The following is a 56344-nucleotide window of genomic DNA, read 5'->3' as shown; positions in this document are numbered from 1 at the left end:
CGCGATCACCTCGCAGCCGTGGGACGTCGCGCGCATCGCCGTGCCGCTGCTGGCCTACTTCGTGCTGATGTTCGCCCTCTCGTGGGTGCTCGGGTCCGGTCTGGGGCTCGGGTACGCCCGCACCGCGACGTTGGCGTTCACCGCCGCCGGCAACAACTTCGAGCTCGCCATCGCGGTGGCGATCGGCACCTTCGGCGTCACCTCCGGCCAGGCGCTGGCGGGCGTGGTGGGGCCGCTCATCGAGGTGCCCGTGCTCGTCGCGCTCGTCCACGTCGCGCTGCGCCTGCGGGGGCGTGGCGGCGACGCCGCCGCCCCGGTCGGTCCCGCCGACCCCGCCACCCCTCGAGGAGCCTCTGCATGAGCACCGACCCTGTCGCCGCCGACCGCGTTCCCGTCGTCGTCTTCGCCTGCCGTGCCAACGGTGGTCGGTCGGTCGCGTCGCGGCTGCTGGCCGAGCACTACGCCGGCGGTCGGGTCGTCGCGCTGTCCGCCGGCACGACGCCCGGCGACCGCGTGCACCCCGAGGTCGCCCGCGTGCTCGAGGAGCTCGGCCTCGACACCTCGCGCGAGTCGCCGCGGCTGCTGACCGCCGAGATGATCGCCGCGAGCGACCTGGCCGTCACCCAGGGCTGTGGCGAGACGTGCCCCTACGTGCCCGGCGCGCGCTACCGCGACTGGCCCCTCGACGACCCGAAGGGCCAGGACGAGGCGACCGTGCGCCGCATCGTCGCCGACATCGACGCCCGCGTGCGCGACCTGCTGGTGGAGCTCGTGCCCGACCTCGAGCTGCCGCCCAGCCTGCTCGCCCGCGGCTGAGGTCATCCCGCCCGTCGGTTCCGGGCGGGGAGGGGCGCCGGGCTCGAGGTCGGGATCGGTGGACGCTCGATGCCGGCGGGGCGCACGTGGGTCGCGTCGACCCACCCCTGCACGACCCGGGGGGACCCGCCGTGGGCCTCGGCAGCCTGGTCGACGGCGATCACCCAGGCCTCCCAGCCGCCACGCTGGCCGAGCCGACGGCGCCACATCAGCAGGATCCCCGGCTTGGGGTGCACCCACTGCCCGGTGATGTCCACCCACACGTGCTGCACCCGTGCCGACCGGGCGGGCTCGCGCTGCGTGGACGGGACCTTCACGCCTCCGATTAGAACATGTGTTCGAACCGGACCGAAGGGGTGAACGCTTCCCATGGTCGGCATCTCGGGTGCTGCGCGGGGCGACGGGTACCGGTCCCGCATGGCACGCAACGAGCGACTGACCGACGCCACGCCCGCCCAGGTCTGGGACGTCCTCGCCGACGGCTGGCTCTACCCCTCGTGGGTCGTCGGCGCCACCCGGATGCGGGCGGTCGACGACACGTGGCCCGCCGCCGGCTCCCGCCTGCACCACTCCGTCGGCGTGTGGCCGCTCCTCCTCGACGACGCGACGGTCGTCGAGCGGTCAGAGCCGGCGCACCTGCTGCAGCTGAAGGCCCGCGGATGGCCGATGGGTGAGGCGCGGGTGGTGCTGACGCTGGAGCCCGAGGGGCAGGGGACCCGGCTCGTCATCGAGGAGGACGCGATCGCCGGGCCCGGACGGCTCGCCCCGCCGCCCGTGCGCGGCGTGAGCATCGCCTGGCGCAACGTCGAGACCCTGCGGCGGCTCGCGCTGCTGGCCGAGGGGCGTTCCTGACGGGGCCGTGGGCCGCCCCTCGCGTTGCGACGCTGAGCCGGGTGGGTCAGCGCCGCTGGTCGGGACCCTGATCAGGACGGAGGTCAGGGCGGAGGTCAGAGCGGGGGCCAGGGCCGGGGCGCTGCCCCGCCGGCGCCTGCATCACGACCTGCGCCGGCGGCTGCTTCGGCCACCCGGCCACGGCCGCCGCGACGGCGAACCCGGCACCGGCGACGAGGGCGGCACCGCCGTACACCGCGTTCGAGATCGCCGCCCCGGCCTCCTCGCGGCCGACGCACCGCTGGATCGTCGGGGTGTTCTGCGCGGGCACCGGCGTGGTGCAGGTGATGTCGGTGTCCGTGCCCTCCGCGGAGTAGCCCACCACGTTGGCGACGTGGAGGAACAGGAAGGCCGCGAACACGAGGAGGCAGGCGGCGCTGACCAGGCCGAGGAGGATCCGCATCGGGCCATGGTGCGTCACTGCGCAGCGCCCGGCCACGTCTCGCGGACGTCATGCGCACCGGCCGCCGGGGGCGCCGCGTCGCATGACGTCCCGGGGGTACGGCGGGGGATCGGCCCGGACCGGGCCGTCGCCTGGTCCCGGAACTGTGCGGCTGCCCCCGGAACTGTGCGGTTGGGGCCGGTTGGGGCGAGCCGGCGGCGTACCAACGTCACATTGCGGCGCCCCGGGCCCGGGCAGATCGCCGGACGTCATGCGCACCGGCCGCCGGGCGCGTCGCGTCGCATGACGTCCCGGGGGTGGGGGTACGGCGCGGGATCGGCCCGGGTCGGGCCGTCGCCTGGTCCCGGAACTGTGCGGCTGGGGCCGGTTGGGTCGAGCCGGCGGCGTACCAACGTCACATTGTGGCGCCCCGCCCCGGGCAGGCCGCCGGACGTCATGCGCACCGGCCGCCGGGGGCGCCGCACCGCATGACGTCCCGGGTGAGCGGCCGGCCCGGGTAACACCGAACTTACGCACCGAGGACCGCAACGTCTTCCGCCCGTGACCAGTCGGAAACATCCGGGCCGTGGACTTCTTCCATGAGGTTCACCGCCCACGACGCGCACCGGCACATCGGTCGGCTGCCGGCGCACCCCTTCTACGGCGGACCGCCGATCCAGCCCGACGTGACCGCCCGCGCGAGCGTCGCGGAGCTCGTGGCCGACCTCGACGCGGAGGGCACGGAGCGGGCGCTGGTGCTGCCGAACTACGGCGTGCCGGACCCCGACGTCTCGTTCCGCCTCAACCACCTGGCGCTCGACGCGGCGCACGCCGACGACCGGATCCGGTGCGGCCTGTGGGTCTCGCCCAAGGCCTCCGACGCCGAGCGCAACACCGCCGCGCTCGCCCTCGCCGCGGAGGACGGCGTCGCCGCCCTCAAGACGAGCTTCCTGCTGGGCGGCGCGGTCGACGACCCCGACTGCCGGGTCGAGCTCGACCGGATCTTCACGACGGCCGCGGAGCTGGACCTCGTCGTCCACGTGCACACCTCGCCCGGCGCCGCCTCCGACGTGGACCGCATCGGCGAGCTGGTCGAGCGCCACGGCGACGCCACCAAGATCCACCTCGTCCACCTGGGCGGCGGCATGAGCGGGCACATGAAGCTCATCGGCGGCCGCTTCTTCGACTGGATCGAGGCGGGCAAGCAGGTCTACACCGACACCTCCTGGGCCATCGGGTTCGCCCCCGTGTGGCTCTGCCAGGAGATCCAGCGGCGCGGCACCGGTGCCGACCGCGTCCTCTTCGCCACCGACACCCCCTGGGGCGACCACGCCGGCGAGCACGCCCGCCTGGCCGCCGCGACCGACGACCCCGAGCTCACCGCCGCGCTCTTCCGGGGCAACTTCGAGGCCCTCTACGGCTGAGACCGCACCACCCGCCGCACCCGACCCGCCGTACCCGCAGCAGGACCCACCCAAGGAGACCCGCATGCCCACGTTCGACGACGAGATCATGGCCAACATCGAGAAGTCGGTGGCCGAGATCCCGCACCCCTCGCAGCCGAAGGGCACCAACCTCTACGGCTCGACGAAGATCTTCCCGGACTACCAGGCGAGCGAGGGCCAGAGCTACCTCACGCTCGTGCACGGCATCCCCCACGAGAGCTCGGTCAGCTTCGTCGCCGTGCTCCAGGCGACCCGGGCGCTGCGCAAGGGCTTCGAGTCGGCGCTCTACTTCTACGGCCCCGGCGCCCTGGCCTGCGTCGACACCCGCGGCTTCCCGACGACGGGCGACGTGGCCTTCCCGGGCAACCAGAACATGAACGACTCGATCAAGACGTTCGTGAAGGAGGGCGGCACGGTCTTCTGCTGCCGCTTCGGGCTCGCGCTCCACGGCAGCCGCGAGGAGGACCTCATCGAGGGCGTCATCCCCGCGCACCCGCTCGACGTGCAGGACGCGGTCATCCACTACGCCAACAAGGGCGCCATCATCAACTCCGTCTACAACCTCTGAGGGCCGACCGATGACCGCACCGGCCCCCTCCACCCGGGTGGACGTCGCCATCCAGGGCATCCGTCTCCTCGACGCCCCCGTCGCGCGCCGCGCCGGCGCGGGACCCAGCGACGACGGTCACGTGCTGCTGGGCGGGGTCGGCGCGGCCATCCCCCTCAACCCCCGCAGCCCCTACACGGTCCGCGGCGGCAAGCTGCTCCTCGACGGGGCCGACACCGGCCTCGGGCTCGAGGCGATCCGTCGCCCGCGTTTCTACGACCGCACCACCGCCGACGGCGTGCCCTACGAGCAGATCGCCCGTCTCCACTCCTCGAACGTGCTGGCCACGACGGTGGTGCAGACCTGCGCCCGGTACGCCGAGGCCGAGCGCTGCCGCTTCTGCGCCATCGAGGAGTCGCTGCGGGCGGGCGCCACGGTGGCGGTGAAGACCCCGGCCCAGATCGCCGAGGTGGCCCTCGCCGCCCACGAGCTCGACGGGATCACCCAGGTGGTCATGACGACCGGCACCTCGACGGGCCGCGACCGCGGCGCGACCCACCTGGCCCGCTGCGTGCGTGCGGTCCGCGCCGTGCTGCCCGACCTGCCCATCCAGGTGCAGTGCGAGCCGCCGGGCGACCTCGCCACCATCACCGAGCTCAAGGAGGCGGGCGCCAGCTCGATCGGCATCCACGTCGAGTCGCTCGACGACGACGTGCGCCGCCGCTGGATGCCGGGCAAGGGCAGCGTGCCGATGGCCGAGTACCGCGCCGCCTGGGCCGAGGCCGTCCGCGTCTTCGGCTGGAACGAGGTCTCGACCTACGTGCTCGTCGGCCTCGGCGAGGACCCCGACGAGCTCGTCGCCGCGGCGGCCGACCTCATCGCCATGGGCGTCTACCCCTTCGTCGTGCCCTTCCGTCCCCTCGCGGGCACCCTCGCGACCGACGTCGACCACGTGCCGGCCCCCGACCCGCGGGTGGTCGCCGACGTGACCACCCGGGTCGCGGCGCTCCTGCGCACGGCCGGGATGGCCGGCGCCGACCAGTCGGCCGGCTGCGCGGCCTGCGGCGCCTGCTCGGCGCTCTCGTGCGAGGGGGCCTGAGGTGACGCTCGACCTGCACGTCCTCACCGGGGTACGGCGCGACGCCGCCCCCGCGCGCACCCCGGCCCCCGGCTGGTCGGTGGCCGAGGCCGCGTCGGGGGCGGAGCACGCGGCGTACCGGCGCCTGCGGCGCGACGTGTTCGTCGCCGAGCAGGGGCTCTTCGCCCACGACGACCTCGACGACCTCGACGACGACCCGCGCACCGTCGTGCTGCTCGCCCGGGCCTCCGACGGGACCGTGCTGGGCGGCGTGCGCCTCCACCCGGCGCCCGAGGCCGACGGCTCCGTCCGCGGCCGCGACATCGGTTGGTGGCGGGGGAGCCGGCTCGTCGTCGCGCCCGGCGCCCGCAGCGTCGGGCACCTCGGTCCCGCGCTCGTCCGGGCCGCCTGCGCCCGCGCCGAGGCCGAGGGTGCGCTGCGGTTCGACGCCGTCGTGCAGGCCGCGAACGAGCGGCTCTTCACGCGGCTCGGCTGGCGCACCCGGGCCTCGGTGACCGCGCACGGCACGCCGCACGTCGTCATGGACTGGCCGATCGACCGGGTGCAACGGCTCGCCGACGCCACGAAGGCGGCGCTCGGCCGGCTGCTGGACCCGCTGCGCGCGGGGGTGCCGGCGGGGTACGTCGGTGACGACGCCGCTCCGGTCCCGGGAGCCGACGGGCTCGTCGCCGCCTGCGACGCGATCCTCCCGTCGATGGTCGAGCGTGACCCCGAGTGGGCCGGCTGGTGCGCCGTGCTCGTCAACGTCAACGACCTCGCGGCGATGGGGGCGCACCCGGTGGGCCTCCTCGACGCGGTCGGGGCCCGCGACGCCTCCTTCGCGCGCCGGGTGCTCCGCGGACTCGGAGACGCCGCCGCCGCGTGGGGCGTGCCGGTGCTCGGCGGCCACACGCAGCTCGGCGTGCCCGCGGCGCTGTCGGTGACCGCGCTCGGCCGCACCGACGACGCCCTGCCGCGGCCCGTGCCCGGGGGCGGTGGCCGCGCCGGCGACGTCCTCCGGGTGACCGCCGACCTCGGTGGCGGCTGGCGGCCGGGCTACACCGGGCAGCAGTGGGACTCCACCTCCCACCGTCGGCCCGAGCAGCTGCGGGCGCAGGCCCGCGTCGTACCGGCCCTGGCGCCCACCGCCGCCAAGGACGTCTCGATGAGCGGCCTCGTCGGCACCACGGGGATGCTCGCCGAGGCGAGCGGCTGCCGCGCCGTGCTCGACGTCGCGGCGATCCCCACCCCCGCCGACGCGCGCGCCGGCGACTGGCTCACCTGCTTCCCGGGCTTCGCCGTCGTCACCGCCGAGCGACCCTCGGCCGCGGCGCACGCCCCCCACGCCGTGCTGCCCGACCACGTCGACACCGCCCGCTGCGGCGCGCTCACCCCGGGGACCGGGGTCGGGCTGCGCTGGCCGGACGGCGTCGTCACCGAAGCCGTCCGTCACACCGTCACAGGAATGGGACCCGCATGAGCACGCCCACCACCACCCCGTCGGCCGGCGCCGTCGCCGCCGTCTGCGCCGGGTTCGGCCGCGACGTCGAGGAGAACCTCGCCCAGGTCGCCGCGCACGTCGAGGCGGCCCGCGCCCAGGGCGTCCGCCTGCTCGCCCTGCCCGAGGCGTGCCTCGGCGGCTACCTCTCCGTCCTCGGTCGCGGCCGGGACGGCAGCGGCGACGAGCTGCCGGCCGACCTTCCGCCCGTCATGGACCTCGACGGTCCCGAGCTGCGCCGCGTCGCCGCGATCGCCCGCGAGATGACGCTCGTCGTCGGGCTGTGCGAGTCCGACGGCGCGGAGCGCTACAACACCGCCGCCATCGTCACCGGCGACGGCGTCGTCGGGGCGCACCGCAAGGTGCACCAGCCGCTGGGGGAGAGCCTCTTCTACGCCGCGGGCGACACGTACGCCGCGTTCGACACGCCGGCCGGACGCGTCGGCGCGCTCATCTGCTACGACAAGGCGTTCCCGGAGGCGGCCCGCGCCCTCGCGCTCGACGGGGCCGAGGTCATCACGTGCATCTCCGCCTGGCCCGCGTCCCGCACGTCCGGGGCCGCGGACATCGCCCAGGACCGCTGGACGACCCGGTTCAACCTGTTCGACGCCGCCCGGGCGCTCGAGAACCAGGTCGTGTGGGTGGCCTCCAACCAGCACGGCACCTTCGGGTCGCTGCGGTTCGTGGCCCACGCGAAGGTCGTGGGCCCGGGCGGCGACGTGCTCGCCAGCACGGGCACCGGGGCGGGCCTCGCCGTCGCCCACGTCGACGTGCCGGCCGCCCTCGAGACCGCGCGGCGGGCGATGTTCCACCTCGGCGACCGCCGTCCCGACACCTACCCGGCGACCCTCGCGCAGGGCGCCCCGACGCGGGAGCCCGTCCGTGCCTGAGGCGACCTTCACCGTGCGCTGGCCCGACGGTGCCGTGACCGACTGCTGGTCGCCGTCGCTCGTCGTCCACGACCACCTCGACGAGGGCGCCACCTATACCGTCGCGGAGTTCACGCGCCGCTCCGCCACGGCGCTGGCGGAGGGCAGCGAGCGGGTGCGGCAGAAGTTCGGCTTCGCGTGCACCGCCTCGGCCGCGTCGCTCGACCGCATCGAGCTCCGCGCCGCCACCCACGCGCCCGACGCCGAGGTCGAGGTGCTGCGCCTGTTCCCGCCCCTGCCTGCGTCCCTGTCCCAGGAGGCCCCCCGATGAGCACCGCACCCACCCTGCACCGCACCGCCGTCGTCGTGGTCGGCGGCGGCCAGGCCGGCCTGTCGACCAGCTGGTACCTCACCCGCGACGGCGTCGACCACGTCGTGCTCGAGGCCGGCACGGCCACCCACGAGTGGGCCGACACCCGCTGGGACGCCTTCACCCTCGTCACGCCCAACTGGCACTGCCGGCTGCCCGGCTGGTCCTACGACGGACCCGACCCGGACGGCTTCATGACCCGGGACGAGGTCGTCGCGTGGCTCGCGGGCTACCCGGCGAGCTTCGGCGCCCCGCTCCGCGAGCACACGCGGGTCACGGCGCTCACCGAGCGGGAGGGCGGCGGCTTCGTCGTCGACGCGGTCGGCCCCGGCGGGCCCGAGGTCTGGGAGGCCGACCAGGTGGTCGTCGCCACCGGCGGCTACCACGTGCCGATCGTGCCCGCCTGGGCGCCGGCGCTGTCGCCGTCCGTGACGCAGGTGCAGTCGGCCGACTACCGCACCCCCGACGCGCTCCCGGACGGCGAGGTGCTCGTCGTCGGCACCGGCCAGTCCGGCGCGCAGATCGCCGAGGACCTCCACCTCGCCGGACGCCGGGTCCACCTAGCCGTCGGCGACGCCCCGCGCGTGGCCCGCCGGCACCGCGGCCGCGACGTCATGACGTGGCTCGCCGAGATGGGGCTCTACGACACGTCGGTGGCGCAGTATCCCGGCGGCCTCGCCGCGCGCGAGAAGACCAACCACTACGTGACGGGCCGCGACGGCGGACGCGACATCGACCTGCGGGCGTTCGCGGCCGAGGGCATGCGGCTCTACGGGCTGCTCGACGGCCTCGAGGCGGGCAGCGGCACGACGCTGACCTTCCGGCCCACCCTGCGGGCCTCGCTCGACGCGGCGGACGACACCTACCGGTCCATCTGCCGCGACGTCGACCGCTGGATCGACGCGCGGAACGCCGAGGGCGCCGGGATCGACGCGGCGCCGGTCGCGCCGTACGAGCCCGTCTGGGAGCCCGACGCCGAGCCGGCCGCGCTGGACCTCGCGGAGGCGGGCGTCACGAGCGTGGTGTGGGCGATCGGCTACCGGCCCGACTACCGCTGGGTGCGCGTCGGCGTCTTCGACGGCACGGGGCGCCCGACCCACACGCGCGGGGTCACCGCGGTGCCGGGGCTCTACTTCCTCGGCCTGCCGTGGCTGCACACGTGGGGCTCGGGACGGTTCCTCGGCATCGCGGCCGACGCGGAGCACGTCGCCGGCTGCATCACCGGCCGACCGACCCGCACGACCCCGGCCGCGTCCGCGCTGGCCCGCGAGGTCTCGCCCGGGCCGTGGGGCCGAGCCGCGCAGGTCGAGCCCGCCGCGGCGGCCGCGCGCTAGGGTCACCGGCCGTGCCCGCCCTCCGCATCGCCGCCGTCGCCGCCCACTTCGGGCGGGACGTGCAGCGTGCCCTCGCGAAGGTCGAGGGCATCATCGGCGACGCCCGGGCGGCGGGCGCGGGCCTGCTCGTGCTGCCGGACGCGACGCTGGGCGGCTACCTCTCCGACCTCCGCCACCCCGACCCGGCCACGCTGCCGCCGGCGCTGGCCGAGGACTCGTGGGAGGTGCAGCGCATCGTCGCGCTGGCGCGGGAGATGGTGGTCTGCTTCGGGTACGCCGAGGAGGTCGTCGTCGACCGCCCCGGCGACCCCGCGGGGCCGGAGGTGCGGCTCTACAACACGGCACTGGCCGTGACGGGCGACGGCGTGCTCGGCCGGCACCGCAAGGTGCACCAGCCGGCGGGGGAGTCCCTCGTCTACGCCGCGGGCACGACCTTCGAGGCCTTCGACACCCCGGTCGGGCGGCTGGGGATGCTCATCGACTACGACAAGACGTTCCCCGAGGCCGCGCGCACGCTCGCCCTCGACGGGGCGCGGCTGCTCGCCTGCCTCTCGGCGTGGCCCGCGAGCGTCACCGACCGCGCCTCCCGCCTGCCCCAGGACCGGCAGTCCCGCCTCTTCGACCTGTACGACGCGGCCCGCGCCGCCGAGAACCAGGTCGTCTGGGCGTCGTCCAACCAGACCGGCGTGATGGGCGGGCTGCGGTTCCTCGGCCAGGCCAAGGTCGTCGGTCCCGGCGGCGACGTGCTGGCGCGCACCTCGTCCAAGGGCGGCCTCGCGCTGGCCGAGGTGGACGTCGACGTCGAGGTGGCCCGGGCCCGGCGGCTGCTCCACCACCTCGCCGAGCGGTCGCCCGCGGCGTACGGGAGCCTGGGCGGGTGAGGATCGCGCTCCTGACCTACTCGACGAAGCCGCGCGGCGGCGTCGTCCACACGCTCGCGCTCGCCGAGGCGCTCGTCGCGCTGGGGGCGGAGGTCGACGTCTGGACGCTCGGCCGTGGTGGCGACCGCTCCTTCTTCCGTCCGGTGGCGCCGGGCGTCGGGGTGCACGCCGTGCCCGTCGAGGCCCGGGACGACGAGAGTGTCGGCGAGCGCATCCTGCGGTCCATCGAGGTGCTGGGCGCCGCCCTCCGGGACTCCGGGGAGGAGTACGACGTCGTGCACGCCCAGGACTGCATCTCCGCCAACGCCGCGCTCGGCGCGGGGCTGCCGTGCCGGCGCACCGTGCACCACCTCGACACGTTCACGACTCCCGAGCTCGTCGCCTGCCACGACCGTGCGGTCGCGCTGCCGACCCACCTGCTCTGCGTGTCCGCGTCCGTCGCCGCCGAGGTCGCCGCGGGGTGGGGGCGGACGCCCGTGGTCGTGCCCAACGGGGTCGACGCGCACCGGTTCGCGGGCGGCGCCGGCGACGCGGTCGGCCGAGCGACGTGGGCCGCGCACCTGGGTCGCTACGTGCTGGCCCTCGGCGGGATCGAACCCCGGAAGGGCACGCTCGACCTGCTCGAGGCGTTCGCCGCGCTGCGGGCGTCGTCGCCCGATCACGCCGACCTCGAGCTGGTGGTCGGCGGGGGCGAGACGCTCTTCGACTACCGCGACTACCGGGCCGCGTTCGACGCCCGCGCCGCCGAGCTCGGCGTGGCGCCGGTCGTGCTCGGCCCGGTGCCCGACCCCGACCTGCCGTCCCTCGTCGCCGAGGCCGCGGTGCTCGGCTTCCCGTCCACGAAGGAGGGCTTCGGGCTCGCCGCGATGGAGGCGCTCGCCGCAGGCGTGCCGGTCGTGTGCCGCGACCTGCCGGTGCTGCGCGAGGTGTTCGGACCGGCGGTGCTGTTCGGCGCCTCGGTGCCGGAGCTCGTCGACGCGCTCGACCGGGCGCTGCGCGCGCCGGTGGACCCGGACGTCGGGCGGGCGCTCGCCGCGTCGTACACGTGGGAGAGCGCCGCGCGGCAGCACCTGGAGTGGTACGGCGCCTGATCCGGCCGGCGGACCTCCTCGGACCCGCCCTCAGCCGGGTCGTGGTGCCAGACCGGCGGAAACCGCAGGCCTCCCACCACGACCGGGGCCAGGGGCTGGCGGGCGTCCCGCGACTGCGCGTCACGCGCGAGGCGGCCTGAGGCGTCCGGGTCGGCCTCGGCGCGGCTCGGGGTGGCTCGGCCCGGTCCCCGGGGTCGCGAAGTGTGCGGCTGGGACAGGTCTGGCCGAGCTGGCGACGCACCAACGTCCCATTTCGGGGCCGGGCGGGGCTGGCCGCCCGCCCCACCCCGCGGACGTCATGCGGCGCGGTGCCCCCGGCCGGCGGTTCGCATGACGTCCGCGAGGGGCGAGCCAGCCCCCTTGCCCCCGAGGTTAACGAACGCTAACCTCCGTGGTTAGCAACCGCTAACCACCGCAGGAGGGCCCGCCGATGTTCGAGCTGTCACGGGAGCACGAGGAGTTCCGCCGCTCCGTGCGCGAGTTCGCGGAGGCGGAGATCGCCCCGCACGCTGCGCGCTGGGACCGCGAGCACCACTTCCCGACCGACGTCGTGCACAAGATGGGCGACCTGGGGCTGTTCGGGCTGACGGCGCCGGAGGAGTACGGCGGCGCCGGCCTCGAGGGCTCCGACGGCGGGTTCACGTCCCTGTGCCTCGCGATCGAGGAGCTCGGCCGCGTCGACCAGTCGATGGGCATCACGCTGCAGGCCGGGGTCGGCCTCGGCATCAACCCGGTCCTCACCTACGGCACCGACGCGCAGAAGGAGCAGTGGCTCCCCGACCTCGTCGCCGGTCGCACCCTCGCGGGCTTCGGCCTCACCGAGCCGGGCGCCGGCTCGGACGCGGGCGCGACCGCCACCAAGGCCCGCCTCGACGGCGACGAGTGGGTGATCGACGGCGCGAAGCAGTTCATCACCAACTCCGGCTCCGCCATCACGAGCCTCGTCAACATCACGGCCCGCACCGGAACGCGGGAGAACGGCAGGCCGGAGATCAGCACCCTCATGGTGCCGGCCGGCACGCCCGGCTTCACCGCGGAGAAGGCCTACGACAAGCTCGGCTGGCACGCGTCCGACACCCACCCGTTGAGCTTCGAGGACTGCCGCGTCCCGGCGGAGAACCTCCTCGGCGAGCGCGGGCGGGGCTACGCGCAGTTCCTCGCCACCCTCGACGACGGCCGCGTCGCCATCTCCGCGCTCAGCGTCGGCTGCATGCAGGCGTGCCTCGACCTGTGCGTCGCCTACGCCGGCGAGCGCCAGACCTTCGGCGGCCCGATCGGGCGCAAGCAGGGCGTCGCCTTCCAGATCGCCGACCTCGAGGTGATGCTCCAGGCGGGCCGGATGCTCACCTACCGGGCGGCGGCGATGAAGGACGCGGGCGCGCCGTACCAGCAGTTCAAGCACGCCGCCTCCATCGCGAAGCTGCAGACCACGGAGGCCGCGGTGACGGCGACGCGGATCGCGACGCAGGTGTTCGGCGGCTACGGGTTCATGGAGGAGTACCCGGTGGCGCGGTTCTACCGCGACGCCAAGGTGCTCGAGATCGGCGAGGGCACCTCCGAGGTGCAGCGCATGCTCATCGCCCGCGGCCTCGGTCTCCCGGTCGAGTGAGCGGGGACGACGAGATGGGCGACGAGACGAGCAGCACGAAGCGGATCACCCAGCGCGGCCTGTGGTTCGAGGAGTTCGAGGTCGGCACGACCTACGAGCACCGCCCCGGCCGCACGGTCACCGAGGCCGACAACGTCTTCTTCACGACGCTGACGATGAACACGCAGCCGCTCCACCTCGACGCGGCGGAGAGCGAGCAGACGGGCCCGTTCCACGAGCGGCTCGTGAACTCGATGTTCACCCTGTCCACGCTCGTCGGGCTCTCCGTGGCCCAGCTGACGCAGGGCACGATCGTCGCGAACCTCGGGTTCACCGAGATCGCCTTCCCGGCGCCGGTGCGGCACGGGGACACCATCTACGCCGAGACCCTCGTCGTCGACAAGCGGCTCTCCTCGAGCCGACCGGGGGAGGGCGTCGTGACGCTCGCCCACACCGCCCGCAACCAGCGCGGCGAGGTCGTCGCGACGGCGACCCGCAAGACCCTCGTGCGGGTCCAGCCGCAGGACCCGGCACAGCAGGACCCGGCATGAGCGCCTGGCTGCCCGGCCCCGGCTGGCTGTTCTGCCCGGCCGACCGGCCGGAGCGCTACGTCAAGGCCCTCGACCGCGCCGACGTCGTCATCCTCGACCTCGAGGACGCCGTCGCCCGGCCGGCCAAGGCCGCCGCCCGCGACGCCGTCCGCCGCCTCGCGGAGACCGGCGGCCTCGACCTCGAGCGCACCGTGGTGCGGGTCAACGCGGCCGACGACGCCGAGGAGCACGCCCACGACGTGGCGCTGCTCGCCGCGGCGGGCGTACGGCGCGTCATGCTCGCCAAGGCCGAGGAGCCCGCCGCGGTCGCCGCCCTGGCGGCCGGGGGTGCGCACGAGGTGCTGCCCCTGCTGGAGACCCCGCGCGGCATCGAGGACGCGGGGTCGATCGCCGCCACGGACGGCGTCGTCGCCGTCATGTGGGGCGCCGACGACCTCGTCGCCGCGATGGGCGGCACGGGCAGCCGGCGGGCCGACGGGAGCTACCGCGACGTGGCGCGCTACGCCCGCGAGCGCACGCTGATCGCCGCCAAGGCCCACGGCCGGCTCGCGCTCGACGCCGTGCACATGGACATCGCCGACACCGACGGCCTCACCGCCGCCGCCGAGGACGCCGCCGCCGTGGGCTTCGACGCCACCGTCGCGATCCACCCGAGCCAGGTGGCCGTCGTCCGCGCGGCCTACGCGCCGAGCCCGGAGCGGCTCGCGTGGGCGGAGGGGTTGCTCGCGGCGTACCCCGACGGCCTGTCCGGCGCCGGCGGCGTCGGCACCTACGAGGGCCGGATGGTCGACGGCCCGATCTTCGCCCAGGCGCGCACCGTGCTACGCCGGGCGGCAGCGACGAGCCAGCAGAAGGGTGGAGAAGCATGAGCCTCCGGAAGGTGACCGCGGACCTGCGGTCGCGGATGGCGGCCCTGACCGCCGGCCGGGCGGGCGGCGGCGAGGCCGCGCGCCGCAAGCACACCGACCGCGGGAAGCTGCTGGTGCGCGACCGCGTCGACCGGCTGCTCGACCCGGGCAGCCCGTTCCTCGAGCTGGCGCCGCTGGCCGCGACGGGCATGTACGGCGCGCCCGACGCCGCCCCGGACGCCCCGGACGCGGTGCCCTCGGCGGGCGTCGTCGCCGGCGTCGGACTCGTGCACGGCCGCCCCGTCATGGTCGTCGCCAACGACGCCACGGTGAAGGGCGGCACCTACTACCCGATGACGGTCAAGAAGCACCTCCGGGCGCAGGCCGTCGCCGCCGAGCACCACCTGCCGTGCATCTACCTCGTCGACTCGGGCGGCGCCTTCCTGCCGATGCAGGACGAGGTCTTCCCCGACCGCGAGCACTTCGGCCGGATCTTCTTCAACCAGGCGCAGCTCTCGTCGCGCGGCATCCCGCAGCTCGCCGCCGTCATGGGCTCCTGCACCGCCGGTGGCGCCTACGTGCCGGCGATGAGCGACGAGACCGTCATCGTCCGCGAGCAGGGCACGATCTTCCTCGGCGGCCCGCCGCTGGTGAAGGCCGCGACGGGGGAGGTCGTCACCGCCGAGGAGCTGGGCGGCGGCGACGTCCACGCCCGCACCTCCGGCGTGGTCGACCACCTCGCCGACGACGACGACCACGCGCTGGCCATCCTGCGCTCCATCGTCGCCACGCTGCCGGCACCGCCCGCGCTGCCCCCGGTGGCGGAGGAGCCCGAGCCCCCGGCGTACCCCCTCGACTCCATCTACGACGTCGTCCCCTCCGACACCCGGCAGCCCTACGACGTGCGCGAGGTCATCCGCCGCGTCGTGGACTCCTCGCGGTTCCACGAGTTCAAGCAGCTGTACGGCGAGACGCTCGTCTGCGGCTTCGCGCGGGTCGAGGGGCACGAGGTCGGGATCGTCGCCAACAACGGCATCCTCTTCAGCTCGTCCGCGCTCAAGGGCGCCCACTTCATCGAGCTCTGCAACTCGCGGAAGATCCCGCTGCTGTTCCTCCAGAACATCACCGGGTTCATGGTCGGGCGGGAGTACGAGAACGGCGGCATCGCCCGCGACGGCGCCAAGCTGGTGACCGCCGTGGCGAGCAGCGTCGTGCCGAAGCTGACCGTCGTCATCGGCGGCTCCCACGGCGCGGGCAACTACGGCATGTGCGGGAGGGCCTACGACCCGCGGTTCCTGTGGATGTGGCCCAACGCGCGCATCTCGGTCATGGGCGGCGAACAGGCGGCCAGCGTGCTCTCCACGGTGCGTCGCGACGGCATCGAGGCGCGGGGCGGCGCGTGGAGCGCCGAGGAGGAGGAGGCGTTCAAGGCGCCGATCCGGGAGCAGTACGAGTCGCAGGGCTCGGCCTACTACTCCACCGCGCGGCTCTGGGACGACGGCGTCATCGACCCCGCCGACACCCGCCGCGTCGTCGGCATGGCCCTCGCGCTCGCCGCGCAGGGTGCCGCCGTCGAACCGATCCCCCAGCCCTCCTACGGCGTCTTCAGAATGTGAGTGCCATGAACCTCACCTCAGTCCTCGTGGCCAACCGCGGCGAGATCGCGCTGCGCGTCTTCCGCACCTGCCGCGACCTCGGCCTCCGCACGGTCGCGGTCGTCTCGCCCGCCGACGCAGGCGCGCCCCACGCCCGGGCGGCGGACGTCGCGGTGCCGGTGCCGAGCTACCTCGACGGCGACGCGATCGTCGCCGCCGCCCGCGCCGCGGGTGCCGACGCGATCCACCCCGGCTACGGCTTCCTGTCGGAGAACGCCGGCTTCGCCCGGACCGTGCAGGCCGCCGGCCTCACCTGGATCGGACCGTCGCCCGAGGTCATCGACCTCATGGGCCGCAAGGACCGGGCCCGGACGGCGGCCGAGGAGGCGGGCGTGCCGGTCGTGCCGTCGTACCCCCTCGACGCGGACCCCGCGACCCTCGACTACCCGGTGCTCGTCAAGGCCGCTGCGGGCGGTGGCGGCAAGGGCATGCGGGTGGTGCGCTCGGCCGGCGACCTGCCCGACGCCCTCGGCGCGGCGCGCCGGGAGGCGGTCGCGGCATTCGGCGACGACACGCTGATCGTGGAGAAGTACGTCGAGCGCGGACGCCACGTCGAGGTGCAGGTGCTCGGCGACCACCACGGCTCCGTCGTCCACCTCGGCGACCGCGACTGCTCCGCGCAGCGACGCCACCAGAAGGTGCTGGAGGAGGCGCCCGCACCGGCCCGCTCGGACGCGGAGGCCGCGCGGGCGGCGCAACGCTGCGACGACGCGGTGCGGCTGGCCGCGGCGGTCGGCTACGAGGGGGCCGGCACCGTCGAGTTCCTGCTCGACGTCGACTCCGGCAAGCACTACTTCCTCGAGATGAACACCCGCCTCCAGGTCGAGCACCCGGTGAGCGAGCTCGTCATGGGCACCGACCTCGTGCGCCTGCAGCTGCAGGTCGCGGGCCGGGCCGGTGACCCGCTGCGGCAGAACGACCTCGTGCCCCGCGGCCACGCCATCGAGGCGCGCGTCTACGCCGAGGACGCCTGGGGCGGCTTCCTGCCGCAGGCGGGCACGGCGTCGTACGTCGCGTGGCCGGCCCCGCGCGGCGGCGGGTCGCCGAGCGGCAGCGGTCCCGCGGGCGGCGTCGTGGTGCGCACCGACCACGCGCTGGAGTCGGGGCAGGTCGTCTCCACGTCCTACGACCCGATGCTGGGCAAGGTCATCGTGCACGCCCCGACCCGCGAGGCCGCGCGGGCGGCGCTCGTGCGGGCGCTCGACGAGACGGTCGTGCTGGGCGTCACCACCAACACCGGCTTCCTGCGGGCGCTGGTCGACAGCGACGCGTTCCGTGACGTCGGGCTCCCCGGCGGGCTCGACACCTCGTGGCTCGACCGCGCCGACATCGGCGGCGCCGACCTGCCCGCACCCGACGAGGCGGCGGCGCGCACGGCCGTGCTCGACCGCCTCGCGGCGGAGGACCGGGCCCGCACGCGCGGCCCGTTCGCGCTCGACGGGTGGCGGTCGGCGGCCGAGCCCGCGCCGTACGTGGTGCCGTGGTTGGAGGCCCCGTCCGACGGCTCGGGGCACGCGACCGGGGGGACGCGCGTGGCCGCGCTGCGGCGTACCGGCCACGCGGTCGAGGCCGTCGTCGACGGCCAGCAGTGGCGCTTCGCGGAGCCCGACCCGTTCACCGCCTCGGCCGCGGCGGCCGGTGACGGCGCGCTCGTCGCGCCCATGCCGGGCACGGTCACCGGCGTCGTGGTGGAGGTCGGCGACGCGGTCGCCGAGGGGTCCGTCGTCGTCACGATGGAGGCCATGAAGATGGAGCTCGCGCTGCGGGCGCCGTTCGACGGCACCGTCACCTCGCTCGCCGTCGCCGTCGGGGACTCCGTCGCGCTCGGCGCGCTGCTCGCGGAGGTGGAGGCGAGCGCGTCGTGAGCGCGGCCTACTTCCGGCGCACCGGCGAGCGGACCTACCGCGCCACCGAGCAAACCGGCGGCGCGTGGGACACCGCGACGCAGCACGTCGCACCCGCGCTCGGGCTGCTCGTGCACGCCGTCGAGCAGGACCGGGACGCCCGGCGGTCCGACGGCCTGCGGGTCGCGCGGACGTCGTTCGACATCCTCGGCACGATGCCGGTCGCCGAGGTCGAGGTGACCGTGCGGGTGCTGCGGCCCGGCCGGACGATCGAGCTCGTCGAGGCGACGCTCGCCCACGGCGGTCGCCCGGCGGTGGTGCTGAGGGCGTGGCTGCTCGAACCGCGCGCGACCGCCGGGATCGCCGGCACGGACCTCGCCCCGTTGCCGCCCCCGGCGGCGATGGAGCCGTGGGACCCGACCACGGTGTGGCCGGGCGGGTTCATCGCGTCGGTGGAGGTACGCCGCGCAGCCGTCGCACCCGGCCGGGGAGCCTTCTGGGTGCGGACGCCCGTGGCGCTCGTCGACGGCGAGGCGGCCTCGCCGGTCGCGCGGGCAGCCGGGCTGTGGGACATCAGCAACGGCATGGTCGCGCGGGCCGACCCGACGACGGTCGTGTTCCCCAACGTGGACCTGACGGCACACGTGACCCGCGAGCCGGTGCTCGCGGACGGTTGGGTCGGGTTCGACACGACGCAGACCTACGGCGCGGACGGCCTCGGGCTGACCAGCAGCGTGCTGCACGACGCGGCGGGACCGCTCGGCACGAGCGCGCAGGTGCTGACGGTGCGCCCTTCCGTAGGCTGAGCGGGTGCGCCTCCTCCTGCTCCGCCACGGCCAGACGCCCGCCAACGTCGCGGGCCAGCTCGACACCGCGGCCCCCGGCCTGCCCCTGACGGAGCTCGGTCGACGCCAAGCGGCGGCGCTCGTGCCCGCGCTGGCGGACGAGCCGGTCGTCGGGGTCTACGCCTCGGACCGCACCCGCGCGCAGGAGACGGCCGCGCCGCTGGCCGCCGACCGGGGGCTCGAGGTCGTCGTGCTGCCGGGGCTCGGCGAGATCGCCGCGGGCGACCACGAGATGGGCAGCGGCCGCGAGGCCATCAAGGCGTACCTGACCTGCATCGGCGGCTGGATGCGCGGCGACCTGTCCGGCGCGATGCCGGGCGGGGAGGACGGGGCGGCGTTCCACGCCCGCTTCGACGGCGCCGTCCGGGAGATCGTCGCCCGCCACGAGCCGGACGACACCGTGCTCGCCGTCGCCCACGGCGCGGCGATCCGCGCGTGGATCGCGACGCTGCTGGGTGGGGTCGCCGACGACCACGCCCTCTTCGGCGGCATCCAGAACACCGGCGGCGCGTGGCTCGAGGGCGACGGCGACCACTGGGAGCTCGTGCGGTGGTCGGAGGAGCCCGTCGGCGGCGAGCAGCTCGAGGACCACACCGCCCACGACGTCACCGGCGAGCGCGCCGAGGAGGCGTTGGGCGAGGCCTGAACCTCGCTCGCCCCGCTCCCGCGGCCACCGCGGGACGTCATGCGGTGCGGTGCCCCCGGCGACCGGAGTGCATGACGTCCTGGAGGTCGGGGTCGGGCCACCGCGGGACGTCATGCGGCGCGGTGGCTCCGGCGACCGGAGCGCATGACGTCCGGAGGTCTGTCGAGGCCGCGGCGCCTCACGCCACCGTCGAGCGCCGTACGACGAGCTCCGGCGACAGCACGATGTGCTCGACCTTCGCGTGCGGGTCCTCGATGACCTCGAGCAGGCGTCCGGTGGCGGCGGCGCCCATCTCGACGGCGGGCTGGCGCACCGAGGTGAGCGGGATGGCGGCCGCGGCGGCGAACTCGTTGTCGTCGTAGCCGACGATGGCGATGTCGTCCGGCACCCGCACCCCGGCGAGCGTCAGCGTCTGCAGCACGCCGAGGGCGACGAGGTCGTTGGCCGCGAAGATCGCGTCGGGGCGCCGCCCGGGAGGCAGGTCGAGCAGCGCCGCTGCCCCGACCCGGCCCGCCTCGACGTCGAGGGTGGGGGAGTCGACGTGCCAGACCTCGCCGCTCCCGTGCTGCTCGACGGCCCGGCGGGCGGCCCCGAGGCGGTGCTTGATCTGGGTGAGGCGCTCGGGCCCGCCGAGGAACGCGATGCGGCGACGTCCGACGTCGAGCAGGTGCTGGGTGGCGAGGGTGCCGCCGAGGGTGTCGTCGACGGACACCGACGAGAACTCGCGGGCGCCGGTCTTGCGGTCGACCACGACGATCGCCGTACCGCGGTCGCGGAGGCGGCGCAGCCGGTCGAGCACCTGGCCGACCGGGGTCACCAGCACGCCGGAGAGGCGCTGCTCGGCGAAGAGGTCGAGGTAGGCCTTCTCCCGCTCGTGGTCCTGGCCGCTGTGGGCCATGACGAGCGGCCGACCGACGCCGGAGAGCCGTTCCTCGACGCCGCGGGCGACCGCGGTGAAGAACGGGTTCGCGATGTCGAGCACGATCATCCCGATGGAGTCGTTGGTGCCCCGGCGGAGCTGGCGGGCGGCGATGTTGGGCACGAACCCGAGCTCGGCGATCGCCTGCTGCACCCGCTCGCGGGTCGCCGGTGACACCTTCTCGGGGTGGTTCAGCGCGTTGGACACGGTGCCGGACGAGACGCCCGCGAGTCGTGCCACGTCCCGCACCTGCGCCTGCATGAGGCGGACGCTAACACGCGGCGACGGTCGATTGACACGATTCAATCGGGCCGTTGACAAGCGCTCGTGGGCGGGCGTACCGTCCGTGACGCCACTCACATTGAAACGATTCAATCGGTTCAGCGCCCGAGCGGCACCACCTGAGGAGGAAGCAGGTCCGATGACCCCGAGCCCGACCACGGCCCCGGCGAACCCGGGCGGCGACGCGCGCCCCGTGCTCGAGATGGCCGACGTGCGCAAGTCGTTCGGCCCCGTCGCCGCGCTGCGCTCCGGCACGCTCACCGTGCGTCCCGGGTCGATCCACGCCCTCGTCGGCGAGAACGGCGCCGGCAAGTCGACCCTGGTGAAGATCGTCGCCGGCGTGCACCGCCGCGACGGCGGCACCCTGCGGTTCGAGGGCGACGACGTCGACTTCGCCTCGACGGCCGACTCCAAGGCCGCGGGCATCGCGGTGATCTACCAGGAGCCCACGCTCTTCCCCGACCTCTCGGTCACCGAGAACATCTTCATGGGCCGTCAGCCCCTCGGCCGTGGCCGGCGCATCGACCGGGCCGCGATGCTCGCCGAGACCCGGGCGATCTTCGCGCGGCTCGGCGTCGACATCGACCCGCGGCGCCCCGCGCTGGGCCTCTCCATCGCCGACCAGCAGATCATCGAGATCGCGAAGGCCATCTCGCTCGACGCGCGGCTGCTCATCATGGACGAGCCGACCGCCGCGCTCTCGGGCGTCGAGGTCGAGCGGCTCTTCGCGGTGGCCCGGAGCCTGCGCGACGAGGGTCGCGGCCTCGTCTTCATCTCCCACCGCTTCGAGGAGGTCTTCGCCCTCTGCGACGAGGTGACGGTGATGCGGGACGGCGAGTACGTCGCGACCACCGCCATCGCCTCCACCACGCCCGACGCGATCGTCGAGATGATGGTGGGCCGCGAGGTCGGCGAGCTCTTCCCGAAGCAGCCCGCCACCATCGGCGAGGTCGTGCTCAAGGTCGAGGGCCTCTCCTCCGCGGGCACGTTCCGCGGCATCGACCTCGAGGTGCGCGCCGGCGAGATCGTCGGCCTGGCCGGCCTCGTGGGGGCCGGGCGCAGCGAGATCGCCCGCGCCGTCTTCGGCGTGGACCGGTACGACGCGGGCCGCGTCACCATGCACGGCAAGCCCGTCCCGGCGCGGCGCCCCCGTGCGGCCATCGCCGCCGGCATGGCGTTCGTGCCGGAGGACCGCCGCAAGCAGGGCCTCGTCGTCGACAACTCGGTGGCCCACAACGTCGCGGCCGTCATCCGCACCCGGCTCGACAGGCTGGGGTTCCTCACCAACCGCGCCGAGAACCGCGCGAGCGCCCCGTGGGCCGGCCGCCTCGAGGTGAAGACCAACGCCCTCGACATGCCGGCGACCACGATGAGCGGCGGCAACCAGCAGAAGGTCGTCATCGCCAAGTGGCTGGCGACCGAGCCGACCCTGCTCATCATCGACGAGCCCACCCGCGGCATCGACGTGGGCACGAAGTCCGAGGTGCACCGCCTGCTCTCCGACCTGGCCGGCCAGGGCCTCGCGATCCTCATGATCTCCTCCGAGCTGCCCGAGGTGCTGGGCATGGCCGACCGCGTGCTGGTCGTGCGCGAGGGCGAGATCACCGCCGAGCTCAGCCGGTCCGAGGCGACGCCGGAGGCGGTCATGAAGGCCGCCACCGCGGGCCACGAGTCGACCGGCGAGCTCGCCCCCGTCCTGCCCGACGCCCTCATGAAGGAGGTCAGCGCGTGAGCGCCACCCTCGCCCCGCCGTCCACGGGCGGCGCCCCGAGCGGCTCCGGAGCGTCCGGCGGGCGCGTGCGCGCCGCGCTCGGCCACGCGCTCCGCTCCCGCGAGATCGCCGTCGCGGTCGTGCTCCTGCTCGTCGTCGCGGCCGCGACGGCGCGCAACGACAGCTTCCTCCTCTCCGGCGACGGCTGGCGCGACCTGCTGCTGACGCCGTCGATCCTGCTGCTCCTCGCCGCGGGCCAGATGCTCGTCATCGTCACCCGCAGCGTCGACCTGTCGGTCGGCTCGACGATGGCCCTGACGGCCTACCTGACGGGCCGGCTGTTCATCGACCAGCCGGGCCTGCCGATCCCCGTCGTCGTGCTCGCCGGCGTGGCGATGGGCGCCCTGCTCGGCGTGGTCAACGGCGTGCTGGTGGCCTACGCCGGCGTGCCCGCGCTCGTCATCACGCTCGGCACGATGTACGTCTACCGCGGCGCCATGCTCAGCTGGGCCGGCAGCGACCGGATCACGGCCGACCAGATGCCCAAGGACTTCCTCTCGCTGGGCACGAGCTCGCTCCTCGGCATCCCGGTGCTGACCATCGTGGCCCTGCTCGTCGTCGCGGCGGTGGGCTACTACCTGCACACCGCGCGCTCGGGCCGGGAGCTCTACGCGATCGGGTCCGACCCGGACGCCGCGCGGCTCTACGGCCTCAAGGTCCCCACCCGGGTGCTCACCGCCTTCGTGCTCTGCGGCGCGCTCGCCGGGCTGGCCGGCGTGCTCCACGCCGCCCGCTACGGCTCCGTCTCCTCCTCGGTCGGCAACGGCATCGAGCTGCAGGCGGTCGGCGCCGCGGTCATCGGCGGCGTCGCGATCTTCGGTGGCAGCGGCACGGTGTGGGGCGCCGCCATCGGCGCCGTGCTCCTCGTGACCATCAACCGGGCGCTGCCCATCCTCGGCATCCCGGAGTTCTGGCAGCGCGCCGTCGTCGGTGCGCTCATCCTCGGCGCCGTCGTGCTCGACCGCCTCCTCGCGGCCCGACGCGCCCGCCGCCTCGACGAAGAGAGGGAGGACTGATGTCCGCCTCCACCCCCACCCGCGGCACCGCTCCCGTGGGGCTCAGCAAGGGCGAGGCGCGCACCTACGCGTCGTACGCCCGCCCCGCGTGGCAGCGCTGGCTGCTGACGCGCGAGACGGCCGTCATCCTGCTCCTCGTCGTCGTGTTCACGTGGGCGACCTCGTCGGTGCCAAACTTCGACGGCCCGCTGACGCTCTACTACCTGTTCCTCGACCTCATGCCGATCCTGCTGATCGCGCTGCCGATGACGCTCGTCATCATCACCGGCGAGATCGACCTGTCGGTCGCCAGCACCGTCGTGCTCACCAGCGCGGTCACCGGCCTGCTGACGATCGACGCGGGCTGGGGCTTCGGCCAGGCGGCGCTCGTCGCCGTCGCGGTCGGCGCCCTGTGCGGCCTCTTCAACGGGTTCCTCGTGGGGTACGTCGGGCTCCCGTCCCTCGCCGTCACCATCGGCACGCTGGCGCTCTACCGCGGCATCGCGGTGGGCCTCCTCGGCACCGAGGCGAAGACCGGGTTCCCCGAGGCGTGGACCGACCGGGTCAAGGAGCGGATCGGGGAGACCAGCTACCCGCAGGTGCTCGTGGTCTTCGGCGTGCTCGCCGTCGTCTTCGTCCTGCTGCTCCACTTCTCCGGCTTCGGTCGCGGGGTCTACGAGATCGGCCTCAACGACGAGGCCGCCCGCTTCTCGGGCGTCGACGTCGCCCGCACCAAGCTGCTGCTCTTCGTGCTCGCCGGCGCGGTCTCGGGCCTGGCGGGCGTCTACTACACGCTCCGCTACGACCTGGCCCGCGGCGACGCGGCCAACGGCCTCGAGCTGCAGGTCATCGCGGCCGTGCTCCTCGGCGGCGTGTCGATCTTCGGCGGCCGCGGCGCCCTCCACGGCGTCGTCGCCGGCGTGCTCCTCATCGGTGTCATCTCCAGCGCGATGCGACTGCAGGGTGAGACCGAGAACGTCACCACCATCGTGATCGGCCTGCTGCTGATCGCCTCCGTGGTGGCCCCCAGCTTCCTCTCGTGGGTCTCGGGGCGCCTGCCCGCCGGAGTGAAGGGCGCGCTGTCGCGCCGCCCGCGTCGGACCTGACGCACCTCCCGTTCCACCTGTTCCTCCAGCAGCACCACTCGATCCCGGGCACCGCCCCGACCGAAAGGCAGAACGATGAAGTTCAACTCCCGGCGCGCGACCGCGCTCGTCGCCCTCACCCTCGCCGCGAGCACGGCCCTCACCGCCTGCGGTGGCGGCGACGGCGACGGCGGCAGCGGCGACTCGGCCGAGACCATCACCTTCCTGCCGAAGAACCTCGGCAACCCCTACTTCGACGCCTCCAGCACCGGTGGCGAGGACGCGGTCAAGGCCTTCGGTGGCACGTTCGAGGAGGTCGGCCCCACCAACGCGACCCCCGACGCGCAGGTCCCGTTCATCAACACCGCCGCCCAGCAGGGCGTCGGCGCCCTCGTGATCTCGGCCAACGACCCGACCGCCCTGGGCGACGCGCTCGAGGAGGCCCGCGACGCCGGCGTCAAGGTCGTCACCTTCGACTCCGACGTGGACGCCGAGTACCGCGACCTCTTCGTCAACCAGGCCACCGCCGAGGGCATCGCCGAGGCGCAGGTCGACCTGGTCGCCGAGCAGATCGGTGGCGAGGGCGAGGTGGCGATCCTGTCCGCCGCCGCCAACGCGACCAACCAGAACGCCTGGATCGACCTCATGGAGGAGTACGCCGCCTCGGAGTACCCCGACATCGACATCGTCGAGACCGTCTACGGCGACGACGACGACCAGACCTCGTTCGACAAGACGGCGGCGCTGCTGCAGTCGCACCCCGACCTCAAGGGCATCATCAGCCCGACCACGGTCGGCATCGCCGCCGCGGCGCGCTACCTCTCGACGTCGCAGTACAAGGGCCAGGTCGCGCTGACCGGTCTCGGCACGCCCAACCAGATGCGCGAGTACCTCGAGGACGGCACCGTCACCGCGTTCGCGCTGTGGAACCCGGAGGAGCTCGGCTACCTGGCCGCGTACGCCGCCCACGCGCTGGTCGAGGGCGACATCACCGGCGAGGAGGGCGACACCTTCGAGGCGGGCGACCTCGGTGAGTACACCGTGGGCGCGAACGGCGAGGTCGTCCTCGGCGAGCCGACCGTCTTCACGGTCGACAACGTCGGCGACTTCGACTTCTGATCCACCGCTCCGTGGGACCGGCACCCCCCCGGGTGGCGCCGGTCCCACGGGGACTCGCACGCCGTCAGTTTGAAACGATTCAATCGCACTGTCCCGAGGAGGGATCCATGGAGCGCGTCTGCTTCCAGCTGCAGGTCCGGCCGGACCGCCTGGAGGAGTACGCCGAGCGGCACGCCGCCGTCTGGCCCGCCATGCTCGAGGCGCTGCGTGACGCCGGATGGCGCAACTACTCGTTGTTCCTCCGGCCCGACGGCCTCCTCATCGGGTACGTCGAGGTCGCCGGCACCCTCGCCGAGGCGCAGGCAGCGATGGCGGCCACCGACGTGAACGCCCGCTGGCAGGCCGAGATGGGCGCCTTCTTCGTCGACCTCGAGGGCGCCGCCCCCGACACCGGGTTCGTGCGGCTGGACGAGGTCTTCCACCTCGAGGACCAGCTCGCCGCCGCCGACCTGCCCACCCGCACCCCCACCCCCGCCGGCACCCCCGCCGCACCGACCGACCCCACCACCCGCCGTACCGAGGGAGAGCCCGCATGACCAGCTTCGCCGACATCACGCCCACGCTGGAGCGTCTGGCGATCGAGGTCCCGTCCTGGGCCTACGGCAACTCGGGCACCCGCTTCAAGGTCTTCGGCACGCCCGGCACGCCCCGCTCGGTGGAGGAGAAGATCGCCGACGCCGCGACGGTGAACCGCTTCACCGGCCTCGCCCCGGCCGTCGCGCTCCACATCCCGTGGGACCTCGTGGACGACTGGGCGGCGCTGCGCCGCTACGCCGAGGACCAGGGCATCGCGCTCGGGACGATCAACTCCAACACGTTCCAGGACGACGACTACAAGCTCGGCGCCCTGACGCACACCGACCCGAAGATCCGCCAGAAGGCGATCGACCACCACTTCGAGTGCATCGACGTCATGGACGCGACCGGCTCGCGCGACCTCAAGATCTGGCTGGCCGAGGGGTCGAACTACCCGGGGCAGGCCGACATGCGCGGCCGCCAGGACCGCCTCTCCGAGTCGCTCGCCGCGATCTACGAGCGGCTGGGCGAGACGCAGCGCCTCGTGCTCGAGTACAAGTTCTTCGAGCCGGCCTTCTACCACACGGACGTGCCGGACTGGGGCACGTCGTACGTGCAGGTGAGCGCCCTCGGCGACCGCGCGAAGGTCTGCCTCGACACCGGCCACCACGCGCCGGGCACCAACATCGAGTTCATCGTGGCGCAGCTCCTGCGGCTGGGGAAGCTCGGCTCGTTCGACTTCAACTCGCGGTTCTACGCCGACGACGACCTCATCGTGGGCGCGGCCGACCCGTTCCAGCTCTTCCGCATCATGGTCGAGGTGATCCGCGGCGGCGGGCTCGACGAGGACTCCGAGGTCGCGCTGATGCTCGACCAGTGCCACAACATCGAGAAGAAGATCCCGGGCCAGATCCGCTCCGTGCTCAACGTGCAGGAGATGACCGCTCGCGCGCTGCTGCTCGACCGCGAGGCGCTCACCGGCGCCCAGGAGGCCGGCGAGGTGCTCGACGCGCACGAGATCTTCATGGACGCGTTCTCCACCGACGTCCGCGCCGACCTCGCCGCCTGGCGCGAGTCCCGCGGCCTGCCCGCCCACCCCGCCAAGGCGTACGCCGCGAGCGGGCACCAGGAGGGCCTCGAGGCCGCCCGCGTCGGCGGCACGCAGGTCGGCTGGAGCTGAGCCCGGCCGCGCGACCCGCCCCCCGTCGTACCGATCCCGCCCGCCCTCACACCCAGAGGAACCACCCGAGATGACTGATCTCACCGTCCCGCAGCAGCTGATCGCCCGGTCCAACCGGCTGGGCTCCGACCCGAAGAACACCAACTACGCCGGCGGCAACACGTCCGCGAAGGGCACCGAGACCGACCCGGTGACGGGCCAGCCCGTCGAGCTCGTGTGGGTCAAGGGCTCGGGCGGCGACCTCGGCACCCTGAAGGAGTCGGGTCTCGCGGTGCTGCGGCTCGACCGGATGCGCGCGCTCGTCGACGTCTACCCGGGCATCGACCGCGAGGACGAGATGGTCGCGGCGTTCGACTACTGCCTCCACGGCAAGGGCGGTGCGGCGCCGTCGATCGACACCGCCATGCACGGCCTCGTGGACGCGGCGCACGTCGACCACCTGCACCCCGACTCGGGCATCGCGATCGCGACCGCGGCCGACGGGCCCTCGCTGACGCAGCAGGTCTTCGGCGACAAGGTCGTGTGGGTGCCGTGGCGCCGTCCCGGCTTCCAGCTCGGCCTCGACATCGCCGAGATCAAGGAGAAGAACCCGCAGGCGGTCGGCTGCATCCTCGGCGGCCACGGCATCACCGCGTGGGGCGACACGTCGGAGGAGGCGGAGACCAACAGCCTCTGGATCATCGACACGGCTGCGGCGTACATCGCGGAGCACAGCAAGGCGGAGCCCTTCGGTGCCCCGCTCGAGGGGTACGGCGCGCTGCCCGAGGCCGAGCGCCGGGCGAAGGCCGCCGCCCTGGCCGGCACCATCCGCGGCATCGCGTCGAAGGACGCGGCCGCGGCCGGGCGCTCGATGGTCGGCCACTTCACCGACTCGTCGGTCGTGCTCGACTTCCTGGCCGCCGCCGAGCACCCGCGGCTGGCCGCGCTGGGCACCTCGTGCCCCGACCACTTCCTGCGCACCAAGGTGAAGCCGCTCGTGCTCGACCTGCCGGCGTCGGCCTCGGTGGAGGACTCGATCGCGCGGCTCAAGGAGCTGCACGAGGAGTACCGCGCCGACTACCAGGGCTACTACGACCGCAACGCGACGCCCGACAGCCCGGCCATCCGTGGCGCCGACCCGCTGATCGTGCTCGTGCCCGGCGTCGGGATGTTCTCCTACGGCAAGGACAAGCAGACCGCGCGCGTCGCAGGCGAGTTCTACGTCAACGCCATCAACGTGATGCGCGGCGCCGAGGGGCTGTCGACCTACGCGCCGATCGACGAGGCGGAGAAGTTCCGCATCGAGTACTGGGCGCTCGAGGAGGCGAAGCTCCAGCGCATGCCGCAGCCGAAGCCCCTCGCGGGTCGGATCGCGCTCGTCACCGGCGCCGCCGGCGGCATCGGCAAGGCCACCGCGAAGAAGCTGGCCGGGGAGGGCGCGGTCGTCGTCGTGGCCGACCTCAGCCTCGAGAAGGCAGAGGCCGCGGCCGCGGAGATCGGTGGCGCCGACGTGGCGATCGGCGTCGCGGCGGACGTGTCCGACGAGGCGGCCGTGCAGGCGGCCGTGGATGCGACGGTGCTGGCCTTCGGCGGCGTCGACCTCGTCGTCAACAACGCCGGGCTGTCGCTGTCCAAGGCGCTGCTCGACACCACGGGCGAGGACTTCGACCTCCAGCACCGCGTGATGGCGAAGGGCTCGTTCCTCGTCGCCAAGGCGACCGCGAGGGTGATGATCGACCAGGAGCTGGGCGGCGACATCATCTACATCTCGTCGAAGAACTCCGTGTTCGCGGGGCCGAACAACATCGCGTACTCCGCGACGAAGGCCAACCAGGCGCACCAGGTGCGGCTGCTCGCCGCGGAGCTGGGCGCCCACGGGATCAAGGTCAACGGCGTCAACCCCGACGGCGTCGTGCAGGGCTCCGGGATCTTCGCCTCGGGCTGGGGGGCCAACCGCGCCGCGGTCTACGGCGTGGAGGAGAAGGACCTCGGCAAGTTCTACGCGCAGCGCACCATCCTCAAGAAGGAGGTGCTGCCGGAGCACATCGCCAACGCGGTCTTCGTGCTCTGCGGCCCCGAGATGACCCACACCACCGGCCTCCACGTCCCCGTCGACGCCGGCGTCGCGGCGGCCTTCCTGCGCTGACCCTCCGCCGAGTTGTCACGTACGTCGCGTCGGACGCTGCGTACGTGACAACTCGACGCGCAACACCCCGCACCTGAGAGCCCCCGAGAGAGAAGGAACGATGACGGACCTGCCCCAGCCGCGCCCGGGTGACCTGCGGGTCGCGGCCGTCGACCTCGGCGCCACGAGCGGCCGGGTCATGGTGGCCGTCGTCGGTCCGGGACGCCTCGACCTCGCCGAGGTGCACCGCTTCCCCAACGGGGGCGTGACGGCGGGCGGCTCGCTCTTCTGGGACGTCCTCGGCATCCACCGGGAGGTGCTCGCCGGGCTCCGCACGATCGCGGCGACCGGCCCCCTCGACGGCATCGGCATCGACTCCTGGGCGGTCGACCACGGGCTGCTCGACCGCGACGGCGTGCTCCTCGGCAACCCCTACAGCCACCGTGACGGCCGCACCCGCGGCGTACCGGAGCAGGTCTGGCAGACCGTCCCCGCCGCGGAGCTCTTCGCCCGCACGGGCCTGCAGCACCTGCCGTTCACCACGATCTACCAGCTCGCCGCAGCCCGCGGTACGGCGGCGCTCGAGTCGGCGCAGACCCTCCTGCTGCTGCCCGACCTGCTCGGCTACTGGCTCACCGGGGAGATCGGCGCCGAGCGCACGAACGCCTCCACGACGGGCCTGTACGACGCGACCACCGGCACGTGGGCCGTCGACCTGGCCGCGCGGCTCGGGCTCCCGTGGAGCATCCTCCCGCCGCTCCGCGACGCGGGCGACCGGGTCGGCGCCCTCCTGCCGGACGTCGCCGAGGTGCTCGGGCGCACCCCGGACGACGCGCCCGTCCCGGTCGTGGCGGTCGGGTCGCACGACACCGCCTCCGCGGTCGTCGGGGTGCCCGCTGCCGGGCCGGGGGAGGAGGGCGAGCGCTTCGCCTACATCTCGTCGGGCACCTGGTCGCTGGTCGGCCTCGAGCTCGACGCGCCGGTGCTGACCGAGGCGGCGCGGGCCGCGAACTTCACCAACGAGGCGGGCATCGACGGCACCGTCCGCTACCTGAAGAACGTCATGGGTCTCTGGGTGCTGTCGCAGTCGGTCCAGACCTGGGAGCGCGACGGGACCCGCGTCGACCTGCCCGCCCTCCTCGCCGAGGCCGCGGCGCTGCCGGCGTTGCGCACCGTCGTCGACATCGACGACGCGAGCCTGCTGCCGCCCGGCGACATGCCGGCGAGGATCCGTGCGCTCGCCGCGGCCGCGGGCGAGCCCGAGCCGCGCACGCCCGCCGAGGTCGCGCGCACCATCGTGGACTCGCTCGCTGTCGCCTACCGGCGCCACCTCCGCGCTGCGGCCGCCACCGCGGACCACCCGTTCGACGTCGTCCACGTCGTCGGCGGCGGCGCCCACAACACGCTCCTGTGCCAGCTGACGGCCGACGCCCTCGGCGTCCCTGTGCTCGCCGGACCCGGCGAGGCCGCGGCCCTCGGCAACGTGCTCGTGCAGGCGCGCACGCTCGGCGCGGACCTGCCCGACCTGGCGGCCATGCGGGCCCTGCTCCGCGCGACGCACGACCTGCGGCGCCACGAGCCGCGCACCGGTGCGGACGCCCTCGACTGGGACGACGCCGAGCGGCGCGTCCGACCTGGACGGCCGACGACCGTCGGCTGACCTCGCGGCCCACGGGCCACTCATCTCGGGAGACACCATGGACGACGACGTCACGACCGCCTCCGCCAGCGCGCCGCGCGGCGCCCGCACCGGTCCCCGCCTCGACCGCCGCCTCGACCGCCGGCGGCTCCTGGCCGCGGCGGTCGCGTCCGTCGGCGTCGCAGCCGCGGCGACCGGCGCCACGGCCACGACCGCGGCAGCAGCCGCCCCCGGCGCCGCCCGCCCCGGCGTCCCGGGTCTCCCGGGCGACCTCGCCCGCCGCTTCGCGAGCCCGGGGCTGGCCACGGCCGCCGGCTTCCGCTGGTGGTGGCCCCACGGGGCCGTCGATCCGGCGGAGATCACGCGCGAGGTCCAGCAGATCGCGGCGGCGGGCTTCGGGGCCGTCGAGATCGCCGACGTCACCCACAGCCTGCGCGCCCGCGACATCGAGATCGACCTCGCGACCCAGGGCTGGGGCACCCCGTCGTGGGTCGCCGGCGTCCGTGCGGCCCTGAAGGAGGCCGAGAAGCGCGGCGTGCGCGTCGACATCACGGTGGGACCCTCGTGGCCCGCCGCCGTCCCGACGCTCACCCCGGACGACGAGGGCGCGTGCACCGAGCTGGTCCACGGCCGCGCGACGGTGGCCGCGGGCGCGACGTACGACGCGGCCCTGCCCGAGCCGCTCGTCGAGCCGGTGGCGGCGGCGACGCGCCGTACCCTCGTCGCCGTCCAGGCCGCCCGCCTCGTCACCGAGGGGACGACGCGCACGGAGGCCGTCCTCGACGGGGCCTCGCTCGTCGACCTCACGGACGCGGTCGTCGACGGCGCGCTGACCTGGACGGCCCCCGCCGGGTCCGGCAGCTGGGTGCTCCTGGCCTGCTGGCAGCGGGGCTCGGGCCAGGAGCCCGAGGCGGGGCCGCACACCGACCCGCGCTGCTGGGTCGTCGACCACTTCTCGCCGCTGGGCGCGCAGGCCGTCGTCGACCTCTGGGAGTCGACCATCCTCGACCGCGACCTGCGGCGCCTGCTCGGGTCGACCGGCGGCTACCTGTTCGAGGACTCCCTCGAGATCGAGACCGACGCGACGATCTGGACGCCCGCCTTCCTGGTGGAGTTCGAGCAGCGGCGCGGCTACGACCTGCGGCCCTACCTCGCCGTCGTGCTCGAGCTGCACGAGCGCTACCAGTTCGCCTTCGACGCCACGACGACGATCCGGGTGCGCGACGACGTCAACCAGACGCTCTCCGACCTCTACCGCGACCACCACCTGCGGCCGATCCAGGCGTTCGCGCGCACGCTCGGCATGGGCCTGCGCGTGCAGCCCTACGGCCTCGAGACCGACACCGTCGAGCACTCCGCGGTGGTCGACGTGCCCGAGACCGAGTCGCTCGGCTTCAAGAACCTCGACGACTACCGGGTGATGGCCGGCGGCCGCGACCTCGGCGGTCGCACGGTGCTGTCCTGCGAGGCGGCCTGCTACAACGGCGCGGCCTACTCCACCACCTGGGAGCGGGCGCTCCAGACCCTCCACAGCATCTACGCGGCGGGCGTGAACATGGCCGTGCTGCACGGCTTCGCCTACGCCTCGGCGCCCGGGGTGACGTGGCCCGGCTTCGCCGCGTTCTCGCCGTACTACAACGGTGCCGTGGGGTACGGCGAGGCGTGGGGGCCGCGCACGCCGCTCTGGCGGCACATGCCGGGCATCGCCGCCCACCTCGCGCGCACGCAGCTGGTGCTGCAGACGGGCGTGCCGAAGTACGACGTCGTGTTCCTGCGTCCCAAGGGCTGGGCGTCCACCGGGATCGGCGCACCGTGGGCCACGAACGACGGCATCCCGCTCGGCTGGACCCACTCGTTCGCCACGCCCGCGCTGCTCGAGCTCCCGCTCGCGACGGTCCGCGACGGCCGGCTGGCACCCGACGGCCCGGCGTACCAGGCCATGGTCGTCGGCCCCGACCAGTTCCGCGGCGGCCGGTGCTCCATCGAGCTGTCGGCGGCGCAGCGGGTCCGTGCCCTGGCGGAGGCCGGGCTGCGCGTCGTGCTCCTCGGCGACTGGACCCAGGCGGAGCCCGTCGGCGTCGAGACCGCGGAGGTGATCGCCGAGATCCGCGCGGAGATGGCGGCGATCGCCGCGCTGCCGACGACGCGCACGGTCGCCGTGCAGGGCGACATCCCGGCGGCGCTGACCGCGCTGGGCGTCACTCCCGACGTGAGCCACGAACGCTCCACCCTCATGTCGGTACGCCGCGTGCTCGCCGACGGTGGCGGGGTCGACCTCTACTACCTGGCCAACGCGAAGCACGCCGAGAACCGGCGCCTCGAGCGCGTCACGCAGGACGTCTGGCTGACGGCGACCCGCAGCGACGCGGTGCCGTACCGGCTCGACACCTGGAGCGGGACGCTCGCGCCGGTGCCCCTCCACGAGCGGTCGGGGCAGCGGGTCAAGGTGCGGGTCGACCTCGTCCCGGGCCAGTCGAGCGTCATCGTGCTCGCGGCGCCGGCGGCCTCGGAGCGGCCCGTCTCCGTCGTCGCCACGACCGCCGTCGACGTGACGGGCGACGACCGGCGGCTCGTCGTGCGCGCCACGACGCCGGGCACCCACACGGTGACGCTGGCCGGTGGCCGCACCCGGTCGGCCACCGTGGCGTCGGTGCGCGCCCCCCTCACGCTCCGCACGTGGGACCTCGAGGTCGAGGACTGGACCCCGGGCCGCACCGCCACCGAGACCACGCGCACCACGCGCCGTACCCGCCTGTCCGTGCTCGTGCCGTGGTCGCAGATCCCCGGGTTCGAGGACGTCTCCGGGATCGGCCGGTACCGCGCGTCGGTCAACCTCGGCCAGCAGTGGCCGGTGGGCACCGGCGCGCTGCTCGAGCTCGGCGCCGTCGAGGACACCTTCCGCGTCACGGTCAACGGCCAGGTGCTCCCGCCGTGCGACCCGCTGCGCACGACCGTCGACCTCGGCCGCCGTCTCCAGCGCGGCGCGAACACGATCGAGGTCGAGGTCGCGACGCCGTTGCTCAACCGGCTCCGCACGGTGACGCCGGAGGTCTACGGCGTCGCGACGCGGCAGGGCTATGGACTGGTCGGGCCGGTGCGGCTGCTGCCGTACGTCGAGGCGGAGGTCCGCTGACGTTTCCGCCGACGGCGGTCGGGGGATCCCTCCGGGTCATCTCGGACCCGGAGGAACCACGATGCTCGATCCCGACCTGCTCCACCGCCGCGCGACGACCGGTGATCCCGCTGCCCTGAGGGGCTACGTGGAGGCGATCCGCGCGGAGTGCACCCGCCTCGATGGCGCCCGCGAGGAGACCGCCACGGTGGCGGCGATACCCGGCTGGACCGGCATGGCCGCGGCCCACTACGCGGCCCGTGCCGGGGGGCTGGTCGACGGCATCAGCACCATGCGCAACGTGCTCGGTCCCGCTGCGGGCGGGATGGAGGCAGCGGCGGGCTCGGTCGAGACCGCGGTCGAGGCCGCCGACGCCGCCATCGTGCCGTGGCGCGAGCGAGGGGCCGACCCGGGCGGGCTCGAGCAGCTGCTGGCCTTCGCGGTCTCGGCGCGGCTCGTGGGCATCACCTCCGACCACGACGCCCGGCTGGCCGCGGTCGCAGCGGTGCTCGGCGGGGACGGCGACGAGGTCGACATCGACGCCCTGGACAGCGACACCCGGGAGTGGGTCGAGCGGGGGCTCGACCGCACCGACGCGTGGCTGGCGGGCAACGGCAGCGGGCTGGGGCCCCTCATCCCGAACACGGCGGCCACCGGCGACGACCGGGGGTGGATCCCCCAGGGGCTCGGCTACAGCGGAGCCACCGGGCTGCTGCTGCAGAGCTACTACGCGAAGGACGGCGGTTCCTACCTCGCACTGGTGGACGAGGCAGGCGGCACGGAGGTCAACGAGCTGCGGCTCGGTGACGAGGACGGCGAGGCGCCGGGCCACGTCGGTGGCGTCACCGTCGACGACGAGGCCGGGCTCGTGCACGTCAGCTCGGGCGGCAGCGTCCACACCTACTCGCTGCAGGTCCTGCAGGACGCACCACCCGGGACGCGGGTGGACGCGGTCCGATCGAGCCGGGTGGCGGCGGCGTCCTACACGGCGTTCGCTGACGGCCTGCTCTACGTGGGGTCCCACGACAAGAACGTCCTGCACGTCTACCGCCCCGACGGGAACGGGGGCTGGACGCCGCAGCTCGACGGCTCGGGCGACCCGGTCACCATCGACACGCCGGACGACGTCCAGGGCGTCGTCGTGCGCGACGGCGAGCTCGTGTTCAGCACCTCGTACGGTCGGCAGAACGAGAGCGCCCTCGTGGTCCAGGACCGGGACACCGGCGAGCGCAGCGAGCCGTACCCCCTGCCGAACATGTCCCAGGGCATCGTCGAGGTCGACGGCCAGATCGTGACGACCTACGAGTCGGGTGCGGAGGAGTTCGACGACGCCGGCACGGGAGCGTTCGGGTGGCTCTGGGGCGTGCCGGACGATGACGGCCTCTGGGCGAGCCCCCACATGACCCGCACGCCGCTCTCCGAGCTCGGGCTCTCCGCCGACGAGGTGGCGGTGGAACCGCAGAGCCTCGTGACGGCCGCGGCGCGGCTCGGCGGGGTGGCCGACACCCTGCGCTCGGTCGCGTCCGCAGTCGCCGGCGTCCGCACCGCTGCCGTCCAGCTGGGCGACGTGCCGTCGGCGGGCACGGCGAGCACACGGACCAACGAGGTGCTCGAGCGCTGCGTCTCCCTCCTGCAGGCGGGGGCGCGGGCGACCGACGAGGTCGCCGCCGGGCTGGAGGCCGTGTCGAGCGACCTCACCGGCACGGACCAGGGCGTCGCCACCCACCTGACGGGCATGCAGCCGTGACGCGGCGTCGGTACGTCGTGGTCGTGGCCCTGCTCGTCCCCCTCGTCCTCGCCGGGTGCGACGGGGACGGTCCGGCGAACGCGCCCGACCCCGCCGTCGAGGTGTCATGGCCGGCGTCCGAGGCGCCGCTGGCCGAGGCCGGTCTCGTCTGGTGGGCGGACGGTGAGCTGCACCTCGGGGACGGGACGACGGTCCCCGTCGGCGCGTCCGACCGCGCGCCGGGGGACCTCGTCGTCGGCGGCGACCGGGTGTGGGTGCGCGGCTGGGCTCCGCCCGCGGACTTGCCCGACAGTGGCGACGACGACCTCGGCCACCCCGACGACCTGCACCTCGTCGACGCCTCGGGGGACGTCGAGGACCTCGACGTCCGGGTCGACTCGCTCGCCGCCTCGTCCGACGGCCGGTACGTCGCGCTCATCGACCTGAGCTCGGGCGAGGAGGACCGGTACGGGACCCCGCAGGCTGCCACCGTCGTCGTGGATACCCGCACCGGCGAGGAGGTCGTCCGCTCCACCGACGGGATGGGCGACCGCGCGACCGACGACCTCGCGGCGCTCTACCCCGACGTCGAGCTTGAGGTGCGCGGGTTCGCCGACGGCGTCTTCTGGGTCGACACGGCCGAGGGGACGCGCACCGTCGACCCGACCGACGGCCGGATCGCCGCCGTGGACCCGGAGGACGAACCCGAGGACGCACCCTGGCAGGAGGTCATCGCACCGGCCCCGGCCGGCGTCGACCCTGCCCGCTGGCTGCCCCTGCAGCGGTTGGTCGACGGCACGGTGGTGGCGGTGGTCGCCGACGGGTCCGGCGTCGGCGGCGCGGGCGTGCTGGCGACGTGCGCCCCGGCCGCCAGCCGCTGCGCCTCGGTGCCGGAGTCGGCGGGACGCGTCGTACGGCTCCCGGCAGGGTCGGCGTGGGACACCGTCGTCGACCTCGGCGAGCCGCGCTGGGAGGATCCGGCGTCCTGAGGGTCGCTCAGCCGCGGTCGCCGCGCTGCTCCTCCCGCACGTGGGAGAGGAGCCACGCGGCGAGCGCGGCGGTGACGACCCCGACCGCCCCGATGCCGACGAGCATGAGCACGACCGCCAGCAGGCGGCCCTCGAACGTCACCGGGTAGCGGTCGCCGTAGCCGACCGTCGTCACCGTCGTCGTCGCCCACCAGAGCGCGTCGCCGAAGGTGCGGATGTTCGCGTCGGGCGCGTCCTGCTCGGTGTCGAGCACGGCGACGGCACCGAGGAAGAGCGAGATCAGGGCGGTGCCGAGCACGTACGTCGTGGCGCGGCCCGCGAGCCCGCCCGCGGCCGTGCGCTGCAGGACGCGCATGAAGGCGAGCACGCGCAGCACCCGGAGGGGGCGCAGGAGCGGGAGCAGGATGAGCGCCACGTCGTACCAGTGCCGCAGGGCGTAGCGCCGCCGGTCGCGGGCGAGCCGCATGCGGATCGCGAAGTCGATCGCGAAGGCCCCCCACACGGTCCAGGAGACCGTGCGAAGGAGGGTGCGCAGGTCGGGATCGAGGCGGGGGTCGAGCACCGGCCAGGCCCAGGCGACCAGGAACGCGAGCGCCGGGCCGAGCAGGGGCACCTCGACACGTCGTTCCCAGGCGTCGACCCGCGCCTCGCCGCGCGCCTCGTGCTGCTCGTCCACGGGCGGCACCCTAGGACCAGTTCCGCTCGACGGCGTCGACAGGTAGCATGTGTCGCATGGTACCTAGCGAAGCGCAGGTCCTCGCCAACCTTCGCCGGGGGGTGGTGGACCACTGCGTGCTGGCCGTGCTGCGCACGGGGGAGCGCTACGGGCTCGACATCGCCCGGGAGCTCGAGGGCACGCTCCTGGCCGGGACGGGAACGCTCTACCCCCTCCTCTCCCGGCTGCGGAAGGGTGGGCTCGTCGCCACGTCGTGGCAGGAGTCGAACGAGGGTCCGCCGCGGCGCTACTACCGGCTCACCGGCGACGGGGAGGCGGCGTTGCGGGCGTTCGAGGCGGCGTGGGTGCCGTTCCGCGAGGCGGTGGACGGCGCGCTGGGCGAGACGCCGGGACGGAGCACAGGACGAGGGGAGGAGCCGCGATGAGCGGTGAGGGGAAGCCGGTGGGGCTGTCGGCGGACGAGCGGGTGCGCCGCTACCTGGCCGAGGTCGACGCGGCGCTCGCCGCGCGCGGCGTCGCGGACCGGTCCGAGATAGTCGCCGACCTGCACGAGCACGTCGAGGCCGCCCGTGCCGAGGGGGAGGACGTGACGACGCTCCTCGCCGGGCTGGGCGACCCGCAGGTGATCGCCGCTGAGGCCGCGCGCGACCAGCCGGTCGGGCCCGCGCCGTACGCCACGGCTCCCGTTCAGCCCCAGCGACAGCCCCAGGGACAGCCCCTGCGACAGCCGCAGCGGCGCGCGTGGCCGGCACTGGTCGCGCTCGGCCTCGTCGTGCTGGGGTCGTTCCTCCTGGGCGTCGTGACGCAGCCGGTCGTGCCGATCGCCGTCATCGTCCTCGGCTGGACGGGCATCTGGGCCTCGCCGCTGTGGCGGACGGGCGAACAGTTCCTCGGCACGATCTTCGTGCCTGCGCCGGGCATCGTGTGCGCGGTCGCGCTGGGCGTGTTCGCGGGCGGGAGCGAGACCTGCGAGACGACCTCGGACGGCATCGACACCCAGACCGTGTGCACCACGGCCGACGGCGGCGGCAGCCTTCTCGCCCTCCTCATCGGCGTCCCGTTCATCGTCCTCGGGCTCGCCTACCTCGTGCTGCTCGCACGTCTCGCGGTCGTGCGGTCCCGCGGCGCCTGAACCGCTTGCGGTGACGGACGGGGCGGGGCGCGCCCCCGTGCGCGCCCCGCCCCGGTCCCGGCCGATCAGCCGGGCGTTCAGCCCTCGACGTCCTGCGGGGACTCGCCCGCGAGGGCGTCGACGAGGCGCGGCTCGAGGTGCTCGAGCACGTACTTCTGGCTCAACGGGGTGAGGAAGTAGATCGCGCCGGAGAGCACGGCGTCGCTGTAGATCGCTCGGCCCTCCTGGACGGCGGGCAGGGTCGACATCGTGCCGAACGAGAGCACCTCGTCGATGCCCTCCGGGGACTCCGTCGCGAACAGCACCACGTCCGCGTCGAGGAGGCCGACGTTCTCGGCCGAGATCTGCGCCTGCTCGCCGGCGCCCGGCGCGTGCTGCTCGAGGCCCGGCGTGATCGTGAACCCGAGGTCGGTGAGGAAGTCGGTGTTGACGCCGTCGGGATAGACGTAGATGACGCCCTCCCAGATGACGCCCTGTGCGAAGGTCGCCGTCTTGCCGGCGAACTCGGGGTGCTCGGCGGCCACGGCGGCGTACGCCTCGTCGACGCCCGTGATCAGCTCCTCGCCCTCGGCCGAGCGGCCGACGGCCGCGGCGATCTGGCGGGTCTGGTCACGCCAGGGCGACGTGTAGCCCTCGGACCCGTCCGTCGCGGTGACGGTGGGCGCGATCTCGGAGAGCCGGTCGTAGGCGTCCTCGGTCATGCCGGCGTTGGTGCCGATGATGAGGTCGGGCTCGAGCTCGGCGATCCGCTCGTACTGGAAGCCGTCGGCCGCGCTCAGCACCTCCGGCTCCGCCCCGTTGAGGAGGTCGGTGGCCCAGGGCCAGACGGCGAACTCCTGCTCGCCGTACCACTCCGTCGTCGCGATCGGCGTGACGCCGAGCTCGAGGAGCACGTCCTGCTCCGTCAGCCCGACGGTGACGATGCGCTGCGGCTCGGACTCGATGGTCGTCGCGCCGTACTCGTGGTCCACGGTCAGCGGGAACGAGTCGGTCGGCTCGGTCGTGTAGTGCGGGTTCTCCTCGGCGCGGTCCTCGGCGGCGCTCTCGCCGCAGGCGACGAGGGCGGAGAGCGCGAGCGCGGCGGTGACGGACGCGGCAAGGGCGCGGGGGGCGCGGGGGGCGCGGTGGCTCGGGCAGGGGAGCAGGGTCACGGTGGTCCTCGGGGGTGGGGCCGTCGGATCGGGCGCGACGGCGCGGCGTCGTGGAGGGTAGCCTCACCTAACCTCCGTCGCGATCGTCGTGGACGGACATCAGTCGAGGTGAGCAGTCATGACCCTGTCCGTCGAGCGGGATCCCTCGTACGCCGCGCCGCAGGCGCACGAGGGCGATGTCGGCGAGCGGACGATCGCCCGTCACGGAGCGGGAGCGATCACCACCGAGTGGTTCGACGTCGCGGCGGGCACACGCTACGACTCCCATCTCCACGCGACCGACCAGCTGGCCTGGATGGTGGCGGGCAGCATGCGGCTCACGGTCGGCGGCACCACCTGGGAGCTCGGCGCCGACCACGTGGCCTGGATCCCCGCCGGCGCGCTGCACGAGATGACGATCACGCGGACCGGGACGCTGGTGGACGTGTACGCCGACCCCGTGCTCCGCCCCCAGGGCGAGGGTCGGGTCGGAGGCGCCGGCGCGGACCGGCCGGCCGTGCTCGCCGTCGAGCCGATGGCCGCCACCCTGCTGCGGCACGCCGCGGAGGCACCACGGTCACCGGAGCGCCGGCGGCTCGCCTACCGCCTCCTCCTCGACGTGCTCGGCGACGCGCCCCTGCGCCACGACGTGGTCGCGCTGCCCGCCGATCCGCGAGCACGGCGCGTCGCCGTCGCGCTCCTGGACGACCCGGCCGACCCACGGACCCTCGGCGACTGGGCCGCCGACCTGCACGTCAGCGAGAAGACGCTGGCGCGGGCCTTCGTCGCCGGCACCGGCCTCACCTTCCGCCAGTGGCGGCTCCGCCGCCGCCTGCAAGCGGCTGCGGGTCACCTCGTCGACGGGCTCGGCGTGGCCGAGGTCGCCGAGCGCGTCGGCTACGCGTCGCCCAGCGCGTTCATCGCCAGCTTCGCGGAGGTCTACGGCTGCACCCCGCGGAGGTACGCCGCGAACGCGCGCGCCGCGGACGGGATGGCCGGGGACAGGATGGTGGCGAACGGGACGGCCGCGGACGGGACGGCCGCCGACGCCCGGTAGACGGTCGTGCACCGTCGAGTGCGTGGTCGTCGAGCCACGTCCGCGCTGGGGCGAGCCCGCGGGAGTCCTGGCTCACCGGGTGCGCCGGATCTTCCTGGTGTTGGTGCTGGTGCTGGCGTCGGGTGCCGGGTCGATTCGGTCGGGGCCGGTCGCTCACGTCCGCCTCGTGAAGCGGAGCTTGCCGGTGCCGAGGCGTTCGACGAGGTAGAGCGGGTCGTGGATCTGGTGGTGGTGCTGGTCGCAGAGGAGGCAGCCGTCGTTCACGGTGGTGTGGCCGCCGTTGGACCATGCGGTGAGGTGGTGGGCGTGGGTCTGGTGGGGTGGTCGGTTGCAGCCTTCGGCGACGCAGCCGCCGTCCCTGATGGCCATGGCGAGGCGCATCGCTCGGGTGTGGAAGCGGGTGGTGCGGCCGAGGTCGAGGACCTCGCTCTTCGTGCCGAGCACCGCGGGGATGATCCCCGCCTCGCACGCCAGGCGTCGGGCTTCGGATGCGCTGATCGTGGTGCCGGTGTCGAGGGACGCTGAGGCGAGGCCGCCTAGCAGGGACTCCAGGGTCATGGTGACGACGACGGTCGCGCCCATGCCACCGGTGGCGGGGAGGTCCTTGTGGTCGAGCATCTCCAGGAGCTGTTGGAAGGCCCGTCCGTAGCGCTCGGGGGTCGCTCGGTCGCGTTTGAACCGCTGGTCGGGGTCCTCGTTGGTGTTGAGGTGCTTCGGGGCGGCGTAGGCGTCGAGGGCTTTGCGGAGCATCGCGCCGTGGAGCTCGGGCAGGACGAAGCGGCCCCACACGCGACCTAGGCCGTCGGAGACCATCGAGAGGCGCGACGTGGCTCGGGCCTCGCGTTCTTCGCGTTCGAGGAGAGCGGCGTCGTGTGCTTCGCCGATATCGGGGGCGATGACGGCGAGGATCTTCTTCCCCAGCATCCGCAGGGCGCGGGCGTCGTGGTCGGCGGCGTACCCGACCAGCACCTCCTCCGCCCGCGACAGCAGGGCGGGGTCCAGTTCGCCAGGTAGCGCGTCGAGGGCCTTGACGATGACGTCGGCCTGCTCGAGGTCCACGACGCCGGTCAGGCAGCCGGGGCCGAGGTGGCTCCGGTACCGCCCCGTGTCCTCGCCGACGGCGGCCCCGACGCGAGCGAGGCGGTAGGCATCGCGACGCGTCGCAGCGGTCGCGTTCGCCAGCCACACCGCCGCGGTCGAGGCACCGTTCTGTCGGTACAGCTCGACGTCCTCGGCGTGCTGCACCAACACCGCGACCAGCGCCGAGGCCCGTGCGGCCAGCCGGTGCGCGTCGACCAGCGCGACCCCCGTCTGGGACGCGCTCAACCATCCGATGCCGGTGCGCCCGTCCGCGGCGAGCACGGCCGTGGCCACCCGGATCGCCTCCAACAACGGATGCCCCATGTCGACCGGACCGGCACCGGGACCCGAGGCGACCCCGGGCACCACCCACCCAGGTTCGGGCTCCGGGGCGGGCTCAGCCGCGTCGTACCGACCCTCGCGACTGACGATCCGGCACCCCAGCGTCGCCTCCTCAGGCCACTCGCCGGTGGTGAAGGCGTGCTCCAACCAATCGGGATCGGGCAGATCGACCGAGAACTCGGCAGGGGGCTCCGGCACCGGTGGCCCGAAGCCATCGGCGTCACCAGAAGAGCTGACCCCCGTCATGGCCACCACTCAACCCGCACCCACCGACAGTCCTGAGCGAGACCCGCCCCGGCGACGTACCGCCGGGGGACAACCTCCCCGCCGAACCCGGCTCGACGCGAGACCCGTGCACCCTGAGAACGCGGGGGAACCGGATGGCAGGATAGGACGCACGCCCCAGTAGCTCAGTGGATAGAGCAGCCGCCTCCTAAGCGAAAGGTCGCAAGTTCGACTCTTGCCTGGGGCACCACCATGGACCGCTCGCGAGTCGGTCTACGGGGCCGGTCGTGACGCTGTCCCGGCGGACGACCGACCCCGCAGTGCGCTCAGCTCGTGTGGCAAGCGTTCGCGCAGTAGGAGCAACCGTCGACGTCGGCGTAGTACTGCTTCGCAGCAGACACCGCGCCGCTGCAGTCCGGGCAGTACCCGAGACCGATCCTGTTCGTAGCCCTGGGCAGGCACCCGCGGGTGGAAGCAAGGTCGTGTGCGCTGCCCGGCATGATGCGCACGTCGGTCGCACCACGGGAGCCACGGGAGCCACGGGAGGGTCGGACGTGAGGGATCTCCGGAGACGCTCCGGCAGCGTGGCGGCCGTCGTCCTCGTGGTCGTCGCGGCGGGCTGCACCGCGACCGACGGGACATCCGACCGCGCCACCGTGATCGACCTCCTGGAGCAGGGCTGGGAGCACGTCCCGGGGGTCGTCGCGGACGGCGACGGCCTGCGGGTGACGGCGACGGGCTGGCGCATCGTCGACCAGGACGGCGGGGGCGGGCAGCCGAACCCGCCGGTCGACCTGGCGGGCACGCACCTCCTGGCCCCGGACGACTTCACCCTCGACGCGTCCTTCTCGGACGTGACCGCCGACGCCACCTGGGCCGTCTACGACAGCCCGCCGGTGATCGCCGACGAGTTCCGCATCGAGCCCGCGGGCCTACGGCTCACGCTCCGTGACGACGACCTCCGCATCACGGTCTTCGACGGCGCGGACCCGGAGGACGTGACCGACCCGGAGCCCGTGCACGACGAGCAGGTGACGCTCGCCGATCCCGAGGCCGAGCTCTCGGTCGCTCGCTCCGGCGACCGGCTGCACGTCGCCAGCGGCGGCGAGACCGTGGCCTCCCTGCCGCTGGGCGACGTCTTCGGCTCCGGCGAGCTCTGGCTGGGGCTGTCGAGCGGCGAGGGCACGTTCTCGGTCGACGCGCTCACCGCCGCCGCGCCGGAGGGCGCGTCCCTCGCGGCCGCGGGTCCGGCGGTGGCCGACGTCGCGCCGTACCCCGACGGCCTGCAGGCCGCTGCCGCCCGCGTGCGCCCGGACTTCCGCGTCGGTGCGGCCGTGGCCCTCGGGCCGCTCGCCGGGGACCCGGACTACGCGGCGAGCCTCCTGGGCGACTTCGGTGCCCTGACCCCGGAGAACGCGATGAAGGCGCAGTTCCTCGCGCCGCGGCAGGGGGAGTACGTCTTCGCGGAGGCCGACGCCCTGCTCGACGTCGCGGAGAGCCGAGGGATGGCGGTGCACGGCCACACCATCGCCTTCACCGAGGCCATGCCCCGCTGGATGCGCGAGCTGCCGGCCGACTCGGCCGAGGATCGTGCGGCCAGCGCGGAGGTCCTGCTCGACTACGTGACCACCGTGGTCACGCACTTCCGGGGTCGGCTCGACTCGCTCGACGTCGTCAACGAGCCGTTCGACGTCGACCAGGGCACCGCGCTGCAGGAGAACACCTGGTACCGCGTCTTCGGCCCGGACTACCCGGTGGTCGTCTCGCAGGCGGTCCACGACGCCGACCCCGACGTCCGGCAGTTCATCAACGAGAACGGCGCCGACGTGCCCGGTCCCCGCCAGGACGCCCTGCTCCGGCTCGCCCGCCACACCAACGCGCGGGGCGGCCACATCGACGGCGTCGGCCTGCAGTCCCACGTCTACGACCTCGCCACCGACGCGATCTCCGCCGATGACCTGGCGACGACCCTGGACGCGGTCGCCGACGCCGGGCTGGTCGCGCGCATCTCCGAGAACGACGTCACGGACGCCGAGGGGCAGGACGCCCAGGCGGAGCAGTACGCCACCGCCCTGGCCACCTGCCTGCGCTCGGAGGTCTGCGTCTCCTGGACGACCTGGGGCGTGGACGACCGCTACGACTGGTACGTCGACGACGACGGCCTGCAGCAGGGCCACGACCTCCTGTACGACGACGGGGAGCCGACGCCGGCGCACGACGCGCTGCGGGACGTGCTGCAGGACGCGCTGGCGGGCTGACCGCGCCGCCTAGGGTGACCGCCATGGCGGGAGCACCGGGGGCGGGCGACGGGCTCGACCCCGCCCTGGCGCAGCGGGTCGTCGACGCCGTGGCGCCCACCCTGCGGCGGGACCTCAACCTCATGGACATCGACGGCACGGTGGTCGCGTCCACCCGCGCCGACCGGGTGGGGCAGCCGCACCGCGCAGCCCGCGAGGTGGTGGCGACCGGGCGTCCGGTCCTGGTCACCGACGTGGCCGAGGGGGTGGAGGACCGGCCGGGCGCCAACGTCCCGCTCGAGCTCGACGACCGCATCGCCGGGGTCGTCGGCGTCACCGGGGACCCGGCCGAGGTGGAGCCCGTCGCGCGGGTGGTCGCGTTGACGGTGGGCCTGCTGCTCGCCCGCGAGCGCGAGCACGACAGCGGCACCGAGACCCGCACCCGGGTCCGCGCGCTGGTCGCGGTCCTCGCGTCGCCGACCGCGACGCCCCTCGCGGTGCAGGAGCGTCTCGAGGCCCTCGGGCTCGGCCGGGGGCCGTGGTCCGTCGGGGTCTGGTGCGACGTCGAGGTGGCCCGGGACGGCACGGCCGTCCCGCCGCCCCGCGCCGAGCAGGCCGTCACCGCCGCCAACGACCGCCGCGATGCCGACGGCGCCGAGGGTGCCTCCCCGTGCGCCGTGGTCGTGGACGGGCTCCTCTGGGGCGTCGCCGGTCACGGGCGACGGCTCGACCGGGAACTCGGGGGTACGGCGACGCGTCGGGTCGTCGTCGAGGACCTCGTCGACCTCGAGGACCTGGCCGGGTGGGCCCACGACCTGCAGGCGCTCGGGCGTCGGGGGCGCCTGCTGCCGACGGCGGCGGAGGAGCCCGGTTGGCGGGCGGAGGTCGCCGTCGGTGTGGCGCACCTGCCCGACCGGAGCCGGCGCCGGCTCGCGCGCACCGCGGCGCGGCTCTCGCCGGTGCACCGCAACACGCTGCTCCAGCGCGTCGACCGCATCCGCGCGCTCACGGGCCTCGACCTGGGCCGCCCCGACGAGGCGGCGGTGCTGCTCGGCGCGGTGCACGCCCTCGCGTCGCTGCCCGACGACCTGTAGGCACCTGCACACTCCTCGCCAGCCAGGTGGGGGATCGTTGTGGGCGCGCGTCCGTAGCGGTGGGAGGACGGCGCCTCTAGGGTCGTCAGCATGACCTCCGCCCGACGCCGACCCCGGGTGGTCGTCGCCCCCGACTCGTTCAAGGGCAGCGCGACCGCCGCGGAGGTCGCAGAGGCGATGGCGGCGGGCGTCCGTGCCGCGCTCGGTGTCCCCGGCGCTCCCGAGGCCGACGTCCGCGTGGTCCCGTTCGCCGACGGCGGCGAGGGCACGCTCGACGGGCTCCTCGGCGCGTGGCGGTCGACCCCGCGGGTCGTCCGCGCCACCGACGCCCTGGGTCGTCCCGTCGAGGCCCGCTGGGGTCGCGCGCCGGACGGCGCCGTCGCGGTCGTGGAGGCAGCCGAGGCCAACGGGCTGCCCCAGGTGAGCGACGTGCGGCTCCAGCCCCTCGCGGCGACGACCCGCGGCGTCGGCACCGTGGTGCGCGCCGCCCTCGCGACCGGCTGTCCCGAGCTGCTGCTCTGCATCGGCGGGTCCGCGACGACCGACGGCGGCGCCGGCCTCCTGCGCGAGCTCGGGGTCCGCTTCCTCGACGCGGACGGGCGGGACCTGCCCGACGGCGGCGGCGCCCTGGGGCGGCTCGACCGCATCGACGCCAGCGGGCTGGACCCGCGGGCCGCTGCCGTGCGGTGGCGGATCGCGTGCGACGTACGGAACCCCCTCGTCGGGGAGCGGGGAGCGGCGGCCGTCTTCGGGCCGCAGAAGGGGGCGGGGCCCGCCGACGTCCGCGTCCTCGACGCGGGTCTGCGGCGCCTCGCGGCCGCGTTGCTCGAGGCGACCGGGGTCGATGTCGCCGACCTCCCCGGCGCCGGCGCGGCCGGCGGACTCCCCGCCGGCCTCCACGCGCTCCTCGGGGCGGAGCTCGCCCCCGGCGGGGAGCTGGTGGCGGACGCGGTCGGCCTGGCGGACCTCGTCGCGGACGCCGACCTCGTCCTCACGGGGGAGGGGCGGCTCGACGGCCAGTCGTTCCACGGCAAGGTCGTCGACACGGTCCGCCGGCTCACCCCGGCTCACGTCCCGGTCGTCGCCGTGGCCGGCTCCGTCTCCGCGACCGTCGAGGAGATCGACGCGGCGGGGTTGACCGCCGCGTTCTCGATCGCACGAGGCCCGGCGACCCTCGACGAGCTCCGTGCGAGCACCGTGGACGCCGTCACCGCCGCCACGGCCCAGGTCGTGCGGGTCTGGCTCCGGGGCTGGGCGCCCCCCGGCTGAGCCGGGCCCCGCCTGTCACGCCAGCGACAGGAACAGCTTCTCCATCTTCTTCACGTCGAGGCTCTCGACGCCGTCGGCGGCGATGCACTGCTGCAGCCCGGTCGCGACGATCGCGAACCCGGCCCGGTCCAGCGCCTTGGAGACCGCCGCGAGCTGCGTGACGACGTCCTCGCAGTCGCGTCCCTCCTCGAGCATGCGCAGCACGCCCGCGAGCTGGCCCTGCGCCCGCTTGATGCGGTTGATGACGGGGGCCATCGACTCGGGCTCGAGCTGCATCAGCGGCCTCCGTCGCCGGTCGCGTCGAGCGCGCCCGCGGCCACCGCGGCCACCGCGGCGAGCGCGGTCGTGAGCAGGCCGCGGACCTCGGTCGCGACGTCGGCGAGCGCGTCGCCGCCGATCAGCGTCATCGCGGACGGGTCGAAGGCCTCGACGACCGTCGTCGTGGCGTCGACCTCGCGGACGACGACGTTGCAGGGGAGCAGCGTCGCGACGGACGGGTCGGCGGTGATCGCGGCGTACGCCGCCTGCGGGCGGCACGCCCCCAGGATCACCTGGCGGGCCACCTCGACGCCGAGCTTCGCGCGCAGGGTGCCGGCGAGGTCGATCTCGGTCAGGACCCCGAATCCCTGGGTGGCCAGGGCTTCACGGGCGGCGGCGAGCGTCTCGTCGTAGGACCGCTGGACGGTCGCGGTCAGCGTGTAGGTCACGGCAGGGGACCCGTGTCGCGAGCGTCGAGCGCACGGGGCCGATGGAGGCGCACGCCTCAGCGCAGGCCCTCGCGGAACACCTGGTGAAAGACCTCGGCGCTGCCTCCCGCCGGCGTGGTCAGCCCCAGCTCGCGGTTGGTGCGCAGGTAGTCGGAGAACCCGGGCAGTCGCTGCGCCTCGACGCCGTCGATCCTGCGGAACCCCATCGTCCACTCGGGGAACGCGCGTTCCGCGACCGGCTCGTTGAGCACGATGAAGAGCCCCCGGTGGCGCGGGTCGGACAGGATGCGGCCGAAGGTGGCGTGCACGGCCGCGTCCGGACCCTCGAGGGTCTGCACGAAGCTGCCGTCCGCGTAGAGGAGCGCCCCGGTCAGGTCCGCGGCGTGGTTGGCCGCGCGCGACTGGTGCAGCAGGTCCTCGAGCTCCCCGGGCGACATGGGGTCGACGGCGCTGCTCAGGTAGGTCAACGAGATCAAGGGTCCACCTGCTCATCAGCGCGCTGTCGGGCCTCCCATCGTCACACGTCAGGTGCGCGTCGCCGCGCGGTCCCCCCGCATCGCGCGGCGCCGGAGGCCCTTGTTCACCCGCACGGGCGAGACCGCGGCGTACCTGAGGGGAGGCTGTGACCTTCGCCAGAACGCCGTCGATGATGTCGCACGCGCTTCCGGGCCCACGTACATTGCGTCTGGCCCTCGTCCACGCCGCAGGAGAAGACGTGTCCGTCACACCCCCGAGCCCCGCCGGCCGGCGCGCCGCGCCCAAGCGCCGCGCGCGGTCGAAGCGTCGGCACACGGTGGCGACCGTCATCACGGCCACGGCCGCGACGCTGTGCATGATCACGGCCCTCGGCGTGGCCTTCACGGTCCGCCAGCTCGACAACGGGATCAACACGTTCGCCAACGGAGACGCGGCCCTGGGTGACGACCGCCCGGACAAGGTGGACGCGGACACCCCGGAGGAGCCGCTCAACATCCTCCTCGTCGGGTCCGACGCCAACAACCCCGACAACGGCGCGCGCTCCGACACCACGATCATCATGCACCTGTCGGGCGACCGGGAGTTCGCGTACGGCGTCAGCCTCCCGCGTGACGCGCTCGTCAACCGCCCCGAGTGCCTCGCGGCGGACGGCACGGACGTGCCCGGCGAGAGCATGGTCATGTTCAACACGGCCTACAGCGAGGGCGGCGCCCTCTGCACCCAGAAGACGGTCGAGTCACTCACCGACATCCGCATCGACGCGACCATCGAGATGGACTTCGGCGGGTTCGAGGAGATGGTCGACGCCATCGACGGCGTCGAGATCTGCCTGACCGAGCCGATCCGCGCGAGCCGCTACAACAAGGCGCTGCCGAAGGAGGGCACCTTCACGGCGAACGGCGAGGAGGCGCTCATCTACGTGCGCGAGCGCCACCAGCTCTCCATCAACGGCGACGTCGGCCGCATGAAGCGCCAGCAGGCGTTCCTCGCGTCGATGGCGAACAAGGTGGTGTCGGCGCAGACGCTGACCAACCCGGCCCGCGTCTACAACTTCGTCAAGGCCGTCATCGACTCGATGACGATCACCAAGGGCTACAACGACATCAACAAGCTCGCCGACATCGCTGGCGGCTTCAACGGCATCGGCCTCGACAACATCAACTTCCTCACGGTGCCCAACGAGGAGTACTCCGAGGACCGCAACCGCCTCGTCTGGACCGACGAGGCCGACGACCTGTGGACCCTCATCCGCGAGGACAAGCCCCTGACGTCCGAGTTCCTCACCGGTGCCATCGGCGCCGAGGAGGGCGGCGGCAGCGTCAACACGGGCGAGCCGTCGGCGTCGCCGAGCAGCCCGGGCAGCACGGCGACGGATCCCTCCACCACCGCGACGGACACCCCGACCGACAGCGACCCGACGGACGACGAGGAGTTCGACCCCGACGAGTTCGCCGCCAGCAACGGTCTCTGCTGAATGGTCGAGCACGAGGCGAGCCCCGAGCCCGAGTGGCAGCGCAAGCGCCGCCTCGCGGCGATCTTCGGCGACGCGCTGCCCGAGCAGACCGGCGACGACACCGACCGTGGCGAGCCGGGCGACCAGCGCGGCGGCGACTCGGCCTCCGACGCCTGGCTCCGGGCGCAGGTCCCGCCGCACCATGGCTGACGCCGGGCTGACGGTCGCCGCGACCGCCCTCCGCGACATCGTCGTCGTCCCGCCCGTGCCGGCGCTCCTGCCGGAGCACGCGAGCCTGGTCGACCCGGTGGCGGAGCTGCGTGCCGCCGCGACCGCCGCCGTCGCGGACCTCCGTGCCGGGGGCGGCCCGATCGGCGTGCTGGGCTCCCCGGGCTCGGCACGGGTCGCGGACCACCTCCTCGACGGGGTTCCCCACGCGCCGTACGACGCGGAGCGACCGCCCGCCGACCGGGAGGGCCTGCTGGTGCTGGGCAACGGCTCGGCCATGCGCACGGAGAAGGCCCCCGGTCACCTCGACGAGCGGGCGGAGGCCTTCGACGCCGCGCTGGGCCAGGCCCTGGCGGCGGCCGACGGTGCGGCGCTCGCCGACGTCGACGCGGCGCTGGGGAGCGCCCTGTGGGCCGAGGTCGAGCCGCTGCGGGCGCTCGGCCGGCTGCTGGACGGTGCCGGGGCTGCGTGGCGGGTCGACGTGACCTACGACGACGCGCCGTACGGCGTGCAGTACTGGGTCGTCCGCCTCACTCGCGCCTGAGGACGGTCCTCAGTGCTCCTCGGTGGAGCGCGAGTCGGTGAGGGTGCGGGCGCCCACCACGGTGATGACGGCGACGAGGCCGGCCAGGAGGGCGAAGCCGATCCGCTGCCCGTGGAGGAACTGCTCGGTGACGGCCGACGACCACACGCCGACCGGCAGGGTCGTGCCCATGACGGCGGCGGTCACGGTGCCGATCACCGCGACACCGACGGAGTTGCCGATCTCCTGCGACGTGTCGTTGAGGGCGGAGCCCAGCGAGGTGTGGCTCTCGGGGAGGGCCTCGACGAGCGCGACCGCCGAGGTCGTGACGACGAGCCGCATGGCCACGGCGAGCAGCCCGAGGCCGATCGCGAAGACCGGGTAGCCGGCGTCGAGCGCCACGACGAGCACGAGCAGGGCGACGACGAGCAGCGAGCTGCCGGCGATCGCGGTGAGGCGGTGCCCGACCCGGTCGACGAGCACGTCGGTCAGCGTCCCGGCGAGGAGCATCCCGGCCACCATCGGCAGCGTGCCGAGGCCGGCGACGACGGGGGACCAGCCCCAGGCGTACTGGAACAGCTGCGTCGACGAGAACGCCACCCCGACCATCGCCACCATCACGCCGGACTGCAGCAGCGCACTGCCGCGCACGGTCGGCAGGGCGAACAGCCGCAGGTCGAGCATCGGGTGGGCCGCTCGTCGCTCCCGCAGGACGAAGCCGACCGCGGCGACGACCGCACCGACGGCGGCGGCGAGGGTGCCGGGCGCGTACCAGCCCTCGTCGACCGCCAGCGTGAGGGCCAGCAGGCCGAGCCCGAGCGTGGCGACCGAGAGCAGCGCGCCGGGCACGTCGGCCCCACCGGTGCGGAGGTCGGCCGGGTCGTCGGCGGGGATGCCGCGCCACACGCCCCACCAGGCGATGACCGCCACCGGAGCGTTGACGACGAGCAGCACCTGCCAGTGCAGGTGGGTGACGGCGAGGCCGCCGAGGACGGGCCCGATGACGACGCCGAGCATCGCGACGCTGACGATGAGGCCGATGGCCCGACGGCGCAGCTGCTCGTCGTCGAAGAGCCGGAACATCAGCGACATCGTGCCGGGCGCGATGAGCGCCGCGAAGACGCCGCAGAGCGCGCGCACCGCGATGAGCTGCCAGGCCTCGGTGGCGGCCAGCACGAGCAGGGACGACAGGCCGAAGCCCGTGAGACCCACGAGCAGCATGCGGCGGCGGCCGAGGAGGTCGCCGAGCGTGCCGCCGATGAGCAGCAGGCCGCCGAAGGTGAGCGAGTAGGCGCCGACGATCCACTGCAGACCGGTCGGTCCGACGGCCAGGTCGCGGCCGATCGTCGGCAGTGCGACGGTGAGGATCGAGTTGTCGACCATCTCGACGAGCATCGTGAGGCAGAGCGCGAGCAGGGCGGGGGCCGCCATGCGGAGCGACGTGGGTCGGGGACGGGACGGCGTCGTGCGGGGGGACGGGGGTGCTGACGGGGTCGTCGTGGGCGTCGGTACGGCGGTCATGACGGCCTCCTCTCCGAGGATCGGTGGGATCGAACCGTGTTCGACTCGAACACAGTTCGACTATAGAACGTTGTTCGAGAGTGTCAAGACCACCTAGGGTTTGACGCATGGCTCCGTCGCGCTCGACCCGTTCCACGCGACGCGTCACCCACTCCCGCGAGCAGATCGTGGAGACGGCGACCGCGATCCTCGACGCCGAGGGCATCAAGGGGTTGACGCTGCGCGGGCTCGCCGCCGAGCTCGGCGGTGGCCTCGGCAGCATCTACTGGCACGTGGCGGGCAAGGAGCAGCTCGTCGAGCTGGCCTGCGACGAGCTGGTCGGGCGGGCCCTCGCCGCAGCGGAGTCGGGCGACGCGGGGGACGCGGGGGACGACGTACCGTCACCGCCGCTCGAGGTCGACCTCGGCACCCGGGACCCCGCGGTCGTGGAGGCCGCGCTGCAGGTGCGGCGCATCGCGCTCGCGCTGTTCGGGCAGATGGAGCGTCATCCCTGGCTGGCCGGCCAGGTCGAGCTCAGCGGGGGTCAGCCCAACGGCCTGCGCGTGTGGGAGGCGATGGGACGGCCGCTCGCCGCGATGGGGCTGACCCGCCGGCAGCAGTTCCACGGCAGCACGGCGCTGCTGGGGTACGTCGTGGGTGTCGCCGCGCAGATGTCCTCGCAGGACGCGATCATCGACCCCGCGCTCGACGCCGACGAACAGCTCGAGCTCGTCGTGGCGCGGTGGCAGGACCTCGACGCCGACGAGTTCCCCTGGATCCGCTCGATGGCGGACGAGTTCCGGCGCCACGAGGACCTGGAGCAGTTCGCGGCCGGGCTCGACCTGCTCGTCCTGGGTCTCGTGCGGCAGGTGCCCGAGGAGCGGTAGGCGGGACGCTCAGGCGCTCGCGCGGGCCCGCTCGGCGAGGCGCACGGCGGCGTGCTGCACGAGCCGCACCTCCTCGGGGTCGCGCGCGGCCTCGTGGGGCACCTGCCCGCCGAGCAGCGCGGCCGGCTGGGTGAGCCAGGCCCACACCTGCCAGGGGTCCATGCGGGCGGCGAGCAGCGGCTCGAGCACGGCGCCGAGCTCGGTCCGCACGTCGCCGGCCTCGTCGAGCTGGAAGGCCGGCACCATGGTGCGGCCGTCGTCGTGGACGACGACGAGGAGCCCGCCGCGCTCGGCGGCCTTGTGCACGGCGAAGCGCGTGGCGTTCTCCGAGCGGCCCCGCAGCTCGGCGAGGCTCGCGTAGGTGTGCCACGCACTCGCCAGCAGCCCGGCCCGCACCGCGGCCTTGCGCCGCAGCTGCACGAGGGCGACCGGCACGGCGTGCGCCGGCTCGTCGCCCTGCTGGTGCAGCACGGCGTCGAGCTCGGTGAGGCGTTCCGGCGTCAGGGGCTCGCCGGTGCCGGGCTCCGTCCAGTACGCCGCGCCGTCGGCCCCGCGCCGGAACGACGGGAGGCCGGCCGGGCCGAGCTGGTCGGCCAGGCCGATCTCCTCGAGCCAGGCCGCCAGCCGCTCGCCGGTGCCCCCGTCGTCCCCGAGCCTGCGGACCCGGCCGTGCACGGTCCGTGCCCTACTTGGACTTGCGGGCGCGCGACGCGATCTTGGCGCGCTCGTTCTGGTCGAGGACGACCTTGCGGATGCGCACCATCTCGGGCGTCACCTCGACGCACTCGTCCTCGCGGCAGAACTCGAGGCACTGCTCCAGCGACAGCTTGCGCGGCGGGATCAGCTTCTCGAAGTTGTCGGAGGTCGCGGACCGGATGTTGGTCTGCTGCTTCTCCTTGGTGATGTTGACGTCCATGTCGTCGGCGCGCGAGTTCTCGCCGACGATCATGCCCTCGTACACCTCCGTGGCGGGCTCGACGAACATGACGCCGCGCTCCTGCAGGGCCGTCATGGCGTACGCCGTCGCGGCGCCCTTGCGGTCGGCCACCAGCGAGCCGGAGGCGCGCGAGCGGATCTCGCCGGCCCACGGCTGGTAGCCCTCGGAGATCGAGTGGGCGATGCCGGTGCCGCGCGTCTCGGTGAGGAACTCGGTGCGGAAGCCGATGAGGCCGCGCGCGGGCACGATGAACTCCATGCGGACCCAGCCGGTGCCGTGGTTGGTCATGCCCTCCATGCGGCCCTTGCGGGTGGCGAGCAGCTCGGTGATGGTGCCGAGGTACTCCTCCGGCGCGTCGATCGTGAGGCGCTCGGTGGGCTCGTGGACCTTGCCGTCGATCTCGCGCGTGACGACCTGCGGCTTGCCGACGGTCAGCTCGAAGCCCTCGCGGCGCATCTGCTCGACGAGGATCGCCAGCGCCAGCTCGCCGCGGCCCTGGACCTCCCACGCGTCGGGGCGGTCGGTGGGGAGCACGCGGAGCGACACGTTGCCGACGAGCTCGGCGTCGAGGCGGTCCTTGACGAGGCGGGCGGTGACCTTCGAGCCCTTGACCTTGCCGACGAGCGGCGAGGTGTTGGTGCCGATCGTCATCGAGATGGCGGGCTCGTCGACGTGGATGAGCGGCAGCGCGACCGGGTTCTCGGGGTCGGCCAGCGTCTCGCCGATCATGATCTCCGGGATGCCGGCGACGGCGACGATGTCGCCGGGGCCCGCGGACTCGCCGGGCTTGCGCTCGAGGCCCTCGGTGACGAGGAGCTCGGTGATGCGGACGTTCTTCACGTCGCCGTTGCGCTGCATCCACGCGACGGTCTGGCCCTTCTTCAGGTGGCCCTGGCGGATGCGCAGCAGCGCGAGGCGGCCGAGGAAGGGGGAGGCGTCGAGGTTGGTGACGTGGGCCTGGAGGGGGCCGTCCTCGTCGTACGACGGCGCCGGGATCGTGTCCAGGATCGTGCGGAACAGCGGCTCGAGGTCGGAGCCCTCCGGCATGGTGCCGTTCTCGGGCTGCGTCAGCGACGCGATGCCGGCCTTGCCCGACGCGTAGACGACCGGGAAGTCGAGCGCGTCCTGGCTGTGGGAGTCGTCGAGCAGGTCCATGAACAGCTCGTAGGACTCGTCGACGACCTCGGAGATGCGGGCGTCGCTGCGGTCGGTCTTGTTGACGACCAGGATCACCGGCATGTCGGCGTTGAGCGCCTTGCGGAGCACGAAGCGGGTCTGGGGGAGCGGGCCCTCGGAGGCGTCGACGAGCAGCACGATGCCGTCGACCATCGACAGGCCGCGCTCGACCTCGCCGCCGAAGTCGGCGTGGCCCGGGGTGTCGATGATGTTGATGGTGAGGCCGTCGGGGGCCGACGGGCCGGTGTAGCGGACCGCGGTGTTCTTCGCGAGGATCGTGATGCCCTTCTCGCGCTCGAGGTCACCGGAGTCCATGACGCGGTCGGCGACACCCTCGGCCTGGTGCTCCGTGAAGGCCCCCGCCTGCTTGAGCATCGCGTCGACGAGCGTGGTCTTGCCGTGGTCGACGTGCGCCACGATGGCGACGTTGCGGAGGTCGGAGCGGAGCGTGGTCATGAGGTGCGGCGTCACTTCCGTCGAGGGATCTGGGTGGCACACCGGTCGCCGGAGGGCCCCGGCGATCTTAGTGCCCCGCTCGGCCAGGGCCGATTCGTTGGCCGCTACCCTGCGTCTGTGATCCAGACCGAGACCCCACCGCCCGCCGAGCTCGACCGCGACCTGGCGCTGACGCCGCTCGACGGGCCCGACGAGGCGGTACGTCGCTTCTCCGGCCACCTCCCGGGCGGCTGGTCCGTCGGCGGGGGCATCAACGGGGGCTTCCTGCTCGCCATGATCGGCAGCGCCGTGCGCGACACCGTGCCGGACCGGCCGCACCCGGTGGCGGTGGCCGCGACGTACGTCGGCGCCTCGACGGAGGGCCCCGCCGAGGTGACGACGCGGGTCGTGCGCCGCGGCACGCTGACCACCGTCGCCGCCGAGCTCGCGCAGGACGGGGCGCCCCGCATCACCGCGCTCGCGACGTTCTCCGACCTGGCGGGGCTGACCGACGAGGTCGGGACCACGGCGGTCGCGCCCGTGCTGCCGCCGCCCGAGGAGTGCGTGCGCACGTCGGACGCCCCGCCGGACTTCCTGCGGACCGCGCCGCTCGTCGAGCGCTTCGAGATGCGGCTGACGCCGCGGAGCGTCGGCTGGGCGGTGGGCCAGCCGTCCGGGACGGGCCTGCTCGAGGGGTGGTTCCGGCTGCCCGACCGCGAGCCCGACCCGCTGATGCTGCTGCTCGCCTGCGACGCCATGCCGCCGGTCACCTTCGACCTCGGCCGCCCCGGCTGGGCCCCGACGGTGCAGCTGACGACGCACGTCCGCGCCGTACCGGCCCCCGGCTGGCTCCGGCTGCGCCAGTCGACGAGCAACGTCGCGGGCGGGTTCTTCGAGGAGGACTGCGAGATCTGGGACTCCGCCGGACGCCTCGTCGCCCAGTCCCGCCAGCTCGCGCGCGTCCCGCGCTAGATCGGGGCCCGGCACTTTCCCCGGTCAGCCGGGGAACACGCCGCTTCGACCATCAATGTTGATGGGCGGAGTCCATCGGTCTAAGCAACGCCTGCTTGATGAGGGGTGTGGGCGTTGCCGAAGGTGTTCTCGTATGAGACGCGTGATGAGTTCTTCGAGTTGGTCTGTGGTGGGTTCTCGTTGCACAGAGC

The 56344-nt window shown here is 74.2% G+C and carries 53 protein-coding genes and 1 tRNA gene (1 of these 54 cut by a window edge); 42 read left to right on the top strand and 12 right to left on the bottom strand.

Annotated elements, in window-relative coordinates:
- Both arsB and G3T38_RS18715 read left to right on the top strand, forming a co-directional pair.
- Positions 1-361: the end of an ACR3 family arsenite efflux transporter gene (arsB, locus tag G3T38_RS18720; RefSeq protein WP_163774089.1), read on the top strand. 749 nt of this gene lie to the left of the window's left edge; 361 of the gene's 1110 nt are visible here — the last part of the coding sequence; the start codon falls outside the window, past its left edge; its stop codon occupies positions 359-361.
- Positions 358-816, top strand: coding sequence for an arsenate-mycothiol transferase ArsC (locus G3T38_RS18715; protein WP_163774088.1), 459 nt, complete (start codon positions 358-360; stop codon positions 814-816). Before arsB ends, G3T38_RS18715 begins: the two co-directional genes overlap by 4 nt.
- A 2-nt stretch (positions 817-818) precedes the next feature.
- On the opposite strand, the gene G3T38_RS18710 is transcribed toward G3T38_RS18715, so the two are convergent.
- Positions 819-1133 carry a hypothetical protein gene (locus G3T38_RS18710; protein ID WP_163774087.1) on the bottom strand — a complete coding sequence of 105 codons (315 nt, stop codon included), beginning with the start codon at positions 1131-1133 and terminating at the stop codon, positions 819-821.
- 100 nt (positions 1134-1233) lie between these two features.
- Between G3T38_RS18710 and G3T38_RS18705 the strand changes: the two genes are divergently transcribed.
- On the top strand, positions 1234-1668 hold the full coding sequence (locus G3T38_RS18705) for an SRPBCC family protein (RefSeq protein ID WP_163774086.1): 435 nt from the start codon (positions 1234-1236) through the stop codon (positions 1666-1668).
- A 46-nt stretch (positions 1669-1714) separates the two neighbouring features.
- On the opposite strand, the gene G3T38_RS18700 is transcribed toward G3T38_RS18705, so the two are convergent.
- A complete protein-coding gene (locus G3T38_RS18700; protein ID WP_163774085.1) occupies positions 1715-2110 on the bottom strand; it encodes a hypothetical protein in 396 nt (131 codons plus the stop codon).
- A gap of 578 nt (positions 2111-2688) precedes the next feature.
- On the opposite strand from G3T38_RS18700, the gene G3T38_RS18695 reads away from it, so the two are divergent.
- From G3T38_RS18695 to G3T38_RS18620, 16 genes are all read left to right on the top strand, one after another.
- Positions 2689-3513 carry an amidohydrolase family protein gene (locus tag G3T38_RS18695; RefSeq protein ID WP_163774084.1) on the top strand — a complete coding sequence of 275 codons (825 nt, stop codon included), beginning with the start codon at positions 2689-2691 and terminating at the stop codon, positions 3511-3513.
- 64 nt (positions 3514-3577) lie between these two features.
- Complete coding sequence (locus G3T38_RS18690; protein WP_163774083.1) at positions 3578-4102, top strand: MSMEG_0572/Sll0783 family nitrogen starvation response protein; 525 nt, start codon at positions 3578-3580, stop codon at positions 4100-4102.
- A 10-nt stretch (positions 4103-4112) separates the two neighbouring features.
- Complete coding sequence (locus G3T38_RS18685; protein WP_163774082.1) at positions 4113-5180, top strand: MSMEG_0568 family radical SAM protein; 1068 nt, start codon at positions 4113-4115, stop codon at positions 5178-5180.
- A gap of 1 nt (position 5181) precedes the next feature.
- Positions 5182-6639, top strand: coding sequence for an MSMEG_0567/sll0787 family protein (locus G3T38_RS18680; protein WP_338037761.1), 1458 nt, complete (start codon positions 5182-5184; stop codon positions 6637-6639).
- Positions 6636-7547, top strand: a complete 912-nt coding sequence (locus G3T38_RS18675; protein ID WP_163774081.1) for a carbon-nitrogen hydrolase family protein — start codon at positions 6636-6638, stop codon at positions 7545-7547. The genes G3T38_RS18680 and G3T38_RS18675 overlap by 4 nt, the downstream gene beginning before the upstream one ends.
- Positions 7540-7857, top strand: coding sequence for an MSMEG_0570 family nitrogen starvation response protein (locus tag G3T38_RS18670; protein WP_163774080.1), 318 nt, complete (start codon positions 7540-7542; stop codon positions 7855-7857). The genes G3T38_RS18675 and G3T38_RS18670 overlap by 8 nt, the downstream gene beginning before the upstream one ends.
- Positions 7854-9230, top strand: a complete 1377-nt coding sequence (locus tag G3T38_RS18665; protein ID WP_163774079.1) for an MSMEG_0569 family flavin-dependent oxidoreductase — start codon at positions 7854-7856, stop codon at positions 9228-9230. The genes G3T38_RS18670 and G3T38_RS18665 overlap by 4 nt, the downstream gene beginning before the upstream one ends.
- A gap of 11 nt (positions 9231-9241) precedes the next feature.
- On the top strand, positions 9242-10111 hold the full coding sequence (locus G3T38_RS18660) for a nitrilase-related carbon-nitrogen hydrolase (RefSeq protein WP_163774078.1): 870 nt from the start codon (positions 9242-9244) through the stop codon (positions 10109-10111).
- The gene (locus G3T38_RS18655) at positions 10108-11202 is read left to right on the top strand and encodes an MSMEG_0565 family glycosyltransferase (RefSeq protein ID WP_163774077.1); all 1095 of its coding nucleotides are present in this window, start codon (positions 10108-10110) and stop codon (positions 11200-11202) included. The genes G3T38_RS18660 and G3T38_RS18655 overlap by 4 nt, the downstream gene beginning before the upstream one ends.
- Positions 11203-11632: 430 nt before the next feature.
- The gene (locus tag G3T38_RS18650) at positions 11633-12811 is read left to right on the top strand and encodes an acyl-CoA dehydrogenase family protein (protein WP_163774076.1); all 1179 of its coding nucleotides are present in this window, start codon (positions 11633-11635) and stop codon (positions 12809-12811) included.
- 14 nt (positions 12812-12825) lie between these two features.
- Positions 12826-13341 carry a MaoC family dehydratase gene (locus G3T38_RS18645; RefSeq protein ID WP_163774075.1) on the top strand — a complete coding sequence of 172 codons (516 nt, stop codon included), beginning with the start codon at positions 12826-12828 and terminating at the stop codon, positions 13339-13341.
- Positions 13338-14210, top strand: a complete 873-nt coding sequence (locus tag G3T38_RS18640) for an HpcH/HpaI aldolase/citrate lyase family protein (protein ID WP_163774074.1) — start codon at positions 13338-13340, stop codon at positions 14208-14210. The genes G3T38_RS18645 and G3T38_RS18640 overlap by 4 nt, the downstream gene beginning before the upstream one ends.
- On the top strand, positions 14207-15805 hold the full coding sequence (locus G3T38_RS18635) for a carboxyl transferase domain-containing protein (RefSeq protein ID WP_163774073.1): 1599 nt from the start codon (positions 14207-14209) through the stop codon (positions 15803-15805). The genes G3T38_RS18640 and G3T38_RS18635 overlap by 4 nt, the downstream gene beginning before the upstream one ends.
- A gap of 5 nt (positions 15806-15810) precedes the next feature.
- Positions 15811-17709, top strand: coding sequence for an acetyl/propionyl/methylcrotonyl-CoA carboxylase subunit alpha (locus G3T38_RS18630; RefSeq protein ID WP_163774072.1), 1899 nt, complete (start codon positions 15811-15813; stop codon positions 17707-17709).
- Positions 17706-18494: an acyl-CoA thioesterase domain-containing protein gene (locus tag G3T38_RS18625; RefSeq protein ID WP_163774071.1), complete on the top strand. Its 789-nt coding sequence runs from the start codon at positions 17706-17708 to the stop codon at positions 18492-18494. Before G3T38_RS18630 ends, G3T38_RS18625 begins: the two co-directional genes overlap by 4 nt.
- A 4-nt stretch (positions 18495-18498) precedes the next feature.
- The gene (locus tag G3T38_RS18620; protein ID WP_163774070.1) at positions 18499-19179 is read left to right on the top strand and encodes a histidine phosphatase family protein; all 681 of its coding nucleotides are present in this window, start codon (positions 18499-18501) and stop codon (positions 19177-19179) included.
- Positions 19180-19357: 178 nt separating this feature from the next.
- On the opposite strand, the gene G3T38_RS18615 is transcribed toward G3T38_RS18620, so the two are convergent.
- Positions 19358-20359 (bottom strand): LacI family DNA-binding transcriptional regulator, encoded by a 1002-nt coding sequence (locus G3T38_RS18615; RefSeq protein WP_163774069.1) that lies wholly within the window; start codon positions 20357-20359, stop codon positions 19358-19360.
- Positions 20360-20519: 160 nt separating this feature from the next.
- On the opposite strand from G3T38_RS18615, the gene G3T38_RS18610 reads away from it, so the two are divergent.
- The 11 genes from G3T38_RS18610 to G3T38_RS18560 all read left to right on the top strand — a co-directional run bounded on the left by G3T38_RS18610 (position 20520) and on the right by G3T38_RS18560 (position 36616).
- A complete protein-coding gene (locus G3T38_RS18610) occupies positions 20520-22112 on the top strand; it encodes a sugar ABC transporter ATP-binding protein (RefSeq protein WP_163774068.1) in 1593 nt (530 codons plus the stop codon).
- Positions 22109-23167, top strand: a complete 1059-nt coding sequence (locus tag G3T38_RS18605; protein ID WP_163774067.1) for an ABC transporter permease subunit — start codon at positions 22109-22111, stop codon at positions 23165-23167. Before G3T38_RS18610 ends, G3T38_RS18605 begins: the two co-directional genes overlap by 4 nt.
- On the top strand, positions 23167-24252 hold the full coding sequence (locus tag G3T38_RS18600) for an ABC transporter permease (RefSeq protein ID WP_163774066.1): 1086 nt from the start codon (positions 23167-23169) through the stop codon (positions 24250-24252). Before G3T38_RS18605 ends, G3T38_RS18600 begins: the two co-directional genes overlap by 1 nt.
- 75 nt (positions 24253-24327) lie before the next feature.
- Positions 24328-25350 (top strand): rhamnose ABC transporter substrate-binding protein, encoded by a 1023-nt coding sequence (rhaS, locus tag G3T38_RS18595; RefSeq protein ID WP_163774065.1) that lies wholly within the window; start codon positions 24328-24330, stop codon positions 25348-25350.
- Positions 25351-25457: 107 nt separating this feature from the next.
- Positions 25458-25886 carry an L-rhamnose mutarotase gene (locus G3T38_RS18590; protein WP_163774064.1) on the top strand — a complete coding sequence of 143 codons (429 nt, stop codon included), beginning with the start codon at positions 25458-25460 and terminating at the stop codon, positions 25884-25886.
- On the top strand, positions 25883-27046 hold the full coding sequence (gene rhaI / locus G3T38_RS18585) for an L-rhamnose isomerase (protein WP_163774063.1): 1164 nt from the start codon (positions 25883-25885) through the stop codon (positions 27044-27046). The genes G3T38_RS18590 and rhaI overlap by 4 nt, the downstream gene beginning before the upstream one ends.
- A 70-nt stretch (positions 27047-27116) precedes the next feature.
- Complete coding sequence (locus G3T38_RS18580; protein ID WP_163774062.1) at positions 27117-29171, top strand: bifunctional aldolase/short-chain dehydrogenase; 2055 nt, start codon at positions 27117-27119, stop codon at positions 29169-29171.
- Positions 29172-29271: 100 nt separating this feature from the next.
- Positions 29272-30810, top strand: coding sequence for a rhamnulokinase (locus tag G3T38_RS18575; protein WP_163774061.1), 1539 nt, complete (start codon positions 29272-29274; stop codon positions 30808-30810).
- A 37-nt stretch (positions 30811-30847) separates the two neighbouring features.
- Positions 30848-33922: a glycosyl hydrolase gene (locus G3T38_RS18570; RefSeq protein ID WP_163774060.1), complete on the top strand. Its 3075-nt coding sequence runs from the start codon at positions 30848-30850 to the stop codon at positions 33920-33922.
- A 61-nt stretch (positions 33923-33983) separates the two neighbouring features.
- Positions 33984-35648, top strand: coding sequence for a hypothetical protein (locus G3T38_RS18565; RefSeq protein ID WP_163774059.1), 1665 nt, complete (start codon positions 33984-33986; stop codon positions 35646-35648).
- A complete protein-coding gene (locus tag G3T38_RS18560; RefSeq protein ID WP_163774058.1) occupies positions 35645-36616 on the top strand; it encodes a hypothetical protein in 972 nt (323 codons plus the stop codon). The genes G3T38_RS18565 and G3T38_RS18560 overlap by 4 nt, the downstream gene beginning before the upstream one ends.
- A 7-nt stretch (positions 36617-36623) precedes the next feature.
- On the opposite strand, the gene G3T38_RS18555 is transcribed toward G3T38_RS18560, so the two are convergent.
- On the bottom strand, positions 36624-37292 hold the full coding sequence (locus tag G3T38_RS18555; protein WP_163774057.1) for an ion channel: 669 nt from the start codon (positions 37290-37292) through the stop codon (positions 36624-36626).
- A gap of 56 nt (positions 37293-37348) precedes the next feature.
- Here G3T38_RS18555 and G3T38_RS18550 point away from each other — a divergent pair, with 56 nt between their 5' ends.
- Together G3T38_RS18550 and G3T38_RS18545 are read left to right on the top strand one after the other, a co-directional pair.
- The gene (locus tag G3T38_RS18550; protein ID WP_163774056.1) at positions 37349-37717 is read left to right on the top strand and encodes a PadR family transcriptional regulator; all 369 of its coding nucleotides are present in this window, start codon (positions 37349-37351) and stop codon (positions 37715-37717) included.
- Complete coding sequence (locus tag G3T38_RS18545) at positions 37714-38424, top strand: HAAS signaling domain-containing protein (RefSeq protein WP_163774054.1); 711 nt, start codon at positions 37714-37716, stop codon at positions 38422-38424. The genes G3T38_RS18550 and G3T38_RS18545 overlap by 4 nt, the downstream gene beginning before the upstream one ends.
- Positions 38425-38501: 77 nt before the next feature.
- On the opposite strand, the gene G3T38_RS18540 is transcribed toward G3T38_RS18545, so the two are convergent.
- Entirely contained in the window at positions 38502-39575 is a 1074-nt protein-coding gene (locus G3T38_RS18540; protein WP_206675929.1) for an ABC transporter substrate-binding protein, read from the bottom strand.
- A gap of 118 nt (positions 39576-39693) precedes the next feature.
- Between G3T38_RS18540 and G3T38_RS18535 the strand changes: the two genes are divergently transcribed.
- Complete coding sequence (locus G3T38_RS18535) at positions 39694-40611, top strand: helix-turn-helix domain-containing protein (protein WP_206675928.1); 918 nt, start codon at positions 39694-39696, stop codon at positions 40609-40611.
- Positions 40612-40764: 153 nt separating this feature from the next.
- Here G3T38_RS18535 and G3T38_RS18530 read toward each other — a convergent pair whose 3' ends face one another.
- Entirely contained in the window at positions 40765-42279 is a 1515-nt protein-coding gene (locus tag G3T38_RS18530) for an HNH endonuclease signature motif containing protein (RefSeq protein ID WP_163774052.1), read from the bottom strand.
- A 153-nt stretch (positions 42280-42432) separates the two neighbouring features.
- Here G3T38_RS18530 and G3T38_RS18525 point away from each other — a divergent pair.
- From G3T38_RS18525 to G3T38_RS18510, 4 genes are all read left to right on the top strand, one after another.
- Positions 42433-42508 (top strand) — tRNA-Arg (locus G3T38_RS18525).
- Positions 42509-42842: 334 nt separating this feature from the next.
- On the top strand, positions 42843-44516 hold the full coding sequence (locus G3T38_RS22815; protein ID WP_163774050.1) for an endo-1,4-beta-xylanase: 1674 nt from the start codon (positions 42843-42845) through the stop codon (positions 44514-44516).
- A 23-nt stretch (positions 44517-44539) separates the two neighbouring features.
- Positions 44540-45589: a sugar diacid recognition domain-containing protein gene (locus tag G3T38_RS18515; RefSeq protein ID WP_163774048.1), complete on the top strand. Its 1050-nt coding sequence runs from the start codon at positions 44540-44542 to the stop codon at positions 45587-45589.
- A 90-nt stretch (positions 45590-45679) separates the two neighbouring features.
- Positions 45680-46858, top strand: a complete 1179-nt coding sequence (locus tag G3T38_RS18510; protein WP_163774046.1) for a glycerate kinase — start codon at positions 45680-45682, stop codon at positions 46856-46858.
- Positions 46859-46873: 15 nt separating this feature from the next.
- Here G3T38_RS18510 and G3T38_RS18505 read toward each other — a convergent pair whose 3' ends face one another.
- From G3T38_RS18505 to G3T38_RS18495, 3 genes are read right to left on the bottom strand one after another with little or no spacing between them, the layout of a single operon-like run.
- On the bottom strand, positions 46874-47134 hold the full coding sequence (locus G3T38_RS18505) for a metal-sensitive transcriptional regulator (RefSeq protein ID WP_163774044.1): 261 nt from the start codon (positions 47132-47134) through the stop codon (positions 46874-46876).
- Positions 47134-47565: a DUF302 domain-containing protein gene (locus G3T38_RS18500; RefSeq protein ID WP_163774042.1), complete on the bottom strand. Its 432-nt coding sequence runs from the start codon at positions 47563-47565 to the stop codon at positions 47134-47136. The genes G3T38_RS18505 and G3T38_RS18500 overlap by 1 nt, the downstream gene beginning before the upstream one ends.
- Before the next feature lie 56 nt (positions 47566-47621).
- Complete coding sequence (locus tag G3T38_RS18495) at positions 47622-48041, bottom strand: BLUF domain-containing protein (protein WP_163774040.1); 420 nt, start codon at positions 48039-48041, stop codon at positions 47622-47624.
- Positions 48042-48280: 239 nt separating this feature from the next.
- Here G3T38_RS18495 and G3T38_RS18490 point away from each other — a divergent pair, with 239 nt between their 5' ends.
- From G3T38_RS18490 to G3T38_RS18480, 3 genes are read left to right on the top strand one after another with little or no spacing between them, the layout of a single operon-like run.
- Positions 48281-49516: an LCP family glycopolymer transferase gene (locus G3T38_RS18490; protein WP_163774038.1), complete on the top strand. Its 1236-nt coding sequence runs from the start codon at positions 48281-48283 to the stop codon at positions 49514-49516.
- On the top strand, positions 49517-49705 hold the full coding sequence (locus G3T38_RS18485) for a hypothetical protein (protein ID WP_163774036.1): 189 nt from the start codon (positions 49517-49519) through the stop codon (positions 49703-49705).
- Positions 49698-50267, top strand: coding sequence for a class III extradiol ring-cleavage dioxygenase family protein (locus G3T38_RS18480; RefSeq protein WP_163774034.1), 570 nt, complete (start codon positions 49698-49700; stop codon positions 50265-50267). Before G3T38_RS18485 ends, G3T38_RS18480 begins: the two co-directional genes overlap by 8 nt.
- A 9-nt stretch (positions 50268-50276) precedes the next feature.
- On the opposite strand, the gene G3T38_RS18475 is transcribed toward G3T38_RS18480, so the two are convergent.
- Positions 50277-51767 carry an MFS transporter gene (locus tag G3T38_RS18475; RefSeq protein WP_163774032.1) on the bottom strand — a complete coding sequence of 497 codons (1491 nt, stop codon included), beginning with the start codon at positions 51765-51767 and terminating at the stop codon, positions 50277-50279.
- Positions 51768-51874: 107 nt separating this feature from the next.
- On the opposite strand from G3T38_RS18475, the gene G3T38_RS18470 reads away from it, so the two are divergent.
- Positions 51875-52633, top strand: coding sequence for a TetR/AcrR family transcriptional regulator (locus G3T38_RS18470; protein ID WP_163774030.1), 759 nt, complete (start codon positions 51875-51877; stop codon positions 52631-52633).
- A gap of 9 nt (positions 52634-52642) precedes the next feature.
- On the opposite strand, the gene G3T38_RS18465 is transcribed toward G3T38_RS18470, so the two are convergent.
- Both G3T38_RS18465 and typA read right to left on the bottom strand, forming a co-directional pair.
- Positions 52643-53308 carry a hypothetical protein gene (locus G3T38_RS18465; protein WP_163774029.1) on the bottom strand — a complete coding sequence of 222 codons (666 nt, stop codon included), beginning with the start codon at positions 53306-53308 and terminating at the stop codon, positions 52643-52645.
- A 10-nt stretch (positions 53309-53318) separates the two neighbouring features.
- On the bottom strand, positions 53319-55202 hold the full coding sequence (typA, locus tag G3T38_RS18460) for a translational GTPase TypA (RefSeq protein ID WP_163774027.1): 1884 nt from the start codon (positions 55200-55202) through the stop codon (positions 53319-53321).
- 117 nt (positions 55203-55319) lie between these two features.
- Between typA and G3T38_RS18455 the strand changes: the two genes are divergently transcribed.
- Complete coding sequence (locus G3T38_RS18455) at positions 55320-56153, top strand: thioesterase family protein (RefSeq protein ID WP_338037760.1); 834 nt, start codon at positions 55320-55322, stop codon at positions 56151-56153.
- Positions 56154-56344 lie beyond the last annotated feature (191 nt).

Source organism: Nocardioides zeae (assembly GCF_010686755.1).
Classification (GTDB): Bacteria; Actinomycetota; Actinomycetes; order Propionibacteriales; family Nocardioidaceae; genus Nocardioides; species Nocardioides zeae.
Note: the sequence above shows the minus strand (reverse complement) of the source record. Positions and strands in the feature narration are given on the sequence as shown.

What these genes read in the sequence shown, in the direction of transcription:
- G3T38_RS18470 (WP_163774030.1), top strand. Translation starts at nt 51,875, where the DNA reads ATGGCTCCGTCGCGCTCGACCCGTTCCACGCGACGCGTCACCCACTCC.
- G3T38_RS18570 (WP_163774060.1), top strand. Translation starts at nt 30,848, where the DNA reads ATGGACGACGACGTCACGACCGCCTCCGCCAGCGCGCCGCGCGGCGCC.
- G3T38_RS18715 (WP_163774088.1), top strand. Translation starts at nt 358, where the DNA reads ATGAGCACCGACCCTGTCGCCGCCGACCGCGTTCCCGTCGTCGTCTTC.
- G3T38_RS18600 (WP_163774066.1), top strand. Translation starts at nt 23,167, where the DNA reads ATGTCCGCCTCCACCCCCACCCGCGGCACCGCTCCCGTGGGGCTCAGC.
- G3T38_RS18635 (WP_163774073.1), top strand. Translation starts at nt 14,207, where the DNA reads ATGAGCCTCCGGAAGGTGACCGCGGACCTGCGGTCGCGGATGGCGGCC.
- G3T38_RS18685 (WP_163774082.1), top strand. Translation starts at nt 4,113, where the DNA reads ATGACCGCACCGGCCCCCTCCACCCGGGTGGACGTCGCCATCCAGGGC.
- G3T38_RS18505 (WP_163774044.1), bottom strand. Translation starts at nt 47,134, where the DNA reads ATGCAGCTCGAGCCCGAGTCGATGGCCCCCGTCATCAACCGCATCAAG.
- rhaS (WP_163774065.1), top strand. Translation starts at nt 24,328, where the DNA reads ATGAAGTTCAACTCCCGGCGCGCGACCGCGCTCGTCGCCCTCACCCTC.
- G3T38_RS18705 (WP_163774086.1), top strand. Translation starts at nt 1,234, where the DNA reads ATGGCACGCAACGAGCGACTGACCGACGCCACGCCCGCCCAGGTCTGG.
- G3T38_RS18700 (WP_163774085.1), bottom strand. Translation starts at nt 2,110, where the DNA reads ATGCGGATCCTCCTCGGCCTGGTCAGCGCCGCCTGCCTCCTCGTGTTC.
- rhaI (WP_163774063.1), top strand. Translation starts at nt 25,883, where the DNA reads ATGACCAGCTTCGCCGACATCACGCCCACGCTGGAGCGTCTGGCGATC.
- G3T38_RS18515 (WP_163774048.1), top strand. Translation starts at nt 44,540, where the DNA reads ATGGCGGGAGCACCGGGGGCGGGCGACGGGCTCGACCCCGCCCTGGCG.
- G3T38_RS18675 (WP_163774081.1), top strand. Translation starts at nt 6,636, where the DNA reads ATGAGCACGCCCACCACCACCCCGTCGGCCGGCGCCGTCGCCGCCGTC.
- G3T38_RS18640 (WP_163774074.1), top strand. Translation starts at nt 13,338, where the DNA reads ATGAGCGCCTGGCTGCCCGGCCCCGGCTGGCTGTTCTGCCCGGCCGAC.
- G3T38_RS18610 (WP_163774068.1), top strand. Translation starts at nt 20,520, where the DNA reads ATGACCCCGAGCCCGACCACGGCCCCGGCGAACCCGGGCGGCGACGCG.
- G3T38_RS18690 (WP_163774083.1), top strand. Translation starts at nt 3,578, where the DNA reads ATGCCCACGTTCGACGACGAGATCATGGCCAACATCGAGAAGTCGGTG.
- G3T38_RS18510 (WP_163774046.1), top strand. Translation starts at nt 45,680, where the DNA reads ATGACCTCCGCCCGACGCCGACCCCGGGTGGTCGTCGCCCCCGACTCG.
- typA (WP_163774027.1), bottom strand. Translation starts at nt 55,202, where the DNA reads ATGACCACGCTCCGCTCCGACCTCCGCAACGTCGCCATCGTGGCGCAC.
- G3T38_RS18580 (WP_163774062.1), top strand. Translation starts at nt 27,117, where the DNA reads ATGACTGATCTCACCGTCCCGCAGCAGCTGATCGCCCGGTCCAACCGG.
- G3T38_RS18695 (WP_163774084.1), top strand. Translation starts at nt 2,689, where the DNA reads ATGAGGTTCACCGCCCACGACGCGCACCGGCACATCGGTCGGCTGCCG.
- G3T38_RS18545 (WP_163774054.1), top strand. Translation starts at nt 37,714, where the DNA reads ATGAGCGGTGAGGGGAAGCCGGTGGGGCTGTCGGCGGACGAGCGGGTG.
- G3T38_RS18480 (WP_163774034.1), top strand. Translation starts at nt 49,698, where the DNA reads ATGGCTGACGCCGGGCTGACGGTCGCCGCGACCGCCCTCCGCGACATC.
- G3T38_RS18535 (WP_206675928.1), top strand. Translation starts at nt 39,694, where the DNA reads ATGACCCTGTCCGTCGAGCGGGATCCCTCGTACGCCGCGCCGCAGGCG.
- G3T38_RS18615 (WP_163774069.1), bottom strand. Translation starts at nt 20,359, where the DNA reads ATGCAGGCGCAGGTGCGGGACGTGGCACGACTCGCGGGCGTCTCGTCC.
- G3T38_RS18645 (WP_163774075.1), top strand. Translation starts at nt 12,826, where the DNA reads ATGGGCGACGAGACGAGCAGCACGAAGCGGATCACCCAGCGCGGCCTG.
- G3T38_RS18590 (WP_163774064.1), top strand. Translation starts at nt 25,458, where the DNA reads ATGGAGCGCGTCTGCTTCCAGCTGCAGGTCCGGCCGGACCGCCTGGAG.
- G3T38_RS18550 (WP_163774056.1), top strand. Translation starts at nt 37,349, where the DNA reads ATGGTACCTAGCGAAGCGCAGGTCCTCGCCAACCTTCGCCGGGGGGTG.
- G3T38_RS18665 (WP_163774079.1), top strand. Translation starts at nt 7,854, where the DNA reads ATGAGCACCGCACCCACCCTGCACCGCACCGCCGTCGTCGTGGTCGGC.
- G3T38_RS18575 (WP_163774061.1), top strand. Translation starts at nt 29,272, where the DNA reads ATGACGGACCTGCCCCAGCCGCGCCCGGGTGACCTGCGGGTCGCGGCC.
- G3T38_RS18475 (WP_163774032.1), bottom strand. Translation starts at nt 51,767, where the DNA reads ATGACCGCCGTACCGACGCCCACGACGACCCCGTCAGCACCCCCGTCC.
- G3T38_RS18630 (WP_163774072.1), top strand. Translation starts at nt 15,811, where the DNA reads ATGAACCTCACCTCAGTCCTCGTGGCCAACCGCGGCGAGATCGCGCTG.
- G3T38_RS18530 (WP_163774052.1), bottom strand. Translation starts at nt 42,279, where the DNA reads ATGACGGGGGTCAGCTCTTCTGGTGACGCCGATGGCTTCGGGCCACCG.
- G3T38_RS18485 (WP_163774036.1), top strand. Translation starts at nt 49,517, where the DNA reads ATGGTCGAGCACGAGGCGAGCCCCGAGCCCGAGTGGCAGCGCAAGCGC.
- G3T38_RS18565 (WP_163774059.1), top strand. Translation starts at nt 33,984, where the DNA reads ATGCTCGATCCCGACCTGCTCCACCGCCGCGCGACGACCGGTGATCCC.
- G3T38_RS18650 (WP_163774076.1), top strand. Translation starts at nt 11,633, where the DNA reads ATGTTCGAGCTGTCACGGGAGCACGAGGAGTTCCGCCGCTCCGTGCGC.